At 62.2% G+C, this 57,671-nt stretch carries 57 protein-coding genes and 1 tRNA gene (2 of these 58 cut by a window edge); 20 read left to right on the forward strand and 38 right to left on the reverse strand.

Features of this window, described 5'->3' with window-relative positions; translation table 11 throughout:
• The 4 genes in view from QMA15_RS24355 to QMA15_RS24370 are tightly spaced (at most 5 nt apart) and all read left to right on the forward strand, a layout consistent with a single transcriptional unit that may run on beyond the window.
• Positions 1-1,051, forward strand: partial view of a branched-chain amino acid ABC transporter permease gene (locus QMA15_RS24355; protein ID WP_037137305.1) — the 3' portion only. Its footprint begins 260 nt before the window's first position; the window shows 1,051 of its 1,311 coding nt (coding positions 261-1,311); its start codon lies off the left edge, out of view; the stop codon is at positions 1,049-1,051.
• 5 nt (positions 1,052-1,056) lie between these two features.
• The gene (locus tag QMA15_RS24360; RefSeq protein WP_003944088.1) at positions 1,057-2,046 is read left to right on the forward strand and encodes a branched-chain amino acid ABC transporter permease; all 990 of its coding nucleotides are present in this window, start codon (positions 1,057-1,059) and stop codon (positions 2,044-2,046) included.
• Positions 2,039-3,067: an ABC transporter ATP-binding protein gene (locus QMA15_RS24365; protein ID WP_020907906.1), complete on the forward strand. Its 1,029-nt coding sequence runs from the start codon at positions 2,039-2,041 to the stop codon at positions 3,065-3,067. The genes QMA15_RS24360 and QMA15_RS24365 overlap by 8 nt, the downstream gene beginning before the upstream one ends.
• The gene (locus tag QMA15_RS24370) at positions 3,064-3,870 is read left to right on the forward strand and encodes an ABC transporter ATP-binding protein (RefSeq protein WP_007728720.1); all 807 of its coding nucleotides are present in this window, start codon (positions 3,064-3,066) and stop codon (positions 3,868-3,870) included. The genes QMA15_RS24365 and QMA15_RS24370 overlap by 4 nt, the downstream gene beginning before the upstream one ends.
• A gap of 56 nt (positions 3,871-3,926) precedes the next feature.
• Here QMA15_RS24370 and QMA15_RS24375 read toward each other — a convergent pair whose 3' ends face one another.
• Entirely contained in the window at positions 3,927-5,258 is a 1,332-nt protein-coding gene (locus tag QMA15_RS24375) for an ABC transporter substrate-binding protein (protein ID WP_003944031.1), read from the reverse strand.
• A 218-nt stretch (positions 5,259-5,476) separates the two neighbouring features.
• On the reverse strand, positions 5,477-6,094 hold the full coding sequence (locus QMA15_RS24380) for an ANTAR domain-containing response regulator (RefSeq protein WP_003944029.1): 618 nt from the start codon (positions 6,092-6,094) through the stop codon (positions 5,477-5,479).
• Positions 6,095-6,201: 107 nt separating this feature from the next.
• Between QMA15_RS24380 and QMA15_RS24385 the strand changes: the two genes are divergently transcribed.
• Positions 6,202-6,275 (forward strand) — tRNA-Leu (locus QMA15_RS24385).
• A 44-nt stretch (positions 6,276-6,319) separates the two neighbouring features.
• Here the strand turns inward: QMA15_RS24385 and QMA15_RS24390 are convergent.
• Together QMA15_RS24390 and QMA15_RS24395 are read right to left on the reverse strand one after the other, a co-directional pair.
• Positions 6,320-7,447, reverse strand: coding sequence for a tyrosine-type recombinase/integrase (locus QMA15_RS24390; RefSeq protein ID WP_290286986.1), 1,128 nt, complete (start codon positions 7,445-7,447; stop codon positions 6,320-6,322).
• Positions 7,447-8,175, reverse strand: a complete 729-nt coding sequence (locus tag QMA15_RS24395) for a helix-turn-helix transcriptional regulator (protein ID WP_290286987.1) — start codon at positions 8,173-8,175, stop codon at positions 7,447-7,449. The genes QMA15_RS24390 and QMA15_RS24395 overlap by 1 nt, the downstream gene beginning before the upstream one ends.
• Before the next feature lie 115 nt (positions 8,176-8,290).
• On the opposite strand from QMA15_RS24395, the gene QMA15_RS24400 reads away from it, so the two are divergent.
• From QMA15_RS24400 to QMA15_RS24445, 10 genes are all read left to right on the forward strand, one after another.
• Positions 8,291-8,503: a DNA-binding protein gene (locus QMA15_RS24400; protein WP_290286988.1), complete on the forward strand. Its 213-nt coding sequence runs from the start codon at positions 8,291-8,293 to the stop codon at positions 8,501-8,503.
• Between the two features lie 173 nt (positions 8,504-8,676).
• Complete coding sequence (locus QMA15_RS24405) at positions 8,677-9,288, forward strand: hypothetical protein (RefSeq protein ID WP_290286989.1); 612 nt, start codon at positions 8,677-8,679, stop codon at positions 9,286-9,288.
• Positions 9,289-9,605: 317 nt separating this feature from the next.
• Positions 9,606-9,872, forward strand: coding sequence for a hypothetical protein (locus QMA15_RS24410; RefSeq protein WP_290286990.1), 267 nt, complete (start codon positions 9,606-9,608; stop codon positions 9,870-9,872).
• A 121-nt stretch (positions 9,873-9,993) separates the two neighbouring features.
• Positions 9,994-10,800 (forward strand): bifunctional DNA primase/polymerase, encoded by an 807-nt coding sequence (locus tag QMA15_RS24415; RefSeq protein WP_290286991.1) that lies wholly within the window; start codon positions 9,994-9,996, stop codon positions 10,798-10,800.
• The gene (locus QMA15_RS24420; protein ID WP_290286992.1) at positions 10,797-12,296 is read left to right on the forward strand and encodes a DNA primase family protein; all 1,500 of its coding nucleotides are present in this window, start codon (positions 10,797-10,799) and stop codon (positions 12,294-12,296) included. Before QMA15_RS24415 ends, QMA15_RS24420 begins: the two co-directional genes overlap by 4 nt.
• 458 nt (positions 12,297-12,754) lie before the next feature.
• Complete coding sequence (locus QMA15_RS24425; RefSeq protein ID WP_290286993.1) at positions 12,755-13,399, forward strand: hypothetical protein; 645 nt, start codon at positions 12,755-12,757, stop codon at positions 13,397-13,399.
• 119 nt (positions 13,400-13,518) lie between these two features.
• The gene (locus QMA15_RS24430) at positions 13,519-13,707 is read left to right on the forward strand and encodes a hypothetical protein (RefSeq protein ID WP_041815016.1); all 189 of its coding nucleotides are present in this window, start codon (positions 13,519-13,521) and stop codon (positions 13,705-13,707) included.
• A complete protein-coding gene (locus tag QMA15_RS24435) occupies positions 13,704-14,108 on the forward strand; it encodes a helix-turn-helix domain-containing protein (RefSeq protein ID WP_290286994.1) in 405 nt (134 codons plus the stop codon). The genes QMA15_RS24430 and QMA15_RS24435 overlap by 4 nt, the downstream gene beginning before the upstream one ends.
• 20 nt (positions 14,109-14,128) lie before the next feature.
• Positions 14,129-14,650 (forward strand): hypothetical protein, encoded by a 522-nt coding sequence (locus QMA15_RS24440; RefSeq protein WP_290286995.1) that lies wholly within the window; start codon positions 14,129-14,131, stop codon positions 14,648-14,650.
• 11 nt (positions 14,651-14,661) lie between these two features.
• Positions 14,662-15,444, forward strand: a complete 783-nt coding sequence (locus QMA15_RS24445) for a hypothetical protein (protein WP_290286997.1) — start codon at positions 14,662-14,664, stop codon at positions 15,442-15,444.
• 443 nt (positions 15,445-15,887) lie between these two features.
• Here QMA15_RS24445 and QMA15_RS32825 read toward each other — a convergent pair whose 3' ends face one another.
• Positions 15,888-16,244 (reverse strand): type II toxin-antitoxin system PemK/MazF family toxin, encoded by a 357-nt coding sequence (locus QMA15_RS32825; protein WP_082893185.1) that lies wholly within the window; start codon positions 16,242-16,244, stop codon positions 15,888-15,890.
• 291 nt (positions 16,245-16,535) lie between these two features.
• The gene (locus tag QMA15_RS24450; RefSeq protein WP_020907919.1) at positions 16,536-17,291 is read right to left on the reverse strand and encodes a hypothetical protein; all 756 of its coding nucleotides are present in this window, start codon (positions 17,289-17,291) and stop codon (positions 16,536-16,538) included.
• 398 nt (positions 17,292-17,689) lie between these two features.
• On the opposite strand from QMA15_RS24450, the gene QMA15_RS24455 reads away from it, so the two are divergent.
• Positions 17,690-18,322, forward strand: coding sequence for a hypothetical protein (locus tag QMA15_RS24455; RefSeq protein ID WP_279164122.1), 633 nt, complete (start codon positions 17,690-17,692; stop codon positions 18,320-18,322).
• A gap of 167 nt (positions 18,323-18,489) precedes the next feature.
• On the opposite strand, the gene QMA15_RS24460 is transcribed toward QMA15_RS24455, so the two are convergent.
• Positions 18,490-19,425: a tetrahydrofolate dehydrogenase/cyclohydrolase catalytic domain-containing protein gene (locus tag QMA15_RS24460; RefSeq protein WP_279164123.1), complete on the reverse strand. Its 936-nt coding sequence runs from the start codon at positions 19,423-19,425 to the stop codon at positions 18,490-18,492.
• Positions 19,426-19,702: 277 nt separating this feature from the next.
• On the opposite strand from QMA15_RS24460, the gene QMA15_RS24465 reads away from it, so the two are divergent.
• Complete coding sequence (locus tag QMA15_RS24465) at positions 19,703-20,206, forward strand: SRPBCC domain-containing protein (RefSeq protein ID WP_003944006.1); 504 nt, start codon at positions 19,703-19,705, stop codon at positions 20,204-20,206.
• A 33-nt stretch (positions 20,207-20,239) separates the two neighbouring features.
• Here the strand turns inward: QMA15_RS24465 and QMA15_RS24470 are convergent, their stop codons facing one another.
• From QMA15_RS24470 to QMA15_RS24525, 12 genes are all read right to left on the reverse strand, one after another.
• Positions 20,240-21,121: an acyl-CoA thioesterase II gene (locus QMA15_RS24470; RefSeq protein ID WP_019748651.1), complete on the reverse strand. Its 882-nt coding sequence runs from the start codon at positions 21,119-21,121 to the stop codon at positions 20,240-20,242.
• On the reverse strand, positions 21,122-22,540 hold the full coding sequence (gene pyk, locus QMA15_RS24475; RefSeq protein WP_003944038.1) for a pyruvate kinase: 1,419 nt from the start codon (positions 22,538-22,540) through the stop codon (positions 21,122-21,124).
• Between the two features lie 82 nt (positions 22,541-22,622).
• Positions 22,623-24,125 carry a glutamate synthase subunit beta gene (locus QMA15_RS24480; protein WP_020969747.1) on the reverse strand — a complete coding sequence of 501 codons (1,503 nt, stop codon included), beginning with the start codon at positions 24,123-24,125 and terminating at the stop codon, positions 22,623-22,625.
• Positions 24,118-28,596 carry a glutamate synthase large subunit gene (gene gltB / locus QMA15_RS24485; RefSeq protein WP_279164124.1) on the reverse strand — a complete coding sequence of 1,493 codons (4,479 nt, stop codon included), beginning with the start codon at positions 28,594-28,596 and terminating at the stop codon, positions 24,118-24,120. The genes QMA15_RS24480 and gltB overlap by 8 nt, the downstream gene beginning before the upstream one ends.
• 131 nt (positions 28,597-28,727) lie before the next feature.
• Entirely contained in the window at positions 28,728-29,606 is an 879-nt protein-coding gene (locus QMA15_RS24490; protein WP_029538193.1) for a TM2 domain-containing protein, read from the reverse strand.
• A gap of 127 nt (positions 29,607-29,733) precedes the next feature.
• Positions 29,734-30,159: a TM2 domain-containing protein gene (locus tag QMA15_RS24495; protein WP_020907925.1), complete on the reverse strand. Its 426-nt coding sequence runs from the start codon at positions 30,157-30,159 to the stop codon at positions 29,734-29,736.
• Positions 30,156-31,229 carry a prolipoprotein diacylglyceryl transferase gene (lgt, locus tag QMA15_RS24500; RefSeq protein WP_019748656.1) on the reverse strand — a complete coding sequence of 358 codons (1,074 nt, stop codon included), beginning with the start codon at positions 31,227-31,229 and terminating at the stop codon, positions 30,156-30,158. Before lgt ends, QMA15_RS24495 begins: the two co-directional genes overlap by 4 nt.
• Positions 31,226-32,029 carry a tryptophan synthase subunit alpha gene (trpA, locus tag QMA15_RS24505; RefSeq protein ID WP_003944010.1) on the reverse strand — a complete coding sequence of 268 codons (804 nt, stop codon included), beginning with the start codon at positions 32,027-32,029 and terminating at the stop codon, positions 31,226-31,228. Before trpA ends, lgt begins: the two co-directional genes overlap by 4 nt.
• Positions 32,026-33,375, reverse strand: coding sequence for a tryptophan synthase subunit beta (trpB, locus tag QMA15_RS24510; protein WP_019748657.1), 1,350 nt, complete (start codon positions 33,373-33,375; stop codon positions 32,026-32,028). The genes trpA and trpB overlap by 4 nt, the downstream gene beginning before the upstream one ends.
• A gap of 74 nt (positions 33,376-33,449) precedes the next feature.
• Entirely contained in the window at positions 33,450-34,259 is an 810-nt protein-coding gene (gene trpC / locus QMA15_RS24515) for an indole-3-glycerol phosphate synthase TrpC (RefSeq protein ID WP_003944016.1), read from the reverse strand.
• Between the two features lie 125 nt (positions 34,260-34,384).
• Positions 34,385-35,092, reverse strand: coding sequence for a TIGR02234 family membrane protein (locus tag QMA15_RS24520; protein WP_279164125.1), 708 nt, complete (start codon positions 35,090-35,092; stop codon positions 34,385-34,387).
• Complete coding sequence (locus tag QMA15_RS24525; RefSeq protein ID WP_019748660.1) at positions 35,089-36,675, reverse strand: anthranilate synthase component I; 1,587 nt, start codon at positions 36,673-36,675, stop codon at positions 35,089-35,091. Before QMA15_RS24525 ends, QMA15_RS24520 begins: the two co-directional genes overlap by 4 nt.
• Positions 36,676-36,732: 57 nt before the next feature.
• Here QMA15_RS24525 and QMA15_RS24530 point away from each other — a divergent pair, with 57 nt between their 5' ends.
• Complete coding sequence (locus QMA15_RS24530) at positions 36,733-37,191, forward strand: peroxiredoxin (RefSeq protein ID WP_020907928.1); 459 nt, start codon at positions 36,733-36,735, stop codon at positions 37,189-37,191.
• 39 nt (positions 37,192-37,230) lie between these two features.
• On the opposite strand, the gene QMA15_RS24535 is transcribed toward QMA15_RS24530, so the two are convergent.
• Positions 37,231-38,013 (reverse strand): class III extradiol ring-cleavage dioxygenase, encoded by a 783-nt coding sequence (locus QMA15_RS24535; protein ID WP_019748662.1) that lies wholly within the window; start codon positions 38,011-38,013, stop codon positions 37,231-37,233.
• A gap of 175 nt (positions 38,014-38,188) precedes the next feature.
• On the opposite strand from QMA15_RS24535, the gene QMA15_RS24540 reads away from it, so the two are divergent.
• A complete protein-coding gene (locus QMA15_RS24540; RefSeq protein ID WP_020969752.1) occupies positions 38,189-38,698 on the forward strand; it encodes a MarR family transcriptional regulator in 510 nt (169 codons plus the stop codon).
• Positions 38,699-38,727: 29 nt separating this feature from the next.
• On the opposite strand, the gene QMA15_RS24545 is transcribed toward QMA15_RS24540, so the two are convergent.
• The gene (locus QMA15_RS24545; protein ID WP_046378642.1) at positions 38,728-40,266 is read right to left on the reverse strand and encodes an FAD-binding protein; all 1,539 of its coding nucleotides are present in this window, start codon (positions 40,264-40,266) and stop codon (positions 38,728-38,730) included.
• A 220-nt stretch (positions 40,267-40,486) separates the two neighbouring features.
• Here QMA15_RS24545 and QMA15_RS24550 point away from each other — a divergent pair, with 220 nt between their 5' ends.
• Positions 40,487-41,077, forward strand: coding sequence for a TetR family transcriptional regulator (locus tag QMA15_RS24550; protein ID WP_003943994.1), 591 nt, complete (start codon positions 40,487-40,489; stop codon positions 41,075-41,077).
• Here QMA15_RS24550 and QMA15_RS24555 read toward each other — a convergent pair.
• The 17 genes from QMA15_RS24555 to QMA15_RS24635 form a co-directional block, all read right to left on the reverse strand.
• Positions 41,074-41,541 (reverse strand): hypothetical protein, encoded by a 468-nt coding sequence (locus QMA15_RS24555; RefSeq protein WP_029255477.1) that lies wholly within the window; start codon positions 41,539-41,541, stop codon positions 41,074-41,076. The two genes, QMA15_RS24550 and QMA15_RS24555, sit on opposite strands and share 4 nt — an antisense overlap.
• Positions 41,538-42,074: a hypothetical protein gene (locus QMA15_RS24560; RefSeq protein ID WP_020907934.1), complete on the reverse strand. Its 537-nt coding sequence runs from the start codon at positions 42,072-42,074 to the stop codon at positions 41,538-41,540. The genes QMA15_RS24555 and QMA15_RS24560 overlap by 4 nt, the downstream gene beginning before the upstream one ends.
• On the reverse strand, positions 42,041-43,360 hold the full coding sequence (locus tag QMA15_RS24565; protein ID WP_029255478.1) for an MlaD family protein: 1,320 nt from the start codon (positions 43,358-43,360) through the stop codon (positions 42,041-42,043). The genes QMA15_RS24560 and QMA15_RS24565 overlap by 34 nt, the downstream gene beginning before the upstream one ends.
• A complete protein-coding gene (locus QMA15_RS24570; RefSeq protein WP_172932760.1) occupies positions 43,357-44,514 on the reverse strand; it encodes an MCE family protein in 1,158 nt (385 codons plus the stop codon). The genes QMA15_RS24565 and QMA15_RS24570 overlap by 4 nt, the downstream gene beginning before the upstream one ends.
• Positions 44,511-45,776 (reverse strand): MCE family protein, encoded by a 1,266-nt coding sequence (locus QMA15_RS24575; protein WP_279164126.1) that lies wholly within the window; start codon positions 45,774-45,776, stop codon positions 44,511-44,513. The genes QMA15_RS24570 and QMA15_RS24575 overlap by 4 nt, the downstream gene beginning before the upstream one ends.
• Positions 45,773-46,795 (reverse strand): MCE family protein, encoded by a 1,023-nt coding sequence (locus tag QMA15_RS24580; RefSeq protein ID WP_020907938.1) that lies wholly within the window; start codon positions 46,793-46,795, stop codon positions 45,773-45,775. The genes QMA15_RS24575 and QMA15_RS24580 overlap by 4 nt, the downstream gene beginning before the upstream one ends.
• Entirely contained in the window at positions 46,792-47,814 is a 1,023-nt protein-coding gene (locus tag QMA15_RS24585; RefSeq protein ID WP_020907939.1) for an MlaD family protein, read from the reverse strand. Before QMA15_RS24585 ends, QMA15_RS24580 begins: the two co-directional genes overlap by 4 nt.
• The gene (locus tag QMA15_RS24590; RefSeq protein ID WP_020907940.1) at positions 47,811-48,980 is read right to left on the reverse strand and encodes an MCE family protein; all 1,170 of its coding nucleotides are present in this window, start codon (positions 48,978-48,980) and stop codon (positions 47,811-47,813) included. Before QMA15_RS24590 ends, QMA15_RS24585 begins: the two co-directional genes overlap by 4 nt.
• A gap of 9 nt (positions 48,981-48,989) precedes the next feature.
• Complete coding sequence (locus QMA15_RS24595; RefSeq protein WP_003944051.1) at positions 48,990-49,862, reverse strand: ABC transporter permease; 873 nt, start codon at positions 49,860-49,862, stop codon at positions 48,990-48,992.
• Positions 49,859-50,572: an ABC transporter permease gene (locus tag QMA15_RS24600; RefSeq protein ID WP_085989611.1), complete on the reverse strand. Its 714-nt coding sequence runs from the start codon at positions 50,570-50,572 to the stop codon at positions 49,859-49,861. Before QMA15_RS24600 ends, QMA15_RS24595 begins: the two co-directional genes overlap by 4 nt.
• 61 nt (positions 50,573-50,633) lie before the next feature.
• Positions 50,634-51,887, reverse strand: coding sequence for a cytochrome P450 (locus QMA15_RS24605; protein ID WP_290287025.1), 1,254 nt, complete (start codon positions 51,885-51,887; stop codon positions 50,634-50,636).
• A gap of 53 nt (positions 51,888-51,940) precedes the next feature.
• Positions 51,941-53,578: an acyl-CoA synthetase gene (locus QMA15_RS24610; RefSeq protein ID WP_290287027.1), complete on the reverse strand. Its 1,638-nt coding sequence runs from the start codon at positions 53,576-53,578 to the stop codon at positions 51,941-51,943.
• Between the two features lie 26 nt (positions 53,579-53,604).
• Complete coding sequence (locus QMA15_RS24615) at positions 53,605-54,852, reverse strand: hypothetical protein (RefSeq protein ID WP_290287029.1); 1,248 nt, start codon at positions 54,850-54,852, stop codon at positions 53,605-53,607.
• 5 nt (positions 54,853-54,857) lie between these two features.
• A complete protein-coding gene (locus QMA15_RS24620) occupies positions 54,858-55,409 on the reverse strand; it encodes a hypothetical protein (protein ID WP_020907944.1) in 552 nt (183 codons plus the stop codon).
• A gap of 58 nt (positions 55,410-55,467) precedes the next feature.
• Positions 55,468-55,659 carry a ferredoxin gene (locus QMA15_RS24625; protein ID WP_029255487.1) on the reverse strand — a complete coding sequence of 64 codons (192 nt, stop codon included), beginning with the start codon at positions 55,657-55,659 and terminating at the stop codon, positions 55,468-55,470.
• Between the two features lie 2 nt (positions 55,660-55,661).
• Positions 55,662-57,056: a cytochrome P450 gene (locus tag QMA15_RS24630; protein WP_290287033.1), complete on the reverse strand. Its 1,395-nt coding sequence runs from the start codon at positions 57,054-57,056 to the stop codon at positions 55,662-55,664.
• Positions 57,053-57,671, reverse strand: partial view of an SDR family oxidoreductase gene (locus tag QMA15_RS24635; protein ID WP_020907946.1) — the 3' portion only. Its footprint extends 188 nt past the window's final position; the window shows 619 of its 807 coding nt (coding positions 189-807); the start codon falls outside the window, past its right edge — the gene reads right to left on this strand; its stop codon occupies positions 57,053-57,055. The genes QMA15_RS24630 and QMA15_RS24635 overlap by 4 nt, the downstream gene beginning before the upstream one ends.

A 57,671-nucleotide genomic window follows, 5' to 3' on the forward strand; every position in this document is an offset into this window, starting at 1 on the left:
ACTGGCCGTGGCACCGGGCACCTACACCTTCGAGATCGTTGCCGACACACTTCCCGACGGGGTCAGTGTGCAAGCCGCTGTCGAACGCGAGGTGGTGGCCGGCCGCGCGAACACCGTGATCTTCTCGTTCGGCGAGGTACGTACCGCCTCGAATGTCAGCTTCGGCGAGAAGCTGATCCGCACGACGGTCGACGGTCTGCGGTTCGGCCTCGTGATCGCGATCGCCGGTGTGGGTTTGAGCCTGATCTACGGCACCACTGGCCTGACCAACTTCGCTCACGGCGAGATGGTGACGTTAGGAGCCGTAGCTGCCTGGGTGATCAACACGTCCTTCGGCGTTCCGCTGATTCCCGCCACGATCCTCGCGATCTTCGTCGGCATCGGCATCGGCCTGCTGACCAACGGAATCGTCTGGAAACCACTGCGTAAGCGCAAGACCGGGTTGATCGCGCAATTGGTGGTCTCGATCGGTCTCGCGATTTCATTGCGCTACTTGATCCTGATCTTCTTCTCCGACCGCGCCGAACCGTTCGACGACTACCAGGGCCAGGTCGAGAAGAACTGGGGCCCGATCGCACTGACCGACGCCAACGCGATAGTCATGATCGTCAGTCTGGTCGTCCTGGTCGGCGTCGCACTGCTTCTGCAGAAGACTCGCATCGGAAAGGCCATGCGTGCCGTCTCCGACAATCGTGACCTCGCCGCTTCGTCCGGTATCAACGTCGAGCGCGTGATCATGTTCGTCTGGGGGCTCGGCGGCGGATTGGCCGCCCTCGGCGGTGTGCTGTTCGGTATCTCCGAACTCGGCGGACGCGTCCAGTGGGAAATGGGCTTCAAACTGTTGCTGCTCATGTTCGCCGGAATCACCCTCGGTGGTCTGGGAACCGCGTACGGGGCGCTACTCGGCTGCGTCATCGTGGGACTTCTGGTCCAACTCTCGACGCTCATCATCAACCCCGATCTCAAATACATCGGCGGACTTCTCGTCTTGATCGTGATCCTCGTGGTTCGCCCCCAGGGCATCCTCGGATCCAGACAAAGGATCGGGTGACGAACATGGACATCATGGGAGCTTTCCAGGTTTCCTTCGCCCAGTTGATCGGGCCGTCGGCAATCTTCTACGCACTGCTGGCAATCGGGCTGAACCTGCACTTCGGCTACGCCGGACTGCTCAACTTCGGTCAGATCGGTTTTGCCCTCCTCGGCGGCTACGGCGTCGGCATCATGACCGTGACCTACGACCAGCCGTTGTGGCTCGGCATCCTCGTCGGTCTTACCGCAGCCGGGCTCCTCGCGCTCGTGCTGGGTATCCCGACGCTGCGTCTGCGCGCCGACTATCTCGCCATCGTGACCATCGCCGCGTCGGAGATCCTGCGTCTGATCTTCCGCTCGACCGCGTCGGATTCGGTGACCGGTTCCACCAATGGCCTCTTCGGTTTCGCAGACCCGTTCACCGCACTGAGCCCCTTCGACTCGGCCAAGCAGTACTCATTTCTCGGCGTGAAGTTCTACGGAGACGACCTCTGGTCGATGGTCGTGGGGTGGACGCTGGTCTTGATCTTGTGCGGATTTGTCTACTTGTTGACGCACAGTCCGTGGGGGCGCGTCCTCAAGGCGGTACGCGAAGACGAGGACGCAGCGCGATCGTTGGGCAAGAACGTCTTTGTGTACAAGATGCAGGCGCTGGTTCTCGGCGGCGTGATCGGTGGCCTGGCCGGTGTGTTCAACGCCCTGCAGACCAAGTCCATCAACCCGGACTTCTACTCGACCGCGCAGACGTTCTTCGCGTTCGGCGCACTGATTCTGGGCGGGGCGGCAACGGTATTCGGCCCGGTGGTCGGCGCAATGTTGTTCTGGTTCCTCCTCGCCATCCCTGATGCCTTGTTGCGTCAGGCGATCTCCGGCGAAAATCCGCTGCTTTCACTCACGGAACAGCAAGTCGGAGCCACCAGGTATGTCCTGCTCGGATTGATGATTGCTCTCCTGATGGTCTTCAGACCGCAGGGAATACTGGGTAACAAGCGGGAGGTGCAACTCAATGCTTGACGCCGATACCAGAGCACAGATCTTTGCCGACGTTCCTCACCTTCCCGGATCGGCGAAACCCGACCCGGTACTGGTCGCTGACAACGTCTCGCGGACGTTCGGCGGTCTCAAGGCCGTCGACGTCGATCACCTCGAGATTCAACGAGGGTGCATCACAGGTCTGATCGGTCCAAACGGTGCCGGAAAAACGACGCTCTTCAACCTCCTCACCGGTTTCGACCGGCCGGACACCGGTACGTGGTCGATGGACGGTCAATCGCTGGGTCGCATGTATCCCCACCAGGTAGCCAGGAAAGGAGTGGTACGGACGTTCCAGTTGACCAAGGCGCTCTCCAAACTCACCGTGCTGGACAACGTACGTCTCGGTGCCACCGGCCAACGTGGTGAACGCATTTTTGCATCCCTCGTTCCGTGGATCTGGAAAGGCCAGGAACGCGAGATCACCGAACGCGCCAACGAACTCCTCGCACGATTCAAACTCGACACCAAGGCAGACGACCTCGCCGGTTCACTCTCCGGTGGGCAGCGCAAATTGCTCGAAATGGCTCGCGCACTCATGACCTCGCCCTCGGTGGTGATGCTCGACGAACCGATGGCGGGGGTCAATCCTGCTCTGACGCAAAGCCTGCTCGGACACATCAAATCATTGCGCGACGACGGAATGACGGTCGTGTTCGTCGAACACGACATGGACGTGATCCGAGATATCAGCGATTGGGTGGTGGTCATGGCGCAGGGCAGCGTCATCGCCGAATCCACCCCGGACGAACTCTCGTCCAACACAGCCGTCGTCGACGCATATCTGGGCAGCCACCATGACCAGGCCCTCGAGTTCGACGACAACGGAAATCCGGTGGGCGAGACGGCCGTTCTGGCCGCCGCCCTGGCTGAAGCCGAGGTCGAAACCCTCGAGTCGGGCGGGGACCTGTCGGAACCCGACGTCGACAGCCTTCCGGCCGATCTCGCCGCGACGCTGGAATCGAGTCCCGAGGAACCGCGCGGAAGGCACGAGAAGCCATGAGCGAGAACCACGCACGTTCACTGACGCCTGCAGAGTTCGCCGCGACGGCCGAGGAGCATCAGCGACTGTCGGCAGGTGCCCTACTCCGCGCCGACAGCCTCGTCGCGGGCTACATTCCCGGCGTCAACATCCTGCGTGAATGCAACTTCTTCCTGAAGGAAGGGGAAATCGTCGGGATCATCGGACCGAACGGCGCAGGCAAATCGACACTCCTGAAATCACTGTTCGGACTGATACCGGTACGCGAAGGGTCGGTCACCCTACGCGAGGACAACATCACGTCTGCGCCCGCTCACGTCCTCGTTCAGAAGGGAGTCGGGTACGTCCCTCAGACACAGAACGTCTTTCAGACTCTGACCATCGAAGAAAACCTCGAAATGGGCATTTATCTGCGTCCCAAGGCATTCGCGGAACGATTCGCCTTCGTGAGTGAACTGTTCCCTCTTCTGAGTGAACGGCGAAAGGTGAAGGCCGGCGCACTCTCCGGCGGCGAACGCCAGATGGTCGCGATGGGCCGGGCCCTGATGATGGATCCGTCGGTGCTGCTGCTCGACGAACCGTCCGCGGGCCTGTCCCCCATGTTCCAGGACGAGGTGTTCATCCGCTGCAAGAAGATCAATGCTGCGGGTGTCTCGGTCATCATGGTCGAGCAGAACGCGCGCCGCTGCCTTCAGATCTGCGACCGCGGCTACGTACTCGATCAGGGTAAGAACGCGTACACCGACACCGGCGCCAATCTGATGAACGACCCCAAGGTGATCGAGTTGTACTTGGGAACGCTCGCCGGAAGCAAAGAGAAGTAGGACAGACACGAGAATGGGCCAGGGTCTCTCGACCCTGGCCCATTCTCGTTGGCTGCTTACTTGCCCACGACCACGAATCCTTCTGTGGTCAGCGTGTTCTCAGGGCCGAACTTGAGCTTTCCGTACGAACCGATGGACGGTTCTCCCGAATCGTTGAAGTCCAACTCACCGGTGATGCCGTCGTAGTCGATGTCGGTTCCCGCCTTCACCAACGGCAGGCACTCGACGTAGGACGTGCACTTGGTGCCGCCTTCGGTGACGCTGTTGATGTTGGCTGCGATGTCGGTACCGGCCGTCGACTTCGCCTGCTCGGCAGCGAGCGCTGAGATCACCACCGCGTCGTACGACTCTCCGGCGTAGTTGAAGTCGATCAGAGAGGGGTTCACAGCCTTCAGACGATCCTGGAAGGCAGCTCCGACGTCCGTCAGGGGCGTGGTTCCCTGCATGGTGTCGAGCAACGGCTTCGCCACGGATTCGCCGAGCGCGTTACCCATGTTGCCGTCGACGCCGTACATCGCCATTCCGTCCGACGGGCCGATGCCCACTTCGTGCATGCGCGTGATGATCTTCGCCGACTCCTCGAAGCCCACCAATGCCACTGCATCCGGATTGAAGTTCTTGACTTGATCGACTTCGGAGTTGAACGACTGCGCGTTCGGGTCGTAGATGATCTTCTCGATCTGATCGGAGGGGACGCCCGAATCGATCAGATTCTTTTCGATGTTGTCCGCCAGACCCGTCCCGTACGGGTCGTTGAGGGCCATGATCGCTACGCGCTGACCACCGTCGTCCGAAATGAGCTGTGCGACGGCCTGAGCCTGTAGTACGTCCGTCGGAGCGGTGCGGAAGTACATGCCCTTGTCGGGGTAGCAGACGAATTGGTCCGAAGTGTTGGCAGGCGAGAACATCACGACGCCTGCGCTGGCGATCTTGTCGATCACCTTGAGCGAGACCGAGGACGACGCGGCGCCGACGATGACCTGAGTGCCTGCAGCCAATTCGCGGTCGACGGTGGTGTTGGCGGTGTCCGTTGTGGTGTCACCCGAATCGCCGGGAATCAGCTGGACCGGTTGGCCGAGAACGCCTCCGGCTGCATTGACGTCGTTGACTCCCAGCTGGGTGCCCGCGACCATCGGCGGCCCGAGGAACGACAAGCTGCCTGTATCGGGAAGAAGCGTACCGATACGCAGCGCTTCCGTGGACGGGGTGGCGCCGGCCTTGGCCTGCTCCGGGGTGCAATCAGTCGTGACGGATGTCGTCGCGGCGGAAGCGCCGGACGTAGAGCCACTCGAAGACGAGTCATCCGACTTGTCCGAGCTACAGCCTGCAAGTGCCAGTGATGCCGCGCCGAGAACTGCAGCAGTACGCACAAGTGTTCGTCTAGCCATCCCACGCTCCTAAGATCAGCCGGTGCTCGCGCCACCCGAACTGGCGCTCGCTGTGGGATCAGACGCTAGACCTTGGAACCGTTTCGCGATCCTTCAAGAAAGCCCTGTGACCTGACTGTTATCTGAAGGCGCACAGTGTTTACACGGCTGTAGCGCTGCGCGACGTTTCGACGGTCGACGCAGCCACTCAGTGCAGCCGGATAACCCGGACACTTTGCTCAAGCGTCCGGTTCACCGCCCAGAGTTTCCAGTACGACCTGTGCGACCGCCTTCATCGTGGAGCGCCGATCCATCGCGGCGCGCTGAATCCACTTGAACGCCTCAGGTTCGGTGAGCGCTTGGCGAACCATCAGAACACTCTTGGCTCGCTCGATCAGCTTGCGTGCTTCGAGCCGGTCGGAAAGATCAGCGACCTCACGCTCGAGCGCCGTCACCTCGCGGAAACGACTGACCGCCAATTCGACAGCGGGAACGAGGTCACTGATCGAGAACGGCTTGACCAAGTAAGCCATGGCGCCGGCATCGCGTGCGCGCTCGACCAACTCGCGCTGACTGAACGCTGTGAGAATAACAACAGGAGCGATCCGCTTGGCGGCAATCTCCGAAGCGGCGTCGATGCCGTCTCTCCTGGGCATCTTCACGTCCATGATGACCAGATCAGGCTTGAGCGACTCGGCCAACTCCACCGCAACCTGCCCGTCACCGGCCTCACCGACGACGTCGTAGCCCTCTTCGCGGAGCATCTCGACCAGATCCATGCGGATCAACGCCTCGTCTTCAGCGACGACAACACGACGGGGTGCGAGCTGATTGCCTTGCGGCTGCGGCGAATTCATGGCCACCATCCTCCTCCATCGAACCGCCCCGACACGAGACGCGAACGATTAGAGGGTACCGGTGTTTGACATTGAAATCGCATCTTCTAATGTAGTCATCGCAACAAGCCCTCGTATCCCAATTGGCAGAGGAAACGGATTCAAAACCCGTCCAGTGTGAGTTCGAGTCTCACCGAGGGCACAACGAGATAAACATCAAAACCCCCTGGCGACAGGGGGTTTTGGTCATCCTAGAGCGGCTTCCGGAGAATCTTCTGGACACGCTTTGGACACAGACTCCGCAGCCGCCGCGTCCAAGGCGTCCGCGAGGTCGCCCAGCTGGTCAGCGAACAGGTGGCCGTATCGGTCCATCGTCAGCGTCGCCGACGCGTGTCCGAGCTGAGCTTGGATCGCCTTCGGGTTGGCTCCGGCCGCAATCATCAACGAGGCCGCAGTGTGGCGCAGCGCATGAACACCAATTTGCGGGAAACTCGGATCGTCTGCCTGACACCGTTCCACCGCACCTGACCACCACGACTTACCCGAGGGCAGTGTCATGTGGCCGCCTCGCACGTTCGGGAAGACGATGTCATCCCTGCCCTTACCCTCGCACTGCCTCGCGAGTGCCTCCGCGACCAAACGAGGTACCGCAATGGTGCGTTGGGCGTGAGACTTGGGCGAGCCCAACTCGACTCGTCCAGCCACCGTCACAGCGTTCTCGACAACGCGGACACGTCGCCGCAACAGGTCCAGGTGCCGAACCCTCAAACCTGCCGCTTCACCGAACCGCAGTCCGCCGAACCCGAGGAGCAACACGAGACCTCGACGCTCCCCCGCCTGCTCGGCCAACGCTTGCAGCTGCGCCATCGTCAGGTAGGTCTGCTCCCCTCGTTTCCGTCGCGGCAGTTTCACTCCTCGAGCGGGGTTGACCACTAGCAGTCGATCCGAGACCGCGTCGTCCAAGATAGACGCGAGGACACCAAAACAGCGCGTTATGGTCACCGGACCGCTATCGACCGACATATCTGCCACCCATTGTTGGACGTGGGTCCGCTTGATTCGCCCGACCGGAGTTTGTCCCCACTTCGGTTGGACGTGGTTGTCCCACGCCGATTTCACGACGCGGGCAGACGAGGGTTTGAGGTGCGCCTGCCGCCCGAGCCACTCGACGCCCAACTCTCCGATAGTCGCTCGGCCTGCGCTCTGTTGTACGAACGCGCCTGTCTGCTTGTCCACCTCGACTCGCGCTGCGTACGCGTTGGCGTCCCGCTTCGTCTTGAATCCGCGTTTGCGGGTCGTTTGGTGGTCCGGTGTTCGGTAGCGGACCTCGTAGCGGGTTCCGGCCTTGGTCGCATACTCCGAGACTGTCGCCATTACTTGGACTCCAGGGCGGCCGAGAGCTGTGCGCGCAGGTCTCGCGAGATCTGTCCTCGGCGCTGGTTGTTCGCGTCGGGTTCGAGTGCTGCCAGCCGTTCCCGCTCGTCGGCGAGAGAATGGCCCCAAAGCCGCAGTGCTGCTGCCATCAGCTCCACCATCTCGATTTTGCGACCGAATGAGAGACTGAATGCTTTAGCTGCGCGCTTGTCCGCCAAGGCCGCGCCGTCCGCCGCGTCGAAGACCGCAACAAGTTCGGCATCCGTAGTAATCCGCAGGTCTGCCTTCGCCTCGGCGACCCCTGGCCACCCGTTCGCTCGCGCCCGGTCCGTCAGCGTCTCGTGCACCTCGTGTTGCTGTGTGGTCTCGACGCCCGCCCAGGGTGCGCGGTCGTCGCCTTCGAACCGGACAGGTGCACCTTCCAGTGCTCGTGCGAGCGCTCCCGCCGAAACCGCGAGGCCGCCCGTCAGCTCCACGAAGTCGTCAGTCGCGACCAGGTCCGCCAGTCGAATAGCGCCCCCTGTCACCTCCCCGAGTGCGTCTGCCAAGCCAAGAACCGTGGGCATCGTGGGGTTGACCCGCCCGGCTTCCATGTCGCCGACACGTCCTGTACTCCAAGGCATCCCACGATCCCTCAACGCTCTTGCGACCTGCTCGAGCGTCACCCCCGCGTCCAGCCGCAACCTTCTCGCATTCACACCAATCACGTCAGCCAAATCTGTTGTCATGCGATCACCATATACGGAGTCGCGCCACTTGACGAGATGTGACACGACATGTTTATATTTTCTCGTGTTACTGCTCCTCATGAGAACACCCGTCGACACGAGATTGGAGACAAACGTGACGCCCACCGAGATTCCACGGTTGCTGTCAGCGAAGGAGGCAGCCGCGGTGCTGCTCACGAGCGAAGGAGCGCTGGCCGCACTGCGGTATCGAGGCGCGGGTCCGAAGTTCAGAAAGCTAGGCCATCGAGTCGCGTACGCGGTCCAAGACCTGCGGGACTACATCGACTCCGACATTCGCACCGGAACGGCCGCCGACGCGACGGCCTGAATACGAAAACGCCCCCAGTGCGCCAACACCGGGGGCGAATCCAACCACCAACCCGAGCGCGCAGCTCGGACCGAAAGGGAAATCAACGCATGCCTATTGAATCAAGCACCTCCGACAACGCGCAACCAAGCCCCGATGGCACTGCAAAAACCTTCGACATTGTCGAACTCGACATGGGGATCTTCGTAGAGGAGCTCCGCGAATCAAAGGACGGCCGCGTCCGGGGCATGTTCGGAAACTTCGAGTTGGTCGAAACCACCCTCACAGAAGCGGGCACCTACACGGTGACAGCGCTGGATGGGCTCCGCCGATACGAGTTCACGTGTTCCGATATTGACGAACTACCGACACAACTACGCGAGATAATCGCTACGTCCAATGAGGCGTGGAGCGAGTGGGACTCAGTCCCGATTTCCGAGCCTGTAGAGGTCTTGCCCTTCGTTAACGTCTGGACCAGGGGCGAGAACCTTGTCGGCCTCGAGATCCAGAGCGACGACGTATTACTCGACGCGGACGACGTAGCCACCTTGATTAACGCGCTCCAAAGCGCACTCGCCCAGCTCGGAGCCCCTCAAATGAGCGATCCCTTTGCCGCCTCCGAGGGCTCGATCGACGCCCCCGTTCGCGCCAAGTTCACGCCGAGGGATGGATCAGTCTCGATTGGCCGTCGATCAGGCCCGAGTGTTGTCATCCCTGATGTGGTCGACGTTCACTCCCTGATCGACGAGCTACAGACCGCTGTTCGCGAGATGGCTCGCCACCAGGAAGCCGAGGCCGCCGAATGACCGCCCAGGAGCGATTCGAGCTGAAAGCGACCGGGTGGGCGTGTCTCGTCTACCTGCTGATCTGGGGCGCGCTCGTCTTCTGACCGCGTGACCCCTGACACCAGTAATCCCCGACGCGCCCAGCGGACCCCGCTTCCATTCGGGTACCCGCTGGGCGCGTTCGTTCGTCCGGAAGACCAACGAGCGGCCACGAGGACCCTTCTCCGGAATCTGTTGTCGCCGAGGGTTTTTCTCCCTCTTGCCCCCCTCCGCTTCGGCCGATTGTGGCCGAGGTAGTAATACTTCTGCGTCAGGAATACCGCATGCTTTCGTTTCCTATGAGCAACCCAGAACCTAGACATGACGAGGCCAGCGAGGCCCCGGTACAGCGACCCAAGCCCGGAACTCCCGAACACAAAGAGTTGGCGCGCATCAGAGCTCGCGAGAACTGGCGCAAGCGGGCAGAACGAATCGCAGCGTCCGATCCGGAAACGCGCGAGCGCGAGCGACTCCGCAAGAAGGCTCGCAACTACGAAGCGCGGCAACGCCGGAGGGTCGGAATCCTGCCTCTACCTATCGGCCAACGCGTCCCGAAAGAGAAGTGACCCCGAACAGCAGTCCGCCCCAATTGCTGGCAGGCAACCGGGGCGAACGGAGCGCGCACGTACACGCTGAACACGACACCCCAGCGTAACACGCGCTCCTCAGAACAAATGAGGAGTAATAGTGAAATCCGCAGCACGACAAGCCAAATCAACGCCCCGTTCCATAGCGCCCCCTGCTGGCCCGTTCGCCCAGCATGCGCCCGCGCTCGCTGCTGACGGCTGGGCAGTCTTCCCGCTCGTTCCCCGAGATAAGACCCCCTATGCAGGGTCGCACGGACACCTCGACGCGACTACCGACCAGGCGCAGATCGAGCGGTGGACCCGCATTCACGCGAACGGGAACATTGGTATTCGTCCGGCCGTGGGAATGCTCGTCGTAGATATCGACTCCGCTGCTCTCCTCGCGCCCTGGATGAACGAGCACGGCCTCTCGTTGCCTCCGACCCGTGTCGTCCGGACCAATCGCGGAAGCCATTACTACTACACGTTCTCCTCGGAGCGTCCTCTGCTGGCCGCGATTCCGGGCGTAGACCTCAAGACCGAGAAGGGGTTCGTCCTGGCTCCAGGGTCCGTCCACAAATCCGGCCGCATCTACCGCGTGTGGCGAGACTTCCCCATTACCGAACTTCCCATTGAGTGGCTCGAGCACATTCAACGCCCGGAGCCGAAGCCGCGCCCTCGCGTGGTCACGAGATCAGGAGGAGCTTCCGTGGGAACACCTGGGCTCCGACTCGTCCGACTGCTCGGCGTCAAAGCCGAGGGCGAACGAAGGGGGTTCCTGATGTACGCCATCGGCGAGGCGTACCGCGTCTATGGCGGCTCTGCGGACCTGATCGAACGCCTATGTAACACAGCAATATCAATTGGGTTGTCTCCCACGGAGGTTGACGCGGCTCGCCAGTACATCGAAGAACAGGAAACCTCGTGAAACTGTCCGACACGCTTCTAGAACTCGTCAACGGCGAATTCCCCCAGTCCCTCGCGGACTCAAACGGGCGGCTGTTGTTGGACGACTCGCCGCTCTCTGCTTACCTCGCTGGCCGGATGCGTGACCAATTCCGGCACGCTCCCGGTATCGGATGGATGCGGTACTCCGGGAAGGTCTGGAAACCAGTACACGACGACCGGGTGACGAAGGAGGTTCAGCGGCACTTCACGGACATGTTCGCGGAGGAAGCGCCAACGGCCGACGGCGACCGGAGGAAACGCCTCGCGACACTGCTTGCGGCCCACAAGATTCGAGCGGTCAAAAGCCTGTTGCGTGGACTGGTCAAGGAAGACGCCGAGCACTTCGACTCGCGGGAACACGCCCACTTGCTCAACTGCAAGAACGGGGTGGTCGATCTTCGTACGGGCGAGCTACTCCCCCACGACCCGAACCTATTGTTCACCAAGATCACCGCGTGCGACTACGTCCCAGGGAAGCGCCACAAGGATTGGGACTCCGCACTGCATGCTTTGCCCGACGCCGAGACTGCGGACTGGTTGCAAGCAAAGCTAGGGCAGGCCATCACCGGCGAGGCACCCTCGGACGACGTGATGCCGCTCCTGCAGGGTGGTGGACAGAACGGAAAATCGACCATCCTCGGATGCCGCTACGCCCTCGGCTCGTACGCGCAGATCGTCCCGGACAAGCTCCTGATCTCGCGGCCGTCTGATCACCCGACGGAGCTTATGACCCTGCGCGGGTTGCGGTTCGCCATCTTGGAGGAACTCCCGGAGGGTACGTTCTCCGTCCGGCGACTTAAGGCCATCCTCGGCACCTCGCAGATCACCGCACGCGGGATCGGACGGGACAACGTCACCTGGGACGCGACACACACCCTAGTAATCTCTACGAACCACAAACCGAGGATCTACGAGACCGACCACGGCACCTGGCGACGACTCGCCCTCGTGGTGTTCCCGTGGCGATACCGCGCGGACCACGACGCTCTCGAGCGCGAAACCGACCGTGTAGGCGTCAATGGCCTACGCCGAAACATCGAGGATGGGAAGGAACAGCGGGAAGCGTGCCTATCGTGGCTCGTAGAGGGCGCGATGCGGTGCTATGCGGGCGGTGACCATCAGCGAATCCCCGCGCCCTCGGCGAGAGTCATAGCTGATACGAAAGCGTGGCGAGGGCAAGTCGATCTGCTGGCATTGTTCGCGGAAGAGCACCTCGAATTCGACCCGAACGCGTGTGTCCTGTCGCGGGAGCTCTACGACGAGTTCACCCGATGGCTTTCCGCTGGAGGCCACACCAGTTGGTCAGACCAGACGTTCACGGAGAAGCTCCTGGACCACGATCTGGCCGAGAAACACGCCATACGGCGAGAACGAAAGCGACTCGGGCAGTCTCAGCTGTCCCGACCCCACATCGCACGCAACGCGGCCGATCCGAAAGGTCCGCAACGCCTGACTGTCGGGGTTCGGTTCCAATGACGCGGCGCACTATCCCGGTAAATGCGTTCTGGGACTACGGAACTGGAGCGCTGGTACGCCAGCATGGGGCGATAGAACGTCGAGCGTGACGGGGTGTGACGGGGTTCTCGGGTCGTTCTCTGGAATCCATCTCATGAAAAACCGGCTGAGAACTACGGCACACCCCGGCACACCCCCGGTCAGAGCACCTGTCGTCATTGGGAAAACTCCCCCTGACCGCGTACTTACGACTAACTCTCGAAAGCCAAAGCGGAGGCGTTCCCACGCCTCACGGGCACCGAAACCGTCGGAACGCCCGCCAGGCCAAGGGAAGCCAAACGAGACACAACAACGACGCCTTTCGGGGGAAGCGCCTCCGCTTTTGGCTCGCCGCGGACGTTCCGACCTGGCCGCCTCACGAAAAACGCCCCCTGCCCTTTCGACCACCACGCAACGCGAACTACCCCAACAGGAGCGAAATGACCATGCCAACAGCGCAACCCACACCAGCCGCGAGGACCCTCACGTACGCCGAGCTGTTCGAGGCCGTGCGAGTCTGGTTCGAAGCCAGAGTCACCAAAGATTCCTCGTCCACACTCCCGTCTGACGAAGCACTCGAGGACTACCACGCGTGGGCCGACCGACTCGGCTACGCAAAGTCGAACGAATTGCACGTCAAACAGGCCATCGCGAGGCACACCGGGAGATCCACGCAACTAGGTAACCGCCGTGGGTGGCGTGGCTGGACGATTCCTAACCTCGACAGCGAAGGCGACGACACCCCGTCGGCACTGCAGCGACCTCAAGGAGCGCTTGGGTTGGCAGTGCGGATTCGCCGCCTGTGGTTGCGAGGCCATCTCGGCCCTATCCCCTGTTCGGAAATCCGGCCCACGCGCTACCTGCTCGAGCTCACTCGCGCCACAGGCGATGACCTCGCAGTCGCAACAGCCCTTATCCGTCGAAACCTCGGAATGGTTCTAGCCGCCGACGTAAAAGACCGCCGAGTGACAGCAAGAATCGCAAAAGCCGAGCTCCACGACGCCCAACGCGAGCAGCAGCGCCTGAGCGAGCTTCGCCGACGACAGGCCCAACCTGTGACCGAAGCGGTTTCCCTCGTCGTTTGATCCCTCGTGGGGGTCGGAATGCCCACCAACCCCCGCGAATGTCCTCCCGTGGACGGGAGACACCAGAACACCACCCCGAGAGCGGTTCGGCCAGCAACCAACGACCGAACGGAAAACTCGTGAAGATCAACGTAAATATCGACACCGCCCTCTCTGACGACGACGTTCTCGACCTGATCGACGAAACCCGTTGCGCAGGCATCGGACCGCAAGCGCAGGTGGCGTCCCGAATGGCAGTCGCGCAGGCGCTACTCGGACTCACTCAGGAAGTGCGAGCACTCCGCGAAGAAATCGCCGCCAAGCGATGAACCCGGCCGCGTTCATCACAGGCGTGGTCGCGCTCGATCCCAGAGCTGCCGCCCTCGTCGCGAAAGCCATCCGAACCGGAAACGAGCAGCTCCGCGCCCACGGCGCACCGGGGTTCACCCGCGACGTACTGGCCGCAGGCGTAGCGCTCGAGGACGCCAGCCGCGCAGGCGCGAACGCCATAACCGCCAGTGCCGCAACAACACCCAATGATGGACTGGTCCAGGACGCCGAGCGACTGACAACCGAGCAGGCCGCAAACCTTCTCGGGGTCACTCCAAACGCCGTGCGGGACCTGGCGCGCCGAGGTCGCCTCGACGGTCACAAGATCGGCCAGAACTGGACCTTCGACCCCTGGCAGATCGAGGCCCGCAAACGACACCAACGACAAGGCAACTCATGACCACCAAGAAGAAACCCCCAATGACAGCGAAGGAACGGACACGAGTCCTCGCCGCTGCCGCCAAAAAACGCGCATTGAAGCGCCAGTATCCGGGCTTCTACGCCACGCGAGACGCCACCGTGAAAGCGGCCGTAGCCACAGGCCGAATCCTCGCAGCTCGAGTCGGGTACTGGAATGGGCAATACGACCTCAACCCGGTAGAGACCACCGAACGACTGCGGGCGTTGCAGCCCGTGCTGCTGGCTTCGAACAACCCGACCTCCACTGAGGACCGCGTGTGGCACGAGCGCCACCTCGCCGCAGGTGGGAAGCAACCCGAGGCCGACCTCGGATGGTTCGACACGGCAGACCTAGCCGCCTCGGCCGCACCTCTCACCACCGGCACCAGCAACACCACCCACCTCGCCAGCGCCGCCAGCGCCGACGACCTCGGATGGTTCGACGCCGCCGACCTCGAAGCCGACATCGCCGCATCGGCACCGGCCGAAACCCCAACCACCAACAACACCGCCTCGTCTGACGACGACGGCTGGTTCTCCTGAGGAGCTAGAACATGGTTGCAAACATCAATGACGTCCAACGCCTCCGCGACACCGTTCAGGCGCTCGGGGCCGAACTGCCCCAGTCGCTAGCCAAGACCGCCGAGCTTGCATCGGCTATCGCCAGTAGATCGGAGGTTTCAAGAGCACCGAATCTCGAAGGGCTTCTGAGCGATCCTGATCTGACGGCCGCTGAAATCGAAGGTTTCATTTCGGACGTGGGTACGGCCAGCGCCCGCGAGTACCACTCATCGCGGCCAAGGGAAATCGCCGTCCATACCCTCGTCCAGCAATTCACCGAGGACCTGCGCGGAACCGGGGGTGACGCCCTGATGGACACCCTTCGACCCAAATTCGAGGAAGCGGCCGGCGCCTTCGCCGAGGCGGGCCGGCGGCTGGATGGCGGGGCATCGGCCGAGTCCATCCTCGCCAGCGGCGAACCCGAGCAGATCGAGGCGTGGCGCGCCCTGCCGCAGGCGCAGGCAAAGGCCGATTCGATTCGTGGTCTAGTGCGCTTGATGGTTGTGCACTTCGGTGTTGTGAGGACAACCGAGTACACCGAGGACCACGCACAGGCCGCGTTCTTCTCGGCCTCGTCTGCTCAGTTGATTCAGGCGGGGCACGCATTCGGGGGTACACACCACGGCCTACGGGGTGGAGTGTGGGCCAAGGTGCCGATGCGAGTGCTCAACACGGTCACCGAAGCGCGGGCGATCATGGCGGATGCAGAGTCCGGACCGTTGGAACCTGCCCGCAAACCGACCAATGCCGAGCTCGAGAGCTTGCCCCACCGCTAGACGGTCCGAGGGGACCTGGCCCGATATACCCCGTCACAAATGTCGAAGTACGTGGGGGCCAACTCCTCCGCGGTCAATTGGCTCTTTCTCCCTCCGACATTCTGCGGGGCACTCGTCCCCGGTCGTGGGGGTTCTCGACCTCCTCACGGGGTATTCCGAGGCCCCCACGGGCTCCGAATCCCTCCGAGGCCAAGCGAGACCCCAGAACGACAGTGCCGGAACCAATTCCACAGCGGGCGTCAACGTCACCGGCCTGATACTCCAATTCACATCAGGAACCGGAATCGAAGGCAGGTTAGGGCAAGCCTTTCTCCCCCACTGATCCAGCCTGCGCCCCTCGCTTCGCGTGCAATCAACCGCCGCGATCAGAGAACCCCTACCCGCTGGCTAAGAGCCGAGTGGGTGGGGGTTCTCTGCTATCCAGGAACTCTTCACCAAGTCTGTCAGGAGAAAAGCGCCGATACTTCAGTCAAGACTTGAGCCATCACAGACTCGTTTACTTCGCCGAGAGAACCCTTCGCCTGGTCGAACGCTGCCGGGCTGGCACCCCATATTCTGCGTGCACGAACGTAACTCCCATGAGATAACCCGAATTTGCGCCAGTTCAGTAGTGCGACATCACCAAATTTGGCTTGCCCACCATCTCCAAACGATGTGATTGGCGCAACCAGCACAACGGCGTCGTCACGAGAAGTGTGAGCAGAGAACCCAATCACTAGGACAGGTCTCAACTTCGATTCGTCCGGATCATCGTTGTAGGGCACCCGCGCAAGCCAAATCTGGCCGCGCTGAACTATCACCGTCTACCTATCGCGGGGTTCTGTTACCTCAATCGTCCCAACGGTTGGCCATGTCGCGATCAATACCATCCGAAAGCGCAGCATCGCCACTGCCGTACTCCGGCATCACGGAGTACGTTTCACTCCGTCGAGCACCGCGCATGTAACCCAGCCGAGCACCCGCGATGGCTGAGACGACGCCACTCGCGCTCACTCCGCGCGAATTCGTCCGTGGGGAACGCACAGCAACCCAGCTTGAGTCGTCGGAATCGGTTGCTTCCGACTTCGTGCCCTCATGTACTTTGACGGAACTCACTGGTCTACTCCCATTTCCTTCACAAACTCCCCGGCAAGCGATTCTGACACGTCCCGCGCCAGGTCATCAGTGAAACCCATCACTTCTGCGACCGACTCCGCGTCGACCACGTCGCCACCGAATTTTCGGCTTATTACTACGTCACTCAGGATGCTAACTCCTGGAACATCGTCGTGGACGAGGTTCGCAACACCCGCGTGGTTGTCCAGACCGCCTTGAGGCTTCTCTATGCGGCCGATTCGCGGGTGTCGCAAGCGAAATAACAGCTCGTCAGCTTCAACTATTCCCCACTCTACCTGAGCTTTTACCTCTTCAGCATCCAGGTCGAGGAGCGCAGATCCATCAGTCGCACGGAACACCCCACCTACTGGACGACGGGTACCCATCTTGACTCCAAACCGCGCGCACGCCTCGTGGTAGTCGACATCACAGAGGTCAACGGTCCCCATCGAGAACGATCGCGAGAGGACGACGTCCTTCGGTTCAAGCACTTCGAAGACACCAGACACGGCCGGTAGGAGGTGTGAAATCGCTGCCCCCGCTAGCCCAGACTCAAGTCTCATACCCGATCTCGTCACGGTAATCCGCAAGTCTTCAGACAACAGCGCAATCCCGACCATGTCGCGCTTCTCAGTGAACGCTACTGGGTCGAGGTTCTGTTCGAACCACTCAAGAAGCGACAGGTGACGCCGTGTGTAGGTAAGGATCGGCGTCCATGCGAAAACGTGGGTGGACGTCCACCGGTGATACATCGTTCCAGCCTACATAGCCCAGCTTTCCGGCGTTCATCCCCCTAGTCCTCGATCACTCAAACCGGGGGGCAACTCCGCCCAGCCTGGATCGACTCACTCCCCCGCCGCTCCTGCACACTGATCTGAGCTAAGGAATAGACGCCCCCTGCCCAGCACCGATCAGGGGGCATTCCATGGACACGGTTTGGACACATTCCACCCTCAGCGAGCATCAAGTCGTGTCACTTGACAACTGGTAACTGAGCAGGTGGCGGCCGGTACGGCTCCATCGCCGCTGGACCCTCGGTGGTCGATTTTTATTTCGAGTCTCACCGAGGGCACCACCTGCCGCAGTTGGCCGTACCGCAAGGTTTCGGCATTCGGCTGTACCCCAGATCGACCGCAGTTAGATTCGATCCATGAACGGTCGTCGCCTGATTGCTCTGCTCGGAGCCATACCTGTTTTCGCGCTGCTCACCGGGTGTCAGACTGACGACCAATCCGACACTGCCGGCGAATCCAACACTGCCGGCGAATCTTCCACCCAGACCGTCCTCGATGCTGCAACACAGACAGGCACCCTTCAGGTCGGCACTCCCCCGATCGATGCCCCACCAACCGAGATCTCCACGCTTGCTCCGTTCCCGAACGACACGGAGATCCCTTCACCGAATCCGCGCGTCGACGTGACCGAGATCGACGTAACCGATCACGATGGTTTCACCCGAATCACCTACCGATTCGACGGAAATGGATCAGTGTTCTGGAAAACCGAATACGTCAGCGAAGCAATCCGAGCGGGTGACAGCACAGTCGTGGACGTCGGAAGTCGATCGATACTTCAAGTCGACCTGATGGGAGTCCAATCGGATTCGTCGCTCAACTCCGTATCTCACGAGGGCGAAAACATCACGCGCATAGACAGTGCGGCCAGGAACAGTGCGATCCTGCAGTCGTTTGTCGGCACGGTCGACATCCGTCCGGCATACACCGTATCGACATCCGATTCACCGTCCCGGTTGATGATCGACATCCCCACGGCAGACAGCTGACTGTCGAATACACCAATTGCGCGCTCAGCTCAGCCATTCCAGCGCAGCGGTGCTCGACGCGGTAATTCGGTTATCGAGGGGCGGATGAATACTCCGTCTCGAAACCGAGGTCTCACAATCGATCCGAGGCGATTGCTGGGTCCGGTCCAACACGACTGTCATGATTCTCACTGCATGCCCGAACTCTCACTGCATGCCCGAACTTCCGCTGCGCGAACTGCTGCTGCCAGTGTTTGTTCCAGCAGGACGGCAACCGTCATGGGGCCGACGCCACCCGGCACCGGTGTGATCGCACCGGCATGTGGGAGCGCGGCGGCGTACTCCACATCTCCGACGTTGCCCGCGTTGTACCCCGCATCGATCACCACTGCCCCAGGCTTGATCCACGCCCCTTTGATCAGTTCCGGAACACCGACGGCCGCGATGACGATGTCTGCCGAAGCGACGTGGGCGGCCAGGTCGACGGTTCGCGAATGGCAGTATGTCACCGTTGCGCCTCGACGCAGGAGGAGCATTCCCATCGGCAATCCGAGTATCGGGCTTCGGCCGACCACGACAGCATGCTTTCCGGAGAGTTCGACGCCTGTGGCGTCGAGCAGGCGCAGGATGCCACTCGGTGTACATGATTCGAATCCCCCACCGGTCAACGCCATTGCCGCGAACGCTGCCGAGGTAACGCCGTCAACGTCCTTGTCGGCCGAGATGGCATCGAACGCAGCCCGTTCGTCGATGTGGCCTGGCACCGGGTGTTGCAGCAGTATGCCGTCGATCGAAGGGTCCGCCGACGACGCTCTCAGCACGTCGACTAGTTCTTCGGTGGTTGTACTCACCGGGAGTTCGACCGTCCGCGACGTCATTCCGACGACGACAGACCGTTTGGCCTTCATCTGTACATACGCCTTCGAGGCCGGGTCCGCTCCCACGATGACGGCGGCCAGGCAAGGAACGTGCCCCGTCTCATCACGAAACTGCCTCGTGCGCACTGAGAGGTCCGCGAGCGCAGCATCGGCAATTGCGCGTCCGTCGATTATTCGAGCGGCCACGTTCTGGCTGGGCAGATTTTCGGTAGGCAGATCTTCAGTAGACAGATTTTCGGTAGACATGAATCCCCTTCACACAAGATGTGTGAAGCACCCAGGCGGTCGATGCCTCGCGATGTGCACTCCCCGGTGGTAATTCCCACCCGCGCCAGTCGTGCGTGGTCAGCGTACCGCGCGTTTGTCTCACTGCCACGAAACGCATCCGGAACGCCGCTCTCAAATCGAGACAAATCGACATAACCTATCAATAGGTAACGATCTGACCTGCAGTTATTCCATCCTAAGCAATTAGATGGCACGATGGGGGCAACCGCACGGGCACCAAGCATTGGAGGCACCGATGGACAACGGCAAGATAAACCTGACCTATGACGGTCGGGTGTCACTGAGCTTCCAACTGGCAATTCCGCACGCACCGGACAAGGTCTGGAAAGTGATAACGGAACGCGAGTACCTCGACGCCTGGTTCCCGGCGGACGTCGATTTCAATCTCACTCCAGGCGCGGATCTGCTGTTCAAGGTGACCCCGGAACAAGTCGAGCGATTCGGACTGCCCGCAGATCACGTGACGCGCGGGACGGTCATCAGCGTCCACCCGCACCGAATTCTCGAATTCCTCTGGGACGCAGATACTCTGCATTGGGAACTGGCACCGGACGGCACCGGCGGTTGCTGGCTGACCCTCACCCACACGATGGAAGACGAAGAGTCCGCGTACGCCCACGCCGCCGGCTGGCACGCGGGCTTGGAAGTTGTTGCGGCCCAACTCGATGGACGCGAAGTCGACTGGTCTCCGTGGGACCGCGCCGACGAACTCTCACCGCAATATCGCAAGTCTGCTTGATTCTGGGCCCGAGTTCAGTCTCGGGCCCGCATCTCATTCCCCTTTACGCGGGAAATGCCTGATCATTCCTTCTTGGACCACCGTCGCCAACAGCAGTCCTTCCACCGAGAAGTACCGTCCGGTTGCCAGACCGCGCGAACCTGCGGCGACCGGCGATTCGGTGGCGTACAGAACCCAGTCGGTGAACCGGAACGGGCGATGGAACCAGATCGAATGATTGACCGTCGCCGCGACGATACGATCATGACCCCAGGACAAACCATGAGTGGTCAGAATCGAATCGAGCACGGTGGTGTCGGACGAATATGCCAGCGTCGCAGCGTGAATGAGCGAATCGTCCGGCAGATCACCGTCGGGGCGCATCCACACCCGATTGTGGTTGAGTTTCTCGCCGGTGCCCTTGAGGATCCACGCCGGATCGTTGGCGTACCGCATGTCGATCGGCTTGAGCGCCGCACTGAAATGCGGCAGTTTTTCCTCGTACCCCACCAGATGATCGCCGATGGGAGGCAACGACTCCGGAAGTGGAACATCCGGGATCTCGACAGCATGGTCGAGCCCCTTGCCGGAGTCCTGGAACGCCGCGAGCATCACGAACAATTCGTTCTCACCCTGATAGGCAGTCACCTGACGGTTGGCGAATGCCCTCCCGTCACGATGACGCTCCACCCGGTACTCGATAGGCGCCTTCACATCTCCGCCCCGAATGAAATGGGCGTTCACGGCATGGATGGGGCGATCACCGTCGACAGTCCGTCCGGCGGCCATCAGTGCCTGAGACACCAATTGACCGCCGAACGTCCGCGAACCTACCTGTTTCGGGTGGTATCCACGGAACGCGTCGTCACCGATCTGCTCCAGATCCAACAGACCGAGAAGAGTACCGAGGTCGGTGGACGCGTTCGCGTGGGTCACTCAGTGGTCCTCTTCGCCGATACGGTGGACGTGAATGAGGTTGGTGGAACCGACAGTTCCCGGAGGGGATCCGGCAACGATGACCACGAGGTCTCCCTTGACGTACCGCCCGAGGGAGAGCAACGCACTGTCCACCTGACGCACCATCTCGTCAGTGGTGGCCACCGCATCGACCAGGAACGTCTCGGTTCCCCACGTCAGCGTCAGCTGACTGCGCACCGCAGGCAGCGGTGTGAAGGCGAGCAACGGCAGCGGCGTGTGCAGACGAGCCAGTCGACGCACCGTGTCACCGGACTGAGTGAACGCAACCAAGGCCTTGGCGTCGAGACGTTCGCCGATGTCGCGTGCTGCGTACGAGATGACTCCGCGCTTGGTGCGCGGGACGTGGGTCAACGGTGGGACACGGGTTGATTCGTTCTCGACGGCCTCGACGATGCGGGCCATGGTGCGAACGGTTTCCATGACGTACTTGCCCACCGAAGTCTCGCCCGAGAGCATGACTGCGTCGGCGCCGTCGAGAACGGCGTTGGCGACATCGGATGCCTCTGCACGAGTGGGACGTGAGTTCTCGATCATCGACTCGAGCATCTGCGTCGCGACGATGACCGGCTTCGCGTTCTCACGAGCAATCTGGATTGCGCGCTTCTGAACGAGCGGGACCTGCTCGAGCGGCAACTCGACACCGAGGTCACCGCGGGCGACCATGACGGCGTCGAACGCGAGCACGATGGCCTCGAGATTGTCGATGGCCTCGGGCTTCTCGAGCTTCGCGATGACGGGAACGCGGCGCCCGACTCGATCCATGATGGCGTGAACCAATTCGACGTCCGCCGGTGAGCGAACGAAGGAGAGTGCAATGAAGTCGACACCCAGCTTGAGAGCGAACTCGAGGTCGGCGATGTCCTTGCCCGACAGGGCTGGAACGGAGACGTTCATACCGGGCAGTGAGAGGCCCTTGTTGTTGCTGACCGGACCGCCTTCGGTGACCCGACAGACGACGTCGTTGCCGTCGATGGACGTGACGACCAGGCCGACCTTTCCGTCGTCGACCAGCAGTCGATCGCCGGCCTTGGCGTCGCGCGCCAATTCCTTGTACGTGGTCCCGACGCGATCGTGCGTTCCCTCGACGTCGTCGACGGTGATACGAACCTCTTCACCGTTGGCCCAGGTGGTCCGCTCGTCCTTGAATCGGCCGAGGCGAATCTTGGGCCCCTGAAGGTCGGCGAGAACACCGACGGCCTTTCCGGTGGCGTCCGACGCGGCGCGGACGCGAATGTAGTTTTCTTCGTGATCGGCATGCTCGCCGTGGCTGAAGTTGAGGCGCGCCACGTCCATGCCGCTCTCCACGAGCTCACGGATGCGGTCGCCAGAAGCTGTCGCAGGTCCAAGTGTGCATACAATTTTTGTCCGTCGGTTCACGGCTCGAGCCTAGTCGCTACCCCACCGCACTTCTATCCGGCATTTGCGACCTGCACTTTCTGTACTTACTCGATTCAGTTGGTCAGCTCACGAACAGCGGAAATGCCTTTGGATGAACCGGAGCCGGAAGCGCCGACTCGCCTGTGAGAAACATGTCGACGGCACGTGCGGCCGACCGTCCCTCGGCAATCGCCCACACGACCAGCGACGCGCCGCGATGCGCGTCGCCGCAGACGAATACGCCGGGTGTCCGGGTCTGCCACCCGACATCACACTCGATTCTGCCGAGTGGATCGGTGCCGACATCAAGGTCGGTGAGCAGTGGGGCGGTTTCGACGCCGTCGAAACCCAGAGCGAGCAGGACCATCTCGCACACCAGATCCGTCGTGTCGCCGGTCTCCACCAGGGTCCGTTGTCCATTCGTCCCCCGCGACACGGCTACCGGAACCATCCGGATTGCGCGGACCGCACCCCCACCGTCGTCGAGAAATTCCTGCGCCGCCCATCGGAATCGTTTGTCACTGCCCTCCTCGTCTGCCGGCGAGCTGCGTAGGACCCGCGGCCACAACGGCCATGGGTCGCGATCTCGATCGCGGCGTGCCGGAGGTGGGACGTGGTAATCCAATTCCGTCACCGAGAGGGCGCCTTGGCGATGCACCGTGCCGAGGCAGTCGGCGGCCGTGTCGCCGCCACCGATGATCACGACGTTCTTACCTCGCGCCGAGATGCTCGACGCTCCGTCACCCTCGCATTCGTGGTTGGCCGCACGCAGGTACGTCATCGCACGATGGATTCCGCGAAGACTACGACCCGGTACGTCTGTGTCTCTGGCACGGTCAGCCCCGACCGCCAGGACTACCGCCTCGAATTCCGTCGAGAGGTCGTGCGCGCTCACGTTCACTCCGACGGCGCAGTCGGTGACGAATCTGGTCCCCTCGGCGGTCAGTTGGTCCAGCCGCCGGTTGATGAGGGCCTTGGGCAACTTGAATTCCGGAATTCCGTAGCGAAGCAGTCCCCCGATCCGATCGCTCCGCTCGAACACCGTGACACTGTGTCCGGCTCGTGTCAGTTGTTGAGCCGCAGCCAGTCCCGCCGGTCCCGAACCGACAACTGCAACACGGTTTCCACTGTGAACTACCGGTGCCTGCGGCCCCAACCAACCCGACTCCCAGGCGTTGTCGACGATTGCCTGTTCGATGCGCTTGATGGTGACACCCCCCGACGTGTGCTCGTCGTCGAGTGCGAGAACGCACGCCGTTTCGCACGGTGCGGGGCACAGATGTCCGGTGAACTCGGGGAAATTGTTGGTGGAATGCAGATTCTCCGAGGCTTCGGACCACCGTCCACGCCGAACCAGGTCGTTCCATTCCGGAATGAGATTGCCGAGCGGACACCCCACGTCGGCCGAATGGCAGTACGGCACAGCGCAGTCCATGCAACGCGAGGCCTGTGCAGATACGTCTCGATTTCGCACGACGGGATCCAGCGACTCGTATACCGACGCCCAGTCGCCGACACGCACATCGGTCGATCTGGTCGGTGAGCCGGATCGTTTCACGTTGAGGAACCCGCGTGCGTCAGGCATGAGCCGGCTCCACCAGTTCGTTCTCTTCCACGACCTTCCGGTAGTCGACAGGCAAAACTTTGGTGAATCTCGGACTCTGGCCAACCCAGTCGTCGAGAAGTTTTGCCGCCACCGGCGAGCCGGTCGCAGCCAAATGCTCGCCGAGAATTTCGACCAGCTGACTGCAGTCTTCCGCCGAAGGCCGCTCCAGAACGACCATGTCGCCGTTGACCTTCTCTGCCTTCACGTCGAGTACGAAGGCAATTCCGCCCGACATTCCCGCAGCAAGGTTCCTACCAGTTGGGCCGATGATGACGACGCGACCCCCGGTCATGTACTCGCACGCATGGTCTCCGACGCCTTCCACCACAGCGACCGCGCCCGAGTTGCGCACCGCGAATCGTTCCCCGACACGCCCCCTGGCATAGAGCGCACCGCTCGTAGCTCCGTACAGCAGCGTATTGCCGGCAATCACCTGATCCTCCGCTACGAAGGGCGCGTCCTCACTCGGCCGAAGCGCGATTCGTCCACCGGAGAGCCCCTTCCCCACGTAGTCGTTTGCATCGCCGACAACGACCAGCGAGATGCCGGGCGGCAGGAACGCACCGAGTGACTGGCCTGCCGTTCCACTGAGCACGACGTCGATGGTGCCTTGAGGTAGCCCGACGGCGCCGTAACGTCTGGTCACCTCTGCGCCCAGCCTCGTTCCCACCGCCCGATCCGTATTGTGTACTGGCAGTTCGATATGCACGGGTCGAGCGTCCTCGAGTGAGTTCGCCGCGCACTCGATCAGGGTGCGTTCGAGTTCGCTCGAGACAGGTACACACGGCGGGTAGGCCGCGCCGGTCGGCGCGGCCGGAACGTCGAAGAGTGGTGAGAGGTCCAACGTGCGACTCTTCCAATGCGCCACCGCCGGAGACATTTCCAATACGTCTGCGTGGCCCAGAGCGTCGTCGATACTTCGAAACCCCAGTTCTGCCAACAAACGTCGTACGTCGTCGGCGATGAAGCGAAAGAAGTTCTCGACGTACTCCGGCCGGCCGGTGAATCGCTCTCGCAGTTCGGGATTCTGCGTCGCTACTCCGACGGGGCAGGTGTCGAGGTGACATACCCGCATCATGACGCAGCCGGCCGCGATCAGTGGCGCCGTGGAAAACCCGTACTCCTGCGCCCCCAGCAACGCGGCGACGACGACGTCCCGCGCCGTGCGCAAACCCCCGTCACACTGGACGACGATCCGATCGCGTAACCCGTTGAGCACCAAGGTCTGCTGAGTTTCGGCCAGCCCGATCTCCCAGGGCGTACCAGCGTGGTGGATGGACGAGAGTGCCGCCGCCCCCGTCCCGCCGTCGTGACCGGAGATCAGCACCACGTCGGCGTGCGCTTTGGCCACACCTGCCGCAACAGTCCCGACTCCGACTGCGCTGACCAACTTCACGTGTATCCGCGCACGATCGTTTGCGCATCTGAGGTCGTAGATCAATTGGGCGAGATCCTCGATCGAATAGATGTCGTGGTGCGGGGGCGGAGAAATGAGCCCGACTCCAGGTGTCGAGTACCGGGTTTCCGCGATCCACGGGTACACCTTGGACCCCGGAAGCTGCCCTCCTTCACCGGGCTTGGCACCCTGGGCCATCTTGATCTGAATGTCGGTGGCGTTGACCAGGTAATCGCTGGTCACCCCGAAGCGCCCACTCGCGACCTGCTTGACTGCGCTTCGACGCTTGTTGTCGCGCAACCGCTCCGGTGACTCTCCGCCCTCACCGGTGTTGGAACGTCCGCCGAGAGCATTCATCGCGACTGCCATCGTCTCGTGAGCCTCGGCAGAGAGGGAGCCGTAGCTCATCGCACCGGTGTTGAATCGAGCGAGAATCAACTCGACGGGTTCGACCTGACGGAGCGGAATCGGCGGACGAATCCCACGCCGAAATCGAAACAGCCCCCGAAGTGTTCCGCCCTGCGCACTCAGTCGATCGACTTCATCGCTGTAGCGACGAAACATCTCACTTCGCCCCGTCCGGGTCGCATGCTGAAGGAAGAACACGGACTCGGGTGTGAACACATGCAATTCACCACCGCGGCGATACCGGAACTCTCCACTGCTGCTCAACTGACGATGCCGCACCGTACGATACGTGGCCGCGTGACGCATCAGAACTTCTCGCGCGACTTCGGTGATACCGATCCCGCCGATCCTGCTTCGTGTGTTGCAGAAGTATTCGTCGACCAATTCTCGGCCCAAGCCCACTGCCTCGAATACCTGTGCGCCCGTATAGGAGTGAACCGTAGCGATTCCCATCTTCGACATCACTTTGAGCACGCCGGAATTTGCCGCTCTCAGATAGTTGTCCGATGCCATTTTCGAATCTATTCCGGGAAGCTCGTCTTGCTCGCTGAGTGCTTCTACCGATTCGAGAGCAAGATAGGGGTGGACAGCCGCAGCACCGTAGCCGATCAGCAGCGCGATGTGATGAACTTCGCGCGCGTCACCCGACTCGACGACGAGGGAAACCTTGGTTCGCAGGCCATGCCGAACCAGATCGTGATGCACGGCAGATACTGCGAGCAATGACGGAATGGGAGCCTGCTCAGGGCCCGATCCACGGTCGGAGATCACCAGAATCTCGATTCCGGCTGCGGCGACCGTTCGGGCGGACTCACGAAGCCTCTCGACGCCTTCGCCGAGACTGCCTCTCGGATCGAAACCTCCCCGTAGGACAGCGCTTCTCGGAGTTCTTGCGCCGCACAGTTCGGCGACCTTCGCCATCTTCCCCGGTCCAATCACCGGTTTATCGAGAACAATCCTTCGGCACGACAGCGCCGACGCTTCGAACAAGTTCTGCTCAGCGCCGAGGGTGACACCAAGCGTAGTGACGACTTCCTCGCGAATCGCGTCCAAAGGCGGGTTCGTCACCTGAGCAAAGAGCTGGACGAAGTAGTCGTACAACAGCTTCGGCCGATCCGAGAGAACGGCGAGAGGTGTGTCGACTCCCATCGATCCCAACGGCTCCGATCCTGAGCGAGCCATTGGAAGGAGAACTTCCTGCAAGTCCTCTGCCTGGTATCCGAAGAGCACCTGCCTTTGCAACAGCGGAGCCGGATCGCCTCGGGCAGGCGCCGACTCGGGGATTTCCTCGAGATCGACCAATCCCCCCTCGACCCATTCCCGGTAGGGGGCTGTGCTCGCGAGTTCGGATTTGATCTCCGCATCGGAAACGATGCCACGACGAGCGGTGTCGACGAGGAACATTCGACCCGGTTCGAGGCGCCCCTTCTCCAACACCTCGGACGTCGGAGCGTCGAACACACCGCTCTCACTCGCCAACACGATACGGCCGTTCCTCATCCGCCACCATCGCCCGGGGCGAAGACCGTTACGATCCAACACCGCCCCGACAACAGTGCCGTCGCTGAACGTCACGGACGCCGGACCGTCCCATGGTTCCATCAGGCAAGCGTGAAATTGGTAGAAGGCCCTCATCTCGTCTGGCATCGAAGAATCGTTCTCCCAGGCACCGGGAATCATCATCGCGATGGCGTGCTGCACACTGCGGCCCCCGAGCGTCAGAAACTCGAGCACTTCGTCGAACGACGAAGAGTCGGATCCACCCGGGGTACAGATCGGAAACATGCGATCGATGTCCCCACCCAAAAGTGCGCTCCGCAACATCGGCTCGCGAGCGCGCATCCAATTCCTGTTTCCCACAATCGTATTGATCTCGCCGTTGTGAGCGATGCAGCGATACGGCTGAGCAAGTGACCACGACGGAAAAGTGTTCGTGGAGTACCGACTGTGCACGACCGCCAAGGCAGTTCGCATTCGGGCGTCGCATAGGTCGGTGAAGTAACCGGGTAACTGCGTCGGCGTGAGCATGCCCTTGTACACGATGGTTCGGGCGGACAACGAGGGGAAATACACCGCATCATCGGCCGAATGAATTCGCTCGACTTGTCTCCTGAGCGCGAACACTCGTCGGTCCAAGGCAATTCCGCCCACACTGCGATCTCTTGGCTCGGCGCACGTCACAAAACATTGACTGATGTACGGAGCGCACTGCGCGGCAACGGTTCCGACGCAGTCACGGTCGACTGGGACCTCCCGCCACCCGATAATCCGCAGTCCTTCTGCCGCTGCGTACCGGTGTATCCGAACTACCGCGCGCCCACGTGCTTCCTGATCCACCGGGAGAAAGCAGTTTCCGGCTGCGTAGGTGTTCTCACCCATCGCGTTGGGTGGTGGAAGCTCGAACGCGGTCACCGCGTCGAAGAATTCCGTCGGCAGCTGAAGAAGGATGCCCGCGCCGTCACCACTGTTGCACTCGCGCCCGACCGCGCCACGGTGGGTGAGATTGGCCAGGACCGCGAGCGCCTCGTCGACAATGGAATGCAGGTGACGTCCAGAGGTGTCTGCTACTACGGCTACACCACATGAATCGGTTTCCTGATCGGGGTCGTACAGGCCTCGAGGATCAGGTATTCGAGAAAACGGCACTCGGCGACCTCCACACGGTCATGCAGCCGACGTTCGTTAGTTTATCAGCACATAACCGCAGGTCGCGAGAGAAAAGTGTGACCCCCTGACGACGAGCGTCAGGGGGCCACAGTTCCGAACATCGTTTTCGATCAGCTACGCAAAGGTCGGTTGTACTGATCGCGCACACTGCCGGTCAACATCATGATTCCGTCGATGAGCGGCCAGATGCCACCGATTCCACACGTCAACCAAGTGACCGCGATCTGTGCGACAGCCATGCCGGGCTGGTTGAGGTAAAAACGTCCTGCTCCGAAACCGCCGAGCAGAATGCCCAGCAATCCGGCGGTCGTCTTCGACTTGTCCGAATACGGTTCGCCGGTCATCGGGTCACGTCCGTAGGGTGCGGACGGATCGACAAGGCCGAAACCAGGCTGAGGATAACCCTGACCTTGCGGGTAACCCTGAGGCTGACCGTAACCGGGCTGCGAATATCCAGGCTGGGGGTAGCCCTGCTGCTGACCGTAATTCTGGCTTCCCTGCGGCGGAGCGGCGGGGTAGCCCTGCGGCGGAGCCGCGTAGGGATTCGGAGTTTGATCTGCCGGCGCACCGTAGACGGGACCGTCCGTCGGGGTTTGGGTCGGCCTCGAGTAGTCCGGCGCCGGATGGTCGGTCGCCGGATAGTTCTGGGCGGCGTAGCTTTCCTGCGACGTGTAAGGCGCCGTGGGCTGACTCGGGGTGGAATCAGAATCGGCAGTGGGGAACGCTGTAGTCGATTCGGTTCCGGTCGGCGGCGGGTAGATGGGGTGGTTTCCCCAGCCCGGGCCGTTCCCGACTCCCGAATACGTGTCCCAGCCTGGACCGGTGCCGGTGGTCTCCGTCGACGGAGTCTTTTCCGTTGGCGCCGAGGTTTCCGTCAACGACGCATCTGCCGTCGCGTCGTAGTCGAACGGCGACCCGAACTGGGGTGGAACCGGCGGCTGCGATCCTGACGAGTCCCCCGACTCGGACGGTTCCGGATTCTTGTTCAAGTTAGGCAACGTACTTTCCTTCGATTCGACGACGGTACGTAATAGCTTTTGTTATCGGGCCACGAGACGGGTTCGGCCTTCGCGTGGCCGGTCCCCCACAGATCTTTCCTCGGTTCGTGCTCCCGGATCATCCTCGTAACGGCCGGCGAACACCGTCCCGCGCATTGCCCGAAAGTATCACGATGCCGTCGACGAACGCCCAGATCCAAATTCCGATGGCAAATGGAATTCCGATGAGGAACGCGGACATGAACAGCGCGAAGAACATGCCGAGCAGTTGGCACAGTCCAATGCCGACGCTCCCGATGTAAAGACGACCGACTCCACAGATTCCGAAGAAGCCCAGCAAGATCTGCAACAGTCCAGCTGTAGCTTTCGACTTGTCGGAATACGGTTCCCCCGTTACCGGGTGCCGACCGTACGGCGCATAGGGATCTCCGAACCCGTACATCGATTGAGCGGGCAGTGGCTGCTGATATCCGTACGGATTGGGCGCGCCGTAGACCGGTCCCTGATCCTCGGGGAATCCCCCTTGCGAATAGGGACCTGTCACGGCTTGTCTTTCTTCGACAGCTTCACCGCGTCCGACGACTCATCCGACGCTGCCGTGGAGGCGCTTGCCTCACTGGAAGCGGATTCAGCAGCATCGGATTCAGAATCTTCAGCGTCGGCGCCTTTCGCGTCGGCCTTCGCCGAATCAGTTTCGGTAACTGGCGCCGCGACTCCTGCTTCGCCGGCAGCTACCGCAGCGACGTAGTCCTTCGACTTCAAATCAGCCGGATCCTCACGACCCTTCTTCGCCAGGAAGAAGTAGGCCAGTGCGGCGAAGAACACGATCCCCGAAGTGAATGTGTTGACTCGAATGCCGGCGATCTCGTATGCGAAATCGTCGCGCATCAGTTCGACGACAAACCGGCCCAGGCAATAACCCGCGACGTACAGAGCAAACAGGCGTCCGTGACCGATCTTGAATCGGCGGTCGACGAGGACCAGCAGGATCACGATCAGGACGTTCCACACAGCTTCGTAGAGGAACGTCGGGTGAACGACCCGAATGACTTCTCCGTTGGAGACACCTGCCAGTTGATCGAGCTGGCCGGAGGAGTTCACACGCTCGAAGATCTCGAGGCCCCATGGGACGGTGGTCTCGCGACCGTACAACTCCTGGTTGAAGTAGTTGCCGATACGACCGATGGCCTGCGCGAGCAGGATTCCGGGCGCAATCGCATCACCGAGCGCGGAAACCGGAATGCCGCGTCGACGGCAGCCGATCCACGCACCGATGCCGCCGAGGAACACAGCTCCCCAGATTCCGAGGCCTCCCTGCCACACCTTGAGTGCATCGAGAGGCTGACCGTTCTCGCCGAAATAGGCGGGCCAGTCGGTCAATACGTGATAGAGCCTGCCACCGATCAGACCGAACGGAACAGCCCAGATCGCGATGTCGAGAACGGTCCCCTTCTCGCCGCCGCGGGCGACCCAACGACGATCTCCCCACACGATCGCGACGATGATGCCGAGGATGATGAAGAGCGCGTAGGCGCGCAGCGCTACCGGTCCGACGTACCAGACGCCTTGGGGCGGGCTGGGGATATAGGCCAGTAGGTCCACAGTTGAGGTCACGACGCCACGGTAGCCGAGCGGACGCCCTCGGCGAGTTCTTCGGTGAGCGAGCGAACCGCTCCCAAGCCGTTCTCGACCGCGGAGACCAGAGCCGAGCCGACGATGACGGCATCGGCGTACGCCGCGATTTCGGCAGCTTGTGCGCCGGACCGAACACCCAATCCGACGCCGACGGGAATGTCGGAATGCGCGCGGATTCGTGCGGTCAGTTCCGGAGCCATCGAAGACACGGCGTCTCGAGCGCCGGTGACACCCATTGTCGAGGCCGCGTAGATGAATCCACTACTCGCGTCGAGTGTCATCGCGAGCCGTTCTTCCGTCGAGGACGGGGCGACAAGGAAGATCCGGTCGAGGTGGTGCTCCTCGGATGCTTCCATCCAGGCGCCTGCTTCTTCCGGAATGAGGTTGGGGGTGATGAGTCCGAGCCCGCCGGCGGAAGCGAGGTCTCGTGCGAACTTGTCGACGCCGTACTGCAGTACCGGGTTCCAGTAGGTCATCACGACGGCCTTGCCGCCGACCGAACTGATCTGCTCGATCACGGTGAAGATGTCGCGAAGGCGAACGCCGTTGGTGAGTGCGGTTTCGGCTGCACGCTGGATGGTCGGACCGTCCATGACCGGATCGGAATACGCGACACCGACTTCGATGATGTCGCAGCCACCGTCGACCATCGCCTTGAACACGTCGATCGATTCGGGAACGGTCGGATAACCGGCAGGCAGGTAACCGACGAGGGCGGCACGCTTGTCAGCCTTGCACGCTGCAAAGGTGGGTGCGAGGCGTGATGGTCGTTCGCTCACTTGTCCGAGCCTTCCGTGTTGTCGTTCTGGTCTGCTGCATCAGCCGGAGCGGTTGCCTGACTCGAGGCGCCGTCGAAGAGACCGAACCAGCTTGCGGCGGTGTCCATGTCCTTGTCACCGCGACCGGAGAGATTGACGACGATGATCGCGCCCTCGCCGAGTTCCTTGCCCAGTCGGAGCGCGCCGGCAACGGCGTGGGCGGATTCGATGGCCGGGATGATGCCTTCGCGGCGCGAGAGCAGCAGTAGAGCATCCATCGCTTCGCTGTCGGTGACGGGTTCGTAGGTGGCACGCCCGATATCGCTCAGGTAAGCGTGCTCGGGTCCGACGCCCGGGTAGTCCAGACCAGCAGAGATCGAGTGCGATTCGATGGTCTGACCGTCTTCGTCCTGGAGCAGGTAGGAGTAGGCACCCTGGAATGCGCCAGGGGTACCGCCGGCGAACGTTGCTGCATGCCTTCCGGTTTCGACACCGTCGCCGGCTGCTTCGTAGCCAACCAGCCGTACCGACAGATCGTCGATGAACGGGTGGAAGATTCCGATTGCGTTGGAGCCGCCTCCGACGCAGGCTGTGACTGCATCGGGCAGGCGGCCGGTCAGTGCCTGAACCTGGACGCGTGTTTCGAGGCCGACCACTCGCTGGAAGTCGCGAACGATGGTGGGGAACGGGTGCGGGCCTGCCGCGGTACCGAAGCAGTAATAGGTGTTGTCCGCGTGGGAAACCCAGTCGCGCAAGGCTTCGTTGATCGCGTCCTTGAGCGTGCGCGAACCGGTCTCGACCGAGACGACCTCCGCGCCGAGCAGGCGCATGCGTGCGACGTTCAGTGCTTGACGTTCGGTGTCGACAGCACCCATGTAGATGACGCACTCGAGACCGAGCAGTGCACAGGCGGTGGCCGATGCCACACCGTGCTGGCCCGCTCCGGTCTCGGCGATGATGCGGGTCTTGCCCATACGCTTCGCCAGCAGAACCTGACCGAGAACATTGTTGATCTTGTGAGAACCGGTGTGGTTCAGGTCTTCACGCTTGAGAATGATGCGCGCACCACCGGCGAACTCGCTCATTCGCGTTGCCTCGAAAATCGGCGACGGACGCCCGGTGTAATCGCGCTGCAAGCGATCGAGTTCGTTCAAGAACGTGTCGTCCGCGCGAGCCTTTTCGTACTCCGCAGTGACTTCCTCGATAACCGCCATGAGGGCTTCCGGCACATGCCGTCCGCCATAGACGCCGAAATGCCCTCCGGCATCCGGGTCGTGAGAGCGCTCGGTGAGTCCCGCGCTGGCCGGCGGCAGATTGCCGCCCTTGAATACTGCACCGGAGCCTGGTTCCTGAGTACGTGAAGTCACCCCACCAGTCTGCCCCAACGGTGTCGCTGGTCACCGCCCGGGTGCATCAAAGCACGCCGGGCGGGTGAAGCGCTTTATCGAGACGGTTTGGGGCAGGACGGGTGTGCACCGGCATTGACCAGATCTGCGACGGCCTTGCGAGGGTCGCCGCTGGTCACGAGGCCTTCACCGACGAGCACTGCGTCGGCGCCCGCACCGGCGTACGCCAACAGATCGGCAGTTCCGCGAACACCCGATTCGGCGATCTTGATCGTCTCGGTCGGCAGACCGGGAGCAATGCGACCGAAGGTGTTCTTGTCCACCTCGAGGGTTTTGAGATTGCGCGCGTTGACACCGATCACCTTGGCGCCGGCTTCGAGCGCGCGGTTGGCTTCTTCCTCGGTGTGCACCTCGACGAGGGCAGTCATTCCCAGAGATTCGGTGCGATCGATCAGCGAGGCGAGCGCCTGCTGTTCGAGTGCCGCGACGATCAGCAAGATGACGTCGGCGCCGTGAGCGCGAGCTTCGTGAATCTGGTACGGCCCCACGATGAAGTCCTTGCGCAGCACCGGAATGGTGACCGCTTTACGGACTGCGTCGAGGTCGGCCAACGAGCCGTGAAAACGGCGCTCTTCGGTGAGAACACTGATGATGCGTGCGCCACCGGCTTGGTAAGCCGCGGCAAGCTCTGCGGGATCGGCAATGTCGGCCAGCGCACCCTTTGAGGGGCTCGCTCGCTTGACCTCGGCGATGACGCCGATGCTCGATTCCAGAAGTGCTGCTGCAGCATCGAGTGCAGGCGGTGCAGCGGCCGCAGCAGCCTTGACTGCAGCGAAGTCGAGTACGGCTTCGCGGGCGGCGACATCAGCGCGCACCCCGTCGAGAATCGAGTCGAGTACGGTCATCGTGGCCCGAATCCTTTCTGGGCAAGAGCCCGATGTGAGATACGTCATCAGGGTGGCCTCAGCCTAGTGGGACGAAATTTTGCTACTCCGCCGGGGTACCCACGCAGGTGAGGGTTCAGTCTTACTCAGTGCGACGACCCCGGTTTCGCACCGTTGTCTCCCCCAGCTCCGTCGTCCCCATCAGCCACTGTCGGGTCCTCTCCGGCATCGAGCGCGTCCCACAACATCCGTTGTGTCACAGGCTCGTCCGACGCGGGCGTGTCTCCCTGACCGAGCTTGGCTGCAGCTTCGCGGCGCGCGGCCGGGTTGTCGTACTTCGACGACAACCCGCCTCGCACTGGAGGTTTGCGCATCAGAAGTACTGCTGCGCCGAGCGCCGCCACCGCTCCGAGCAACGCAAGCAAGGCAGGCAGTACCGAAACAGTCGTCGAGAGATCTTCCGGGTGACCGGACAACTCGGCCAACTCCACCGCTCGGTCCGCAGAGGCTCCGGACACCAACAACTGCACCGCCGGAACCGCTACCGCGACGGCGACGAGTGCCACCAACAGTCCGACCACACGAAGCGCCCAACCTCGCACCGCGAACGACGCCGCGATCGCCGCCAGAAGCGCGAGCGCGAGCGGAGTCATCGCCGCCGCCCAGGTGCTGCCGTCGAGGTCCGTCGTCCGCTCCAGCGTCTTGCCGTCGCTCGAGGTCAGATGAACCCACGTCATTCGTGAGCTGCCCCACAGAGCTGCTGCCGACAGTGCAAGCAAAAGCGTCCTCGGCACAGCGGTGCCACGAGAAGCCCTTGTAGGCTGCTCCGCTGCAATCGACTCGTTCTCACTCACTGATCGTCACCTCCGATGGTGCGCAGGGTGTGCGCCGACGCGATGGCGCTCAGCACTGCCATCGCCTTGTTGCGGGCCTCGGTGTCCTCGTAGACCGGATCGGAGTCGGCGACGACGCCGGCGCCCGCCTGGACATATCCGATCCCGTCCTTGATCAATGCCGTTCGGATCGCGATCGCGGTGTCGGCGTCGCCGGCGAAGTCGAGGTAGCCGACGATGCCGCCGTAGATACCCCGCCTGGTGGGCTCGAGTTCTTCGATCAGCTGCATCGCACGCACCTTGGGTGCCCCTGACAGGGTTCCAGCGGGGAAGCATGCGGTGACCGCGTCGAGAGCGTGCTTTCCCTCGGCCAGATGACCGGTGACGGTCGATACGAGATGCATCACGTGGCTGTACCGCTCGATGTGCCGGTAGTCGTGCACCTTCACCGTGCCCGGGCGACAGACACGACCCAGATCGTTTCGCCCCAGATCGACGAGCATGAGGTGCTCGGAGTTTTCCTTCTCGTCGGCGAGGAGGTCCTTCTCGAGCAGGATGTCGTCCTCCTCTGTGGCACCGCGCCATCTGGTTCCAGCGATCGGGTGTGTCGTCGCGACGCCCTCGGCGACGGTGACCAGTGCTTCAGGGCTCGAACCGACGATCGAAAACGCCGTCTCTCCGTCACCGTTCGGCACGTTGAGCAGATACATGTACGGGCTGGGGTTCGACGCGCGCAGCATCCGGTACACGTCGATCGGTGCTGCAGTGCAATCGATCTCGAATCGCTGCGAGAGAACTACCTGGAATGCCTCGCCCGCTTCGATGTCGCCGATCAACTTTTTGACGTCGACACCGAAGCTCTCGGTGGTGCGTTGACGACGGTAGTTCGGAGTCGCTTTCGAGAATGTCGACACCGTCGATTTCGCCGGCGCCGCGAGAGCGCGAGTCATCGCGTCCAACCTGGCGACCGCGTCGTCGTACGCCGTGTCGACACGCTCGTCGGTGCCGTCCCAGTTGACCGCATTGGCGATGAGGGTGATCGCCCCTTCGTGGTGATCGACAGCGGCGATGTCGGCAGCAAGCAGCATGACCATCTCGGGTATCTGCAGGTCGTCGACCGCGGAGTCACCCAATCTCTCGAGGCGCCGCACCGCGTCGTAACCGAGGAACCCGACCATTCCGCCGGTCAGCGGGGGTAGGTCGGGAAGTCGCTCCGAACGAAGTAGTTCGAGGGTGGCACCGAGTGCATCGATCGGGTCACCGCCGGCCGGAGCACCGGCCGGAACATTGCCGTACCAAGCCGCCTCTCCGTCCACGACGGTCAGTGCAGCCGGACTCCCGACGCCGATGAACGACCACCGCGACCACGAACGACCGTTCTCGGCCGACTCGAGCAAGAAGGTGCCTGGACGATTGCCGGCCAACTTCTCGTACGCCGAGAGCGGAGTTTCGGAGTCCGCCAACACTTTCCGAGTGACCGGAACGACCCGGTGCTCAGCTGCGAGGGCACGGAACTGCTCCCGAGTGGTGGTGGAATCGGACGCGTCACCGACGATCGCGGTGTCGGACGACCGTGCGGACATGGAGGTGGGCTCGCCGTGCATGCCTCCATCATCCCAGGCTCCCCCACACGGTCGTCGTGCGCGGGTAACCTCGGCCGAATGAAACCAGGCCAACTCGCCCCCGATTTCTCGCTGCCCGACCAGGACGGAACTCCGCGCTCGCTGACGAGCCTGCTCGCGAACGGCCCCTTGGTCCTCTTCTTCTACCCGGCAGCCTCGACGCCGGTGTGCACCGCCGAGGCGTGCCACTTCCGTGACCTGGGCAGCGAATTCGCCGCGGTGGGCGCTTCGCGGGCAGGTATCAGCACCGATACGGTCGAAGCTCAGTCCACCTTTGCCACCGCACAATCCTTCGACTACCCCCTGCTCGCCGACACCGACGGCAAGGTAGCCGAACAGTTCGGCGTCAAGCGCGGACTCCTGGGCAAGCTGGCTCCGGTCAAACGCTCGACCTTCGTGATCGACACCGACCGCACCGTTCTCAAAGTCATCTCGAGTGAACTTCGCGCCAACACGCACGGCGACCAGGCACTCGAGTTCCTTCGCAATCGAAGCTGACTCACCTGGGCGAAATGATTCTCTGAGCAACCTGATTCTCTAGGCGACCTGAATCGAGCGCTTCGCAAGTCCCATCCAGAATCCGTCGATCACCTGGGTGGGCACCTGCTCCGGATCGGACGACGCACCGAGCGTGACGAACAAAGGGGCGAAGTGCTCGATGGTCGGATGCGCGTACGGCATCCCGGGAGCTTGGGCGCGGAAGTCGATCAACGAATCGACGTCTCCGGCAGCGAACCTCTCCCCTGCCCACGCGTCGAATTCCGCCGACCATCCCGGGGCCTGCGCCTCCGGTGACGGATCGCGCAGGAACGGCAGCCCGTGCGTGGTGAATCCGGATCCCACGATCAGCACACCTTGCTCACGGAGTGGCCGTAGGCGTTCTCCGAGATGGAGCAAACGCTCGGGATCGAGGGTTGGCAGCGAAATTTGCAGTACCGGGATGTCTGCGTCCGGGTACATCACCGTGAGCGGCACGTAGGCACCGTGATCCAGTCCTCGATTCGGCTGCTGAACCACTCGTTCGTTGTCCGGCATCAACGCGGCGACCTGAGCGGCGAGTTCCGGAGCGCCGGGAGAGTTGTACTTCGCGCGGTAGAACCTCTCGGGAAAACCACCGAAGTCGTAGATGAGCGGGGTGCCCGTGGTCGTCGAACCGATCGTCAGCGGTGCTGATTCCCAGTGCGCCGAGACGACGAGGATTGCCGTCGGCCGCGGAAGATCGCCGGCCCACGCCCCCAATTGGTCGACCCACAACGCGCTGTCCACCAGCGGCGGAGCACCGTGGCTGAGATACAGCGCAGGCATGGTTGTGGTGGACATATGGGCTCCTCGGGATAGACATTCGTCGTTAAGTTGAAGGTTCAACCTAATATAGGACTCAACACTTGCGTCCCGCAACTATTCCCCGCAATATTCTTCTGGACATGCGTCTGAGACGCTGTACACCAGCACGCTCCGTGCACGAAGAATGCTCGACCCGAAGGAGAAGTCACCGATGAGTGAACCGACCGCGCAGCCCGACGCGCAGTCTCAGACGAAGTGGCTCACAGCCGAGCAGCAGGAAGCCTGGCTGACACTGATCGCTCTCGTGACACGGTTGCCTGCCGCACTCGACACTCAACTGCAACGCGATTCGGCACTCACCCACTTCGAATATTTCGTGCTCGCCGCACTCTCGGACGCCCCCGACCACAAGCTCCAGTTGTCGGTACTGGCCCAGCGCGCGAACGCTTCCCTGTCCCGCCTCTCGCACGTCGTCACGAAGATGGAGAAAGCCGGCTGGGTGAAACGGGAAGTCATTCGCGGCAGCCGCGGCTCCAACGCAGTACTCACCGACGAAGGAATGACAAAGGTCGTCGCGGCCGCGCCGCCACACGTCGCCTCGGTTCAAGGTCTCCTCTTCGAGGGCCTCGATGATCGCCAGGTCGCCCAGCTTTCGTCCTTGGGGACTGCAATGCTCAGCCAACTGGACAAGGGAATCGCCGCCGGACTCGGCAAGGCCTGACCCCTTTCCCGACACCAGCGGTCTGATCCTTACGACGGCGGCTTCGTGAGGTCGAGTGCAGCCAGGTGACTGAACAGCATGCTCGCTCCGATCGGGTTTCCACCGCCGGGATACGTAGTCCCGCTGGCCGCTGCCATCGTGTTGCCCGCCGCGTACAATCCGGCAATCGCCGTACCGTCGGCTTTGAGCACCCGCCCGGTTGCGTCGGTACGTAGACCACCTTTGGTCCCGAGGTCGGAGATACCGAAAGCGGCAGCGTGAAACGGTCCTTGGTCGATCGGTACGAGCGGTGAAGCCCCCTCCGAAAAGGCACGGTCGTACGCAGTGTCTCCTCGGCCGAAGTCCGTGTCGACGCCGGTCGCCGCAGACTCGTTGAATCGCTTCACGGTCTGCACCAGTTCCGCTGCGGGAACATCGATCTGGGCGGCGAGGTCTTCGAGCGTCTGGGCACTCTTCCACAACCCAGCATCCACATACTGCTCCGTCTGCGCCATGGGCACGTTGGGCGCCTTCACCGGCGGCACTGCACCTTCCCTGTTGTCGTAGATCATCCAATACGGTGTGGTTACTTTTCGTGCCCGCATGTGTTCTATGACGGAGCGACCCAAGCGGTCGTACGGCGCAGACTCGTTGACGAATCGACGACCGTTGTCGTCCACGAAGATTCCGCCGGTGAACCACAGCGCAAACGCGGAGCGGCCATCCGGATGGGTGAGCCCCGGCGACCACCAGGCCTCCCCCATGAGGTCGGTATCGGCGCCCACGGCGATAGCCGCCTGATGCGCCTTGCCGAGATTGCCGGGACAACCCATCGTGTCGAGCGCAGAGCCGGGAACACCGAATTCGGCACGCAGGGTCTCGTTCTGTTCGAATCCGCCCGCGGCCAGAATCACTCCTCTGCGGGCTCGGATGGTTCGACGCCGACCACCTTGTTCGACGACCGCGCCGACGACCGATCCGTCCTCGACGACCAATTCTTCGAGAGTGGTGTTCAGGTGCATGGCGGCGTTGGCGAATGTCGAAAGTGCCAGCAAGAATCGACCGATCAACGACTGCCCGCCGACGAGGTACGCCGGCAACTCTTCTCCCAACCGCTCCGTCGCGAGCGGCGATCGAAGTGAATCACGAAGCACACCAAGCTTCTTAGCGTTCATCGGTTTGGGAACGATGTGTCGACCGCTCGCGCGAGCCTTGGGTTTTTCCCCGAAGTAGTCGGGCCACGGCAGTATCTGGAACTCGAAATTCGAGTCCTCTTCGAGATAGTCGATCAACCCGGCGCCGCCTCGAACGTATGCCTCCTGGACGTCGGCAGGTGTCCGATCACCCACCACCGAACGGTAGTACTCCAGCGCATCTTCGATGGTGTCGTCGTCCCCACCCCGGCGAAGAACGGCGTTGCACGGGAACCACATTCCGCCGCCGCCCGAGTACGCCGTTGTTCCGCCGTACTTGTCGGTCGCTTCGATCACAATGACGTCGAGGCCTTCGCGTGCTGCCGTGTACGCGCCGGCGAGTCCGCCGCCCGATCCCACAGCGAGTACGTCGCATGTCTCGTCCCACTTCGTCATAATCAGCCTCTCCGATCCTGGGCACATTTCCGAACGTGTTCTAGAAATCGTTCTAACACATGGACTTAGCGATCGCGGGGGATCGAAATTCTGTCCCACCGAGCGGGAGCGAGACATGACGCCGAGCGGGAGCGAGACATGACACCGAGCGGGGAGCGAGAATGAGCGGCGATAGCGCACACTTTGCTCGCATGGGTCTGATCCCGTAGTGTCTGGACACATGTCTGGTAAGACCAAGTTCGAGTCCACTCGTCGACGGCTCACACAGCAGCAAGCCGAAACCGTCGATCGATTGACCGCGGCAGCGATCACGGTCCTGCGCGACAAAGGGTTTGCCGATCTGACTGTGCGAATGGTGGCAGCGGAAGCCGGTGTCGCCGCAGCCACGGCGTACACCTATTTTTCGTCCAAGAGTCACCTTGTGGCAGAACTGTTCTGGCGCCGACTCGACGCGGTACCGCACGAGCCCTCCCCCGAGGCGGAACGAGAAGCGCAGGTCTGCTCGGTCCTTCGAAGCGTCGCACTCCTCGTTTCCGACGAACCGGAGCTGGCCGCGGCCGTGACCACGGCGATGATGGGCAATGATCCCGACGTCGAACACCTTCGGGGACGTATCGGCAAGAACATCCGCGAGCGGCTCATCGAGGCGCTGGGGCCGTCATACGATCCCGACGTACTCGAAGCACTCGAAATCTCCTGGTCCGGAGCGCTTGTCCGAGCCGGCATGGGTTACGAGTCCTATTCGCAGATCGCAGACCGGCTCGAAGTCACTGCCAGGCTGATCATGGCGGGCCGCGACAACCTTCACTAGACGGGGGTCATGGCACTCACCAGCCATGTGCCGTCGACTCGATCGAGTGTCACCTCGACTCGGCTCGACGTCGACGCTGGTGCCGGCCGCGCGATACTCGTCGTGATCTGATCGACGAACAGGAGCAATTCTGCTCGGTCTGCAGCAGCGGAGAGCACTCCGACGTCGACTACTCGCGCCTTCGTGCTGATTCCTTGCTCCTTCGACTGGGGTGCAACGGTTTTCGATCCGAATTCGGCGAAGCGGTCCTGAAATGTTCCACTTGCGCCCTCGGCAGCATGTGCAAGATCCTCGTCCACCGTGTCGCTGTTGTAGGTCAAGAGATTCTCGACGAGCATCGGCGCCACACCGATCACCTCGACACGTGCGGTTTCAGCGGCTGCCGAACGGTGGTGACTCCAGAGCAGAGTCCCGCCGGCTCCCACCAAGATCAGCGCTGCAAACGCCAAGACCACGCGCTTCACGGGACGAACTCCACACTCGACATCAGTACCCGACCGTCGACCTCTTCGACACCGACGCGAAGACGGTAGGTTCGCGCCGAAGACTCTCCCGCCGAATTGCCGACCTGAGCCGATGCCGCGATCAGTACCACCCCCGAGGTTCCGGATTCCGATGCCAGGGCGGCGGTGTCGACATGACCGTCGGAATCGACGGCGAAATCACGGATCGATGCGACGAACGCAGATTCACCGGACTTCAGTTCGTCTGCAAAAGTTCCCGTAGTCAGCGACTTCAGCTCCGCGAGATCCTCGTCGAGCGTGGCAGAGTGAACGTCGATCAGAGCAAGGGTTCCTGCGACAGCACCGTCGACGAACCCTTGACGCTGGGACTCTCGCACGCGGTCCGATCGAACTGCCAGACAACCGAAGACGACAACGACGCTCAGAGCCGCGAGTGCAATCCAGACCAGGGCAGTGAGTACACCGCGCTTCCCTCGGACCGGATCCAGCACCTCACCTCTCAGCGATTCGTCGGCGTCAGCAACTGTTGCCACGGCTCCCCCTCCCCCGGACCGGAGTCAGCCGGAGCCAACTCCGTGTGTTGATAGTCGACTCCGTCAGGCCCGGTGTACAACTCGCCGGGCGCATTGGTCCCCGACGGCACGTACGCTTCGGGGCTCCGGCAGATCTCCGGGCTCGGTGCTCGTTTGCCCGGTACCTCCATGCAGGGAATGTTCCGAGATCCACGAACGGCGAAGACCGAGTTCTGTGGCACTTTGCAGTACAGATCAGCCGGGGTGTCCGGCACACTCGTCTGGGTCGGGTCCCGTCGCTGATCGGCAGGAAGGTAACCGGTCGAGCACGCCGCAGGGTCCTGCGCTTGGAGGTGGAAGTTGACGTTCGCGGCGCCGTCCACCTGCCCGCGTTGTACGACGGTTTCCTGTGCCGCGACCAGTGGCGGCAAGATGACGAGCACCTGTTCCAACCCGGCGTTGTACGTCAAAGCCACCTGAGCGGTGCTGGTGAAATTGGCAAGCAGCACAGGCAAAGTGGGTTTGAGGCCTTGAAACAGCAGGTCGGCTTCAGTCGCGAAGCCCGGTCCGGTCTCGAGGATATTGCGCACGGACCCGTCGGCGACCTCCAACTGTCCACTGAGCTGAGCGACACTGGACGCCCACTGGCGAATCTGATCGCCCGTCACCACCTGTGTCTGCAGGAGCGGATCCAACTGCTGTACGAGCGTCGTAGCCGGCGTTGTGGCAGCGGCCATCTGATCGACGAACGAGGTGGTCGAATCCAGCAGACGAGCCAGATCCTCTCCCCTGCCTCCGAAAGCTGCCGCGGACTCGTCGATCACCGATCGCAACTTGTCCTGCGGTACGGATGCGAGCATCGCCTGCGCCTGATCGAGGACCGGTCCGATCTCGGTCGGGATCGTGACAGCGTCGGGGCCGATCACGTCTCCGTCGGCCAGAAAGGGTCCGTCCGCGGTGCTCGGTTGCATGTCGACGTATTGCTCACCGATTGCCGACACGCTTCGCACCGCTACTGTGAGCCCGCTGGAGGGAACGGGAACCGCACTCTCCAAGGATAATTCGGCGCGTACCACTCCCGGAGAGAGACGCACCGACCTGACCTGACCGATGGTGTCGCCGCGATAGGTCACGTTCGCGTTCCGATACAGGCCGCCGGCGTCGGGCAGTTCGACTGTCACCGAATAGCGCCCGATGCCGAGCATGGTCGGAACTCTCAGGTACGAGATAGCCGCTGCGCTCATGCCTATCACCGCCAGGATCGCGAAGATCGTCAATTGCCTTCGCACCAACTTCGTGAGAATCATCGTCCACCGTCCTGGTCGGTCCGCCCTGTACCACTTGGGGCGGCCCGCCCGGTGTCACTTGGGGCGGCCCGCCCGGTACCCAGAGGCGCGGTCAAAGGATCGACCAGTATTCCGTTCTCCACCGGAGTTTGCGGCGCCCCGAACGGAGTACCGAAGCCCAGACCTGACTGAAGGCGATTACTCGTGAGGTCGATCAGCGCCCACAAATTGGTGTAATCACCGCGCATTCCGTCGTCGATGGTCGTCTGAGGGAAGGGGAAGGTACTCAGATTGCCCAAATTGTTGATCAGGTCCGGTCCTGTTTCGACCACCTTCTGCAGCGTCGATTCCAAGGCGCTCAAATTGGCTTTCAAATCGTCGCGGGTCCGGTCGACCAGATCGGTCCCGACGTCCCCGAACCTGCCGACCGCATCGAGGGCGGTGGTCAGGTCGACGCGTTGGGCGCTCAGTTCCGCCAAGGCCGGATCAAGGGTCTCCAACGCCTCACCGAGAACGTCTCGCTGAGCCGTGATCTCACCGGCGAACACGTCGAGATTCTCCATGGTCGTGACTATCGCCTCGCGTTGACGGTCGAGTGTCTCGGTCACGCTGTCCATCTGGCTCAGCAGGTCGCGCGCCGCATCGGTCCGCCCGCCGAGAGCGGTGTTCAGTTCCGTGGTGATGCTGTGAATCTGGGCCAGCCCACCGCCGTTGAGCACCAAGGACAGTGCCGTCAACGCTTCCTCGGTGGTGGGATAGACACTGGCCGATGCAAGGGGAATCACGGATCCCTCCGACAACCGCCCTTCCGGCGCCACCTCGGTGGGCGGCGCGAGCGCGACGTGTTTGGATCCGAGCAGACTGGTTTGGCCGATCTTGGCAGTCGCGTTGGCGGGCAGCGACACCGAACCGTCGAGCGCAACCGTCACCCGGGCGTGCCAGTTGTCGGTCTCGATCGCACTGATACTTCCGACTGTCACGTCGTTGACCATGACCGGAGAGTTGGGACTGATCGACGTGACGTCCGGCATCTCGATCACGACCGAGAAACTTCCCTCACCGCGGCCGGCCGCGCCCGGCAGCGACACCGAATTCAGCCCGCTCCATTGACAACCCGTCAGAACGAGCACGGCGCTCGCCGCCACACACACTGTTCCCCACCGGCGGCCAGTCATCGTGATCCTGTCGACGGCATGAGCAAGCCGGTCAGATCAGACGCCACCGGTACCGTCGGAAAACTCAAGGCGCCAGTCGGTTCCAGATCAGGCTCGCTGTACACCAGTTGGTCCGGAAGAGCGCCGAGCGCCCGGGTCGGGTTGATGCTCAGGTCCGGGTAGTTCGCCTTGATCGTGTTGAGCAACGGGCCGAGGTATTCGATGCACAAATCCGCGCCCTTCTTCGAGGTGTCGTTGGCCAGGCCGGCGATTCCGCCGCAGATCAAGTCGATCGGGTTGCCGACGTTCTGGAATGCGGGCACACCCACCATCGCTCCTTGGGCCGGCCGGTAGACGTTGTAGTAGTTCGACAACGCTGTCGGAGCCAGATGCAGTACCTTCTCGAGACCTGCGCGCTTGTCGACCAATACCTGGGACACGTCGGCCAACTTCGCGATCTGCTCCGTCAAGCCGGTTCGGTTCTGTTCGACAAACCGCTGTACGTCGATGACGGCGGCGTCCAGATCGGCGAGAGCCGGAGCCAATTGCGTCCGGCTCTCGGCGAGCACACTCGAGACATTTGCCAGTCGTCCTTGGAACTGAACGATCTGTTCGTCGCTTGCGGCGAGTGCGGTCGTGAAGGTCTGCAGGCCGCGGATGGTGCCGAATAGATCGGCTCCGCCTTCGTCGAGTGTGCTCATAGCCTCCGAGAGTTCGGTCACCGAGCGCCCCAGCGCTTCCCCGTTGCCGGCCAGTGCGGATCCGGCACCGTCGAGGAAGTTGGCGGCGGGACCGCGATCGTCCCCGTCGGGACCCAAAGCATCGGCAGCCCGGCCCAGCTGTTTCTTGATCTGGTCCCACTCGACCGGGACGGCTGTTCGGTCGAGCCCGATCTCCGCACCGTCATTCAGTGCGTCGGCGCCGTCCGTCACCGCCGGCGTCAACTGCACGAAGCGGGCCGAGACCAGCGACTGGGCAACGATCACCGCTTTCGCGTCCTCGGCGACGGGAACCTCGCGCGCCAATTTCAGTTCGACGCGCATTCGATCTCCCTGTGGGGCGATCTCGGTGACGCGGCCGACGTCGACCCCCACGACACGAACGTCGTCACCGACATACAGGCCGGTCGTCGAGGTGAAGTAGGCCGTCACGTTGTAGTAGCGCAGATGTTGCACCGCAAGGTATCCCGACACGACGACGATCGCCGCGCCGACGACGCTTCCACCGACTACGCCGATTCGACGCCAGTTCACCGGTTTGCGAACTCGTAAGGCACCCATCATCGAACCTCCGGAATCGGTAGCGGCGCAGATGGTAGCCCGAACATCGCGTTGATCAACGGTTGGGTGTATTGCGCCGGTACCAGGTTCTGGACGTAGGCGTAATAGAAGGGACCGCTGGCCACGGTGTCGCCGAGCGTGCCCACGTACGTACCGAGACCGTCGATTCCCTGAGAAAGGTTGTCCTTGTTGTTCTGCAGAATGCCGACAACCGTGTCGAGTTTGCCGAGGACCGGTTGCAATTGCGCCTCGTTGTCGTGGACGAGTCCGCTCAGCTGGGTCGACAACGCCGAGATGTTCGTGATCACTTCCCCCAGCGCCGCCTGTCGCCGATCCAGTTCTCCCAACAAGGCGTTGCCGTCGACGAGTAGCGCGTTGACCTGTGGTCCACGCTCGGCCAGCGTCCCGGCGACGTCGTTTGCATCGGACAGCAAGGTGCGCAACATGTCGTCGCGTCTATTGACGCTGTCGGAGATCCGTGCGACACCGTCCAGTGCCGGCCTCAGGTTCGGCGCACTGTCGGACATCACCTGCCCCACTGCGTCGAGTGATTCGGAGAGTTGGTCGAGATCGATGTCCTCGACCGTCGTGGTGAGGTCACCGAGCACGTCGGGCAGCGAGTACGCCGATCTTGTTCGCTCGACCGGGATCTCGCCGCCGACCGCGATCCTTCCCGGACCGTCCAGATCGAGTGATACCGCTCGCTTGCCGAGCAACGACATCGTGGTGACGGCTGCCGACGTGCTTTCTCCCAAACCGATCGAGCCTTCCAGTGTGAAGTCCACGCGCGCGAGTCCGTGCTCGACCTCGATCCGGTCCACCGTTCCGATCTTCACTCCGGCGGCGTTGACTTCGTCTCCCGGCGCGAGACCGCTGGCGTCGGCGAACACCGCGCTGTACCCGACGCCCGATTTCAGGAACTGCAGATTCTGATACTGGAGCGATGCCAATACGACGGCGGCCGTGACGACCAATCCCACGACCCCCACGCGTACGGCCTGGCTCTGTGCCATCTCTCTCATCGTGGTGCGCACCTTCCGGTCGTCTGATCCACCAGGTCGACAGTGAGCGGCGTACCGTCGGCACCGTCGACCTTCAGTGCGATTCCGCACAGATAGAAGTTGAAGAACGACCCGTACGAGCCGACTCGGATCAGCTGCTTGTAGTTCGAGGGCATGGACGCGAGAATCCGATCGAGCTCACTTTGTTGCTCGATCAGCGGATTCAGGCTTGCGTCCAGCTTCGACAGGTTTCCCGCGATGTCCGGGCGAACTCCGGCGAGGAGATCGGCGAAGGTGCCTGATGCGGTGTTCACGCTCTCGACGGCAGTCCCGATCATCTCCCTGTCCGCCGCGAGCCCGCTGACCAGCTGTTGTAGGTGATCGAGAGTGTCACTGAACTGACCACCGCGGCTGCGCAATTCACTGAGCACACCGTCGAGGTTGCCGATCACTCGACCGATCAGTTGGTCGCGGTCTGCGAGAGTGTTCGTGATCGATCCGGTGTGCGCCAGCACCGATGCCACAGTTCCGGACTGGCCTTGAAACACCTCGAGCAAGGACATCGACAACGCGTTGACCTGCTCTGGGTCCAGGGCTTGAAACAGCGGCTTGAAACCACCGAGTAGCGCATCGAGGTCGAGTGCCGGCGCGGTGCGATCGACGGGAATGCTCTCGCCCTGTGGCTGCGGTTCCGCGATCCCCGGATCGTCGAGCAGTTCGAGGTATCGATTACCCACCAGATCCTGATATCGAACAGCGGCTCTGGTCGATACAGTCACGGTGTCACCCGTATCCACACTGAAACTCACGTGGGCACGGTGATTCCCACCGAATTCGACGGAGCCGACAGAACCGACCGGCACACCCGCGATGCGCACCTTGTCGCCGGCTCTGAGCCCGGAGGCGTTGACGAACTCCGCCGAGTACGACCTCGCGTCGCCACCTCGCATCTGGCCGAACACGAGGATCAGCCCGGCGTTGACGAGGATCATCACCAGAACAAAAATTCCGAACTTGACGGTGTACCCACGAACTTTCATCGGATCTCCGTCCCGAACAGGTAGCTCATCAGATCCGGGACCGTGTTCATCGGTTGCCCACCATTCGGCTGACGCTCGGGCGCAAACGGATTCACCCCGGTATCGGTCACCAGGTACGGAGCATTGACGTTCGGGTCGCGCAGTGGAAGACCCATACACTGCGGGCCACCTGTTGCCGCGACCTTCGGAAGGTCGTCGGGATATCGGTACGGTTCGGTTCCGGCGATCAGACCGATCGACATCTTGATTCCTGGTTGTCCGTTGTAGGCGCCGTCGCCGATCTTCTTGCTCTCCTGCAGTCCGTGGAACATGCAGGGAATCACCGGGGAGTATTCCTCGAGCAGTGCGGTGGTCGGCCGCAGTAACGACAGAACGGTGTCGATACCGTCGGCGTTGGCTCCCAGTACATCTTCTCCGGTGCGGGCGACCCCGATCACGTTGAGCAAGAGGAGATCGAGATTCTGCTGCTCGTCGAGAACAGTGGTTCCCGTCGTCGTGAGCGAGTCGAGGGTGTCCATCAAGTCGAGAACAGCGTCGCGGTAGGTCTGTGTGACGGCTGGTAAATCCGTCAACACATGATCGAGAGCCTCACGTGCAGTGTTGAATTCGAGCAACGAGGAATCTGCTTGTTCGAGTGCGACCCCGAGCCGTTCGCCGCGTCCTTGCAGAGCAGTCGAGAGGGCACCCAATGTCGAATCGAGCTTGCCCGGGTCCACCGTCCGGAGCACGGTGGTGAGTTTCTCGAACACCGTGTTCAGCTCGACAGTCACCCGGGATGCGTCGATCGTCGCCCCGGCGGCAAGTCGCGCGCTGCTCGGCTGCTCCGGCGAGGACAGGCTGACGAACTTCGCGCCGAAGGCCGTGTTCGACGTGATCGCCACATCCACGTTTGACGGAATAGATTCGAGCGCTTCGGGATCGATCGACAACGACAGTTGTGCGGTAGCGTCGTCAGTCGGCGTGATGGACTCCACCGAGCCCACGGTCACCCCGGCCATCTTCACCCGCGCGCCCGGATCCATCACGAGCCCCGCGCGCTCCGCGATCACCGTGATCGGGACGCGAGCGACAAACACCTGGTTGAAAGACGCGACCGACAAAGCGATGACCCCGACGATCGCCGCAGCCAAGCCCAGAGCAGCCAACTTGTAGCCGTATCTGTGCACGCAGTACCCCTAACCGGACAGATTGAAGTTGCCGGAACCGCCGTAGAGCGCGAGTGAGACGAGCAGGGTCACCGCCACGACGCAGATCAGCGAGAGCCGAACCCCGCGGCCCACTGCAGTTCCCACGCCCGACGGTCCCCCGGACGCGTTGTATCCGTAGTACGTGTGGATCAGCATCACAAGTAGTGCCATCACGAGCACTTGAACGAAGGACCATGCGACGTCGACCGGATCGAGGAACGTCGTGAAGTAGTGGTCGTAAAGACCGGAGGATTGACCGAACAGCACGACCGTGGTGAATCGTCCGGCCAGAAATGATCCTACGAGCGCCAGTGAGTACAGCGGCAAGATCGCGATCATCCCTGCGGTGACGCGGGTGCTGACGACGTACGGGACCGAACTGATCGCCATCGATTCGAGGGCGTCGATTTCCTCACTGATGCGCATGGCACCGATCTGCGCGGTCGAACCTGCTCCGATCGTGGCCGACAGGCCGATTCCCGCGATGACCGGCGCAGCGATACGAACGTTGATGAAGGCGGAGAAGAATCCGGTGAGCGCTTCGACTCCGATATTTCCCAGCGAGCTGAAACCTTGGATCGCAATGGTGCCGCCCGAGGCTAGAGTCAGAAATCCTACGACCGCAACCGTGCCGCCGATCACTGCCAAAGCTCCGGTGCCCATGCTGATCTCGGCTACCAGCCTCAACACTTCTTTCGGGTGTTTGCGAATTGCCCACGGGATGTGAGCGATGGCGCGCGCGAAGAAGACAGCTTGTCGCCCGACGTCGTCGATCGAGCGTGACGTTCGAGCCACCCGCGCCCGCGTGCGTCCGAACTTGCCGATTTGTGCCAGCGAATCCGACAGCGTCACCTCGATCACCCCGCCGTCAATCGGATGCCGACCGCGGTGACGATGGTGTTGACGACGAACAACGCCATGAATGCGTACACCACCGTTTCGTTGACGGCCTCCCCCACGCCTTTCGGCCCACCCCGTACCGACAGTCCGCGATAGCAGGCCACCAATCCCGCCAGCATCCCGAACAGTGCAGCTTTGACCATCGACAACGCCACCTCGGGCAGGCCGGTCAGCAACGTGATTCCCTCGACGAAGGCGCCAGGGTTCACGCCCTGGAGAAACACCGAGAAGGCGTAACCGCCGGCGATGCCGATGACGCAGACGAGTCCGTTGAGCAGCAAAGCCACCACGGTCGACGCGACCACACGCGGAATCACCAACCGATTGATCGGATCGATCCCGAGCACCTCCATGGCGTCGATCTCTTCACGAATCGTTCTCGATCCCAGATCGGCGGCGATGGCTGTCGCGCCCGCACCTGCCACGATCAGCACCGTCACCACCGGACCGACCTGAGTCACGGCACCGAGCGCGGCCCCGGCGCCGCTGAGGTCGGCGGCACCGATCTCGCGGAGAAGGATGTTGAGGGTGAAACTCACCAGGACCGTGAACGGCACGGCTACCAACACTGTCGGCACGATCGACACCCGGGCGATCATCCAACTCTGCTCGAGAAACTCCTGCACCTGAAAGCGGGTGCGGAACAAGCCCACTGCGACATCGGCGCCCATCCGGTAGAACTGGCCGAGTTCGCGCATCGGGCCCGCAAGTGCAACTCTTCCGCTGTACACGTCAATGCCCCGAAGGACATGACGTGGAGTTGCCGTAGTCGACCTTGAATTCCTTGATCCCGTTGAGCCAACCGGACGAGAGCCTGCTCGGATCGCCGAGCTTGCTGATGTCGGGCATGTGATCGGCGATCTTGCCGAAGATCAGATCGACCTCCATTCTGGCCAGGTTGGCGCCGACACAGTAGTGCGGTCCGGTTCCTCCGAACGCGAGGTGCGGGTTCGGGTCTCGGGTGATGTCGAAGACGTCGGGGTTCTCGAAGACGGTTTCGTCGAAGTTCGCCGAGCCGTAGAGCAGTACGACACGCTGCCCCTTCGCAATCGCAGTGCCGGCAATCTGTGTGTCCACCACTGCTGTTCGTTGCATGGCCGTCAGTGGCGAAGCCCAGCGGATGATCTCGTCCGCGGCGGTGCGCGGACGCTCACGCTTGTACAGTTCCCACTGATCCGGATGCTCGAGAAATGCCATCATGCCGAGTGTCGTTGCGTTGCGCGTCGTTTCGTTGCCCGCGACAGCCAACATGATGACGAAGAAACCGAACTGTTCCGGGGTGAGTTTCTGTCCGTCGATGTCGGCATGCACCAAGCGCGAGATGATGTCGTCGAGCGGTTCCTCCCGTCTCGCCTCGGCCAGTTGATAGGCGTAGCCCAGGATCTGCGCCGACGCCATCCGAGACTCGCCGGCGAGCGACTCGTCGTCGTATCCCGTCATCTGATTCGACCATTCGTACAGCTGACGGCGCCCGTCCTGCGGTACACCGATCAGATCCGAGATCGCCTGCATCGGTAACTCGCTGGCGACCTGGCTGACAAAATCACCGCTACCTTCCGCCACGGCAGCCGACGCTATGTCTTCTGCCCGCGCTTCCAGCCCGGCCCGCATCGCTTCCACCGACCGCGGAGTGAACAAGCGCGCCACCAACTTGCGCAGCTGTGTGTGCTCAGGGGCGTCCTTGTTGATGAGGACGTGTTTTGTCGCCTCCAACTCCTCCGCCGAGATGTTGTCTTCATGCCGCGGAATGCAGCCGTTGACGTTGCTCGAGAACTCCTCGCTGCGCAACGAGACGTCGCGGACGTCTGCGTGGCGGGAGACAACCCAACAACCACCGTCGTGAAATCCGCCGGTACCCGGTTCCTGGGCGTTCCACCAGACCGGAGCGCATCGTCGTAGTTCGGCGAACTCGGCAAGCGGGACGCGCTCGCCGTACAGATGCGGGTCGGTCACGTCGAACCCGTCGGGAAGGTCGATCTCAGGCATTGCAGATGCTCCTTTACGGATGGGTGCCGGGTGCCGGGTGTTGCGTGTGAGCGCTATTCGATCCGGTGGACCGGGTCGCTGTTCTGTGAGAACTCCTTGGCCCAGCGGTAGTCCGGCTTGCCGCTCGGCGCTCGAACGACCTCGTCGGCGATCCAGAAGGAACGCGGAATCTTGTAGCCGGCAAGCTGAGTGCGGGTGTGTTTTTCGATGGAATCGAAATCCGGTTCCACACCATCGCGGACGCGGAGCACCGCCGCCACCCGATTGCCCCACCGCTCGTCGGCAATGCCGATCACTGTTGCGTCGTAGATGTCGGGATGGGCCTTCACCACGGCTTCGACCTCTTCCACGAAGACTTTCTCACCGCCGGTGTTGACCACCATGTTTCCCCGGCCGAGGAGAGTGACCGAGCCGTCGTCCTCGATCCGCGCTCGGTCTCCGGTCACCACTGCCCGCGCGCCGTTCACCTCTCGGAATATCTCCGCCGACTTCACCGGATCGTTGTAGTAGCCCAGTGGGACGTTGCCGAGTTTCGCCAACCATCCTTCGGCCCCCGAACCCGGCTCCAACACACGGTTGTCGTCGTCGACGACGACCGTGAATCTGTTGGCGCCCACTTTGGGTCCGCCACGCTGCTCGAGCCCTTTGGTTGCGAATCCGATTCCGCCGAAGCCTGTTTCGGACGATCCAACCGAATCGGAGATCATCAGATTCGGAAAGACGTCGAAGAACGCGTCTTTGACCGATCCGGAGAAGAGCGCAGCGCCGGAGGCGAGCACGGCCAGGCTCGACGCATCCGGTTGCAATTCGTGATGGGCTTCGACCAGTGGACGGCCCATGGCGTCGCCGGTGATGACCATGACCTGCGGGCGATATTCGGCGACGACTTTCCAGACCTGTGCCGCATCGAACTTCGGTTCGAAGATGACGGTGTTTCCGGAGAACAGAGCGTTGAACGTCGGCATCAGTGCCGAGGTGTGGATCAGCGGTGGAAGCATGCACCACCGCATCGGTTCGGCTGCCGCGGCGCCACCGCGCGACTGCTGGTACTCGTCGGCGATCGGCTCACCCGAATAGAAGTCGTAACCGCCGGCCAACACGCGCCAGATGTCTTCCTGCCGCCAGACGACGCCTTTCGGTCGTCCGGTTGTTCCGCCGGTGTAGAGAACGTAGACGTCATCGCCGGAACGCTCGGGAAAAGCATGTTCACCTACGCGCAGCGGGGATTGGTTGCCGAGCGCATCCTCGTACGCCACTGCCCCCGGAATCGACGGTTCGTTCCCGAGAGCGAGTTCGTCCGCCGCCTCGATCACGTACTTGACCCGCGGCGCGGACACCAACGCCTCGGCGACCCGCTCAGCGAAACCACGATGGAAAACCAACGCCGTGAGATCCGCATTCTCGTACAGGTAAACCAATTCGTCGCTCGTGTAGCGGTAGTTCACCGTGACGGGAACGCCGCGGATCTTGAAGGCCGCGAGGACAGCGACCATCGCCTCGATCGAGTTGTGCAGTTGAATACCGATGTGCGAACCGACACCCAACCCGACGGACTGGAAGTAATGCGCCAATCGGTTGGCCCGCTCGTCGAGCTCACGGTATGTCACCTCCTCGCCGGAAACGATCAGCGCGAGGCGATCGGGCATCACATCGACGGAATGCTCGAACAGGTCTGCAAACGTGTACGCCATAGGTTGAGTCCTTCGGGTTCGGCCGGTCAGACGACGAAGAGAGGCAAAGGGATTCCGCGATCTTCGAATACGAATGCCGCGCCGGTACTGACCTTCGTAATGGCGACTTCGACGCATTCCGGAGCGGGAGCTTCGGTGATGTCGACGGCCAGAAGGAGCCCCGCGGCATCTTCGGCCACCACTCTCACGGTGAAGTGCGGATTCACGCCGCGGACCAAAGCCTGGAGGGGATCGAGGTGCTCGCTGCCGAGCAAGGTCGGCCAACCGCCGTCACGGTCGACAAGAGCGTCTCGCGAGATCCACAGCTCCAGAGCACCGCCGTCCGGTCGGATCTCACTCTCCACATACTGCTTCGGATTCAGCAAGGGATGCACGGACAGGACCAATGCCAACGATTCCAGAGTCGAAGGAAGCCCGAGCGCATCTCGAATACGCTGTGCCGCAACTCCCGCGATTCCGGTCAATTGCTTTCGCGTGATCTCGCGCGCCTTGTCTTCGTCGGCACGGCGGCGAACCGCTGCCAGAAAGCCCAACGCCAACAGATGATGCTGCACGCAGATCTCCTCTGCGATACGAACCAAGGCCGATCGCGAGAAGTCGGAAAATCTCAGGTCGGACAACAACGGACCCGAGTAGTCCGCCTTACCGTCCCCACCGTGATCGATCGGGCTCAGCTCGACCGTCACCGCGGCGGTGCGTCCGATCTGCTCGGTGTGCGCGGTCATCACGGGAGGCGTGTGCGACGGGTCGATGGAAACGGTCCAGGCGCAGTGCGGATGTCGGTCCGCGGGCCTGCGCGGTGGTCGGTGAATCGGCCGGATCTGGGCGTGCGGGTTGGTCGCGATGGCCGTCGCATCGAAAGTCGGATCCTCGATGTCGTGACACATCGAGGTCACGAACTCATCGCCCAACGGCTCGACGTCCATGAGTGCTCCGCAATGATCGAGCCAGAATTCACCGTGCAGCGGATCGTCGACCCGGTATCGAAAGTCCATGAACTGTGGCGGAGCGCCGATGTCGAGTTGTAACCCTTTGAAGATCGTCACGACGTCGTCGCCCTCGTATCCGAGAGCCTTCTGCATGCGGCGGGTGTACCAGGGGCTGGCCGATTCCCACTCCTCGACGGCCACCTGCGCCATACCCTTGCGTCCGAATTCGACGATCAGATGCGCCATGCCCGAGCGATCGATCAGCTGCCCACACAGGAGCAACTCGGGCACCAACACGGCAAGGTCGCGCTGCGAGAGTGTCTCGAAGGAATCGCGTACCGTCATCGGACTCACCACAGCGGGACCGGCGCGGTGCCCACCGGATACCAGCCCGGTAGCGGGTCGCCCGAGATCGATCGCTGGATCCGGCCCTGCATCCCCTTCGAGAGAGCGTTGTTGCCGATCATCTCCATGAACAGTGCCGACACGTTCCCGAAGTCGAAGAAGTCACGCTGCCAGGACCATTGGAAGTCCCCGCCGTAACGGAACCAACTACCGCCGATACCGTAGACGGAGTAGTTGCTCCCGTCCTCACGCTTGGCATCGGAAATCTGCTTCCACAAGCCGATCACGTTTCCGCTACGTTCGTCGATCACAAAGTCTTGATACGGGTACTCCCAACCTTCGAGGCCCTTCATCTCGAGGCCGAGCGCGACTTCGCGAATCTCCTCGCGCCCCACTGCCATGAAATCCTGCTTGGGACCGTAGTTCCACCCGTACGTGGCGTCCTCGGTGTACATGTCCGCCAACGGTTTCCAATCACCGGCGGCTTCGGCCTTCTTGTTCGCCTCGATCCAGCGTTGGACCATCTCGTCGAGCTCTGCGCGGTCGAAACCCGTCATCTGAACTTCCTCCCTCGAGTACTTGAATTCGCTGCAATCAATCGACAATCCGCTGTAATCAGTCGACAATTCTCAGGGCGCCGGTCGGGCAGTACCTGACCGCCAGCTCGGCTTCACCGCGGAGCGACTCAGGTGGGTCCGAGTCCAGAAGACTGACCTTCCCCCGCTTCGGGACGACAAAGATCTCCGGTGCCTCGAGCTCACACGCCGCATGGCCTTGGCACAGGTCGAGGTCTACTTCGACGTGCATGATCACCCCTCACGCCCGGGACGTGTTCTGCGCCGGTACCTCACCGCGCACGGCTGCTGCAACTGGACGACCATCTTGCTGTGGTCGTTTCGGTAGGACTCCGACGGCTGCGCCATCTCGAACTCGAAGTCCCGCAGCAGGATCGAGAAGATCGCTTTGAGCTGCATCTGGGCGAATGCAGCACCGACGCAGCGATGCCGGCCGGCTCCGAACGGAATCCACGTCCAGCGGTTGACGTTGTCCTCTTGATTCGGGTCGATGTACCTCCCGGGATCGAAGGTGTCCGGTCGGGGGAAGTCCTCGGCGATTCGATTGGAGATCGCGGGCGTCGCAGCGACAAGATGGCCCTCTCGGATCTCGAAGCCGCCCACTTCGAAATCTCCACGTGCCACCCGCAACAGGATGATCAACGGCGGATGCAGTCGAAGGGTTTCCTTGACCACGGCCTCGAGAACCGGAATCTGGCGCAGGGCATGAAAACTGATGTCGGCGCCGTCGGAGTACAGATTGTCGAGTTCGTCGACGACGTCCGTCATGGTGTCGGGATGCCGCAACATCTCGATCAGCGACCACGCTGCCGTGCCGGAAGTCGTGTGGTGGCCAGCGAACATCATCGAGATGAAGATGCCGGTGATCTCGTCGGCACTGAACCGGAGGTCGCCGTTCTCGTCCTTGACCGAGACCAACACGTCCAACATGTCGCGGTCCTCCTTGCCCTGCGGAGGATTCGCGATGCGCCCGTTCATGATGTCCTGTACCAGAGCGACCAACGCCAACCGGGCCTCGTCGCGGCGGCGGAAACTCTCGATCGGCGCGTACGGATCCACGAAAGCCAATGCATCCGTTCCCTGTTCGAGTTCGTGATACAGCTTGGCGAAGCTATCGTCCAGTTCGTCGCGGAACTTCTTGCCGATCAGGCACGCCGACGAGGTGTAGATGGTCAGCTCGGCGAAGAAGTCGAGCAGATCGATCTCGCCTTCGTCTCCCCACTGCGCGACCATCGCCTCGACCTCGCGGCCGATCGTGGCGGCGTGCCCGCGCATCTGTTCGCCGCGCAGAGCCGAGTTGTGGAGCATCTCCTTACGCCGCTCCGGGCTGGCATCGAAGACGACGCCTTCACCGAATATCGGCTTCATGAAGGGGTAAGCCGCTTGTTGGTCGAGATCCTCGTCGGTGGAGCGGAAGAAGAACTCGTTTGCCTCAGCTCCGGACAACAGGATCACTGTGCGGTCGGCAAGTTGAAAGGCGCCGACGTCACCACATTCCTCACGCACCCGGCGCATGAGCGCTATCGGGTCGGTTCGCAGTTCCTCGAGATGCCCGTGCGGGAGATCCCCGCCGGACACCCGCGGCGGCTCGGGCAGTGTTCGCGACGTCTCCTGCACTCCGTGCGTCATGTCGTCTCCTGTGAGTTCGCAGTGGGAAGTTTGTCCAGTGGTGCCTCGGGCTGAACTTCGACGAGCACGATGTGTGCTCCTCGCGGCGCCGACACAACGGCGACGATGGCATTGGCGATGTCCGAGGCGCGCAGAAAGTAACCATGGCGGGCGAACCCCCACTTACTCCACGATTCCCCAACCGGTCCGATGATCTCCGGCGTCGTGTCCATCCCCATGCCGGTCAGTGTCGGCCCGGGTCGCACGATCGACGCGCGAATGCCTGTTCCTTCGAGCTCCATTCGCATCTGGCGCCCCATTGCTTCGAGCCCGGCCTTGGCCGCGTCGTAAGCACCCATGAGTGGACGCTGGCGCTCGGCACAATCCGAGCCGATCAGTACGAAGTCACCGCGCTGTCGTTGCCTCATGCCGGGGAGTACGCGATGCGCCAATCGCTGCGCACCAACGAGGTGGACTTGGATCTGCCGTGAGAACGCCTCTGGATCCATCTCGTCCGCAGCCCCGAATTCGAGGTCACCGGCACCGGAGACGACCATTTCGGTGGGACCGTGGACTGCCTCTGCGGCCGAGACGAATCCGTCGACCGAATCACCGTCCGTGACGTCGAGGAAGTGG

This window comes from Rhodococcus sp. APC 3903 (assembly GCF_030407755.1).
Lineage (GTDB): Bacteria > Actinomycetota > Actinomycetes > Mycobacteriales > Mycobacteriaceae > Rhodococcus_F > Rhodococcus_F erythropolis.

What these genes read in the sequence shown, in the direction of transcription:
- QMA15_RS24360 (WP_003944088.1), top strand. Translation starts at nt 1,057, where the DNA reads ATGGACATCATGGGAGCTTTCCAGGTTTCCTTCGCCCAGTTGATCGGG.
- QMA15_RS24365 (WP_020907906.1), top strand. Translation starts at nt 2,039, where the DNA reads ATGCTTGACGCCGATACCAGAGCACAGATCTTTGCCGACGTTCCTCAC.
- QMA15_RS24370 (WP_007728720.1), top strand. Translation starts at nt 3,064, where the DNA reads ATGAGCGAGAACCACGCACGTTCACTGACGCCTGCAGAGTTCGCCGCG.
- QMA15_RS24375 (WP_003944031.1), bottom strand. Translation starts at nt 5,258, where the DNA reads ATGGCTAGACGAACACTTGTGCGTACTGCTGCAGTTCTCGGCGCGGCA.
- QMA15_RS24380 (WP_003944029.1), bottom strand. Translation starts at nt 6,094, where the DNA reads ATGAATTCGCCGCAGCCGCAAGGCAATCAGCTCGCACCCCGTCGTGTT.
- QMA15_RS24390 (WP_290286986.1), bottom strand. Translation starts at nt 7,447, where the DNA reads ATGGCGACAGTCTCGGAGTATGCGACCAAGGCCGGAACCCGCTACGAG.
- QMA15_RS24395 (WP_290286987.1), bottom strand. Translation starts at nt 8,175, where the DNA reads ATGACAACAGATTTGGCTGACGTGATTGGTGTGAATGCGAGAAGGTTG.
- QMA15_RS24405 (WP_290286989.1), top strand. Translation starts at nt 8,677, where the DNA reads ATGGGGATCTTCGTAGAGGAGCTCCGCGAATCAAAGGACGGCCGCGTC.
- QMA15_RS24410 (WP_290286990.1), top strand. Translation starts at nt 9,606, where the DNA reads ATGAGCAACCCAGAACCTAGACATGACGAGGCCAGCGAGGCCCCGGTA.
- QMA15_RS24425 (WP_290286993.1), top strand. Translation starts at nt 12,755, where the DNA reads ATGACCATGCCAACAGCGCAACCCACACCAGCCGCGAGGACCCTCACG.
- QMA15_RS24435 (WP_290286994.1), top strand. Translation starts at nt 13,704, where the DNA reads ATGAACCCGGCCGCGTTCATCACAGGCGTGGTCGCGCTCGATCCCAGA.
- QMA15_RS24440 (WP_290286995.1), top strand. Translation starts at nt 14,129, where the DNA reads ATGACAGCGAAGGAACGGACACGAGTCCTCGCCGCTGCCGCCAAAAAA.
- QMA15_RS24445 (WP_290286997.1), top strand. Translation starts at nt 14,662, where the DNA reads ATGGTTGCAAACATCAATGACGTCCAACGCCTCCGCGACACCGTTCAG.
- QMA15_RS24450 (WP_020907919.1), bottom strand. Translation starts at nt 17,291, where the DNA reads ATGTATCACCGGTGGACGTCCACCCACGTTTTCGCATGGACGCCGATC.
- QMA15_RS24455 (WP_279164122.1), top strand. Translation starts at nt 17,690, where the DNA reads ATGAACGGTCGTCGCCTGATTGCTCTGCTCGGAGCCATACCTGTTTTC.
- QMA15_RS24460 (WP_279164123.1), bottom strand. Translation starts at nt 19,425, where the DNA reads ATGTCTACCGAAAATCTGTCTACTGAAGATCTGCCTACCGAAAATCTG.
- QMA15_RS24465 (WP_003944006.1), top strand. Translation starts at nt 19,703, where the DNA reads ATGGACAACGGCAAGATAAACCTGACCTATGACGGTCGGGTGTCACTG.
- QMA15_RS24480 (WP_020969747.1), bottom strand. Translation starts at nt 24,125, where the DNA reads ATGCCTGACGCACGCGGGTTCCTCAACGTGAAACGATCCGGCTCACCG.
- trpC (WP_003944016.1), bottom strand. Translation starts at nt 34,259, where the DNA reads ATGACCGTACTCGACTCGATTCTCGACGGGGTGCGCGCTGATGTCGCC.
- QMA15_RS24525 (WP_019748660.1), bottom strand. Translation starts at nt 36,675, where the DNA reads ATGCACGGCGAGCCCACCTCCATGTCCGCACGGTCGTCCGACACCGCG.
- QMA15_RS24530 (WP_020907928.1), top strand. Translation starts at nt 36,733, where the DNA reads ATGAAACCAGGCCAACTCGCCCCCGATTTCTCGCTGCCCGACCAGGAC.
- QMA15_RS24535 (WP_019748662.1), bottom strand. Translation starts at nt 38,013, where the DNA reads ATGTCCACCACAACCATGCCTGCGCTGTATCTCAGCCACGGTGCTCCG.
- QMA15_RS24540 (WP_020969752.1), top strand. Translation starts at nt 38,189, where the DNA reads ATGAGTGAACCGACCGCGCAGCCCGACGCGCAGTCTCAGACGAAGTGG.
- QMA15_RS24545 (WP_046378642.1), bottom strand. Translation starts at nt 40,266, where the DNA reads ATGACGAAGTGGGACGAGACATGCGACGTACTCGCTGTGGGATCGGGC.
- QMA15_RS24550 (WP_003943994.1), top strand. Translation starts at nt 40,487, where the DNA reads ATGTCTGGTAAGACCAAGTTCGAGTCCACTCGTCGACGGCTCACACAG.
- QMA15_RS24565 (WP_029255478.1), bottom strand. Translation starts at nt 43,360, where the DNA reads ATGATTCTCACGAAGTTGGTGCGAAGGCAATTGACGATCTTCGCGATC.
- QMA15_RS24570 (WP_172932760.1), bottom strand. Translation starts at nt 44,514, where the DNA reads ATGACTGGCCGCCGGTGGGGAACAGTGTGTGTGGCGGCGAGCGCCGTG.
- QMA15_RS24575 (WP_279164126.1), bottom strand. Translation starts at nt 45,776, where the DNA reads ATGATGGGTGCCTTACGAGTTCGCAAACCGGTGAACTGGCGTCGAATC.
- QMA15_RS24580 (WP_020907938.1), bottom strand. Translation starts at nt 46,795, where the DNA reads ATGAGAGAGATGGCACAGAGCCAGGCCGTACGCGTGGGGGTCGTGGGA.
- QMA15_RS24585 (WP_020907939.1), bottom strand. Translation starts at nt 47,814, where the DNA reads ATGAAAGTTCGTGGGTACACCGTCAAGTTCGGAATTTTTGTTCTGGTG.
- QMA15_RS24600 (WP_085989611.1), bottom strand. Translation starts at nt 50,572, where the DNA reads ATGGGCGCCGATGTCGCAGTGGGCTTGTTCCGCACCCGCTTTCAGGTG.
- QMA15_RS24605 (WP_290287025.1), bottom strand. Translation starts at nt 51,887, where the DNA reads ATGCCTGAGATCGACCTTCCCGACGGGTTCGACGTGACCGACCCGCAT.
- QMA15_RS24610 (WP_290287027.1), bottom strand. Translation starts at nt 53,578, where the DNA reads ATGGCGTACACGTTTGCAGACCTGTTCGAGCATTCCGTCGATGTGATG.
- QMA15_RS24615 (WP_290287029.1), bottom strand. Translation starts at nt 54,852, where the DNA reads ATGACGGTACGCGATTCCTTCGAGACACTCTCGCAGCGCGACCTTGCC.
- QMA15_RS24620 (WP_020907944.1), bottom strand. Translation starts at nt 55,409, where the DNA reads ATGACGGGTTTCGACCGCGCAGAGCTCGACGAGATGGTCCAACGCTGG.
- QMA15_RS24625 (WP_029255487.1), bottom strand. Translation starts at nt 55,659, where the DNA reads ATGCACGTCGAAGTAGACCTCGACCTGTGCCAAGGCCATGCGGCGTGT.
- QMA15_RS24630 (WP_290287033.1), bottom strand. Translation starts at nt 57,056, where the DNA reads ATGACGCACGGAGTGCAGGAGACGTCGCGAACACTGCCCGAGCCGCCG.